At 71.4% G+C, this 57,509-nt stretch carries 49 protein-coding genes and 1 tRNA gene (1 of these 50 running past the window's edge); 24 read left to right on the plus strand and 26 right to left on the minus strand.

What is annotated here, in order from left to right; genetic code table 11:
* Positions 1–625: helix-turn-helix transcriptional regulator (locus M8H82_RS26175; RefSeq protein WP_374211697.1), on the minus strand; the 625-nt coding region annotated here is incomplete at its 3' end.
* Between the two features lie 221 nt (positions 626–846).
* On the opposite strand from M8H82_RS26175, the gene M8H82_RS26180 reads away from it, so the two are divergent.
* Positions 847–1,533, plus strand: coding sequence for a hypothetical protein (locus M8H82_RS26180; RefSeq protein ID WP_250077496.1), 687 nt, complete (start codon positions 847–849; stop codon positions 1,531–1,533).
* A gap of 176 nt (positions 1,534–1,709) precedes the next feature.
* A complete protein-coding gene (locus M8H82_RS26185; RefSeq protein WP_250077497.1) occupies positions 1,710–2,486 on the plus strand; it encodes a hypothetical protein in 777 nt (258 codons plus the stop codon).
* A gap of 83 nt (positions 2,487–2,569) precedes the next feature.
* Here the strand turns inward: M8H82_RS26185 and M8H82_RS26190 are convergent, their stop codons facing one another.
* Positions 2,570–3,340, minus strand: a complete 771-nt coding sequence (locus tag M8H82_RS26190; protein WP_250077595.1) for an HNH endonuclease family protein — start codon at positions 3,338–3,340, stop codon at positions 2,570–2,572.
* A gap of 141 nt (positions 3,341–3,481) precedes the next feature.
* On the opposite strand from M8H82_RS26190, the gene M8H82_RS26195 reads away from it, so the two are divergent.
* Positions 3,482–3,667, plus strand: a complete 186-nt coding sequence (locus M8H82_RS26195; RefSeq protein WP_250077498.1) for an Rv0909 family putative TA system antitoxin — start codon at positions 3,482–3,484, stop codon at positions 3,665–3,667.
* Between the two features lie 245 nt (positions 3,668–3,912).
* On the opposite strand, the gene M8H82_RS26200 is transcribed toward M8H82_RS26195, so the two are convergent.
* On the minus strand, positions 3,913–4,803 hold the full coding sequence (locus M8H82_RS26200) for a hypothetical protein (RefSeq protein ID WP_250077499.1): 891 nt from the start codon (positions 4,801–4,803) through the stop codon (positions 3,913–3,915).
* 110 nt (positions 4,804–4,913) lie between these two features.
* On the opposite strand from M8H82_RS26200, the gene M8H82_RS26205 reads away from it, so the two are divergent.
* Entirely contained in the window at positions 4,914–5,504 is a 591-nt protein-coding gene (locus M8H82_RS26205) for a TetR/AcrR family transcriptional regulator (RefSeq protein ID WP_250077500.1), read from the plus strand.
* Positions 5,505–5,845: 341 nt separating this feature from the next.
* Here M8H82_RS26205 and mfd read toward each other — a convergent pair whose 3' ends face one another.
* From mfd to M8H82_RS26220, 3 genes are all read right to left on the minus strand, one after another.
* Positions 5,846–9,379 carry a transcription-repair coupling factor gene (gene mfd / locus M8H82_RS26210; RefSeq protein WP_250077501.1) on the minus strand — a complete coding sequence of 1,178 codons (3,534 nt, stop codon included), beginning with the start codon at positions 9,377–9,379 and terminating at the stop codon, positions 5,846–5,848.
* Positions 9,380–9,678: 299 nt separating this feature from the next.
* A complete protein-coding gene (locus tag M8H82_RS26215) occupies positions 9,679–12,258 on the minus strand; it encodes an ABC transporter permease (RefSeq protein WP_250077502.1) in 2,580 nt (859 codons plus the stop codon).
* Entirely contained in the window at positions 12,255–13,043 is a 789-nt protein-coding gene (locus M8H82_RS26220) for an ABC transporter ATP-binding protein (RefSeq protein ID WP_250077503.1), read from the minus strand. Before M8H82_RS26220 ends, M8H82_RS26215 begins: the two co-directional genes overlap by 4 nt.
* Positions 13,044–13,412: 369 nt before the next feature.
* Here M8H82_RS26220 and M8H82_RS26225 point away from each other — a divergent pair, with 369 nt between their 5' ends.
* From M8H82_RS26225 to M8H82_RS26235, 3 genes are all read left to right on the plus strand, one after another.
* On the plus strand, positions 13,413–14,927 hold the full coding sequence (locus M8H82_RS26225; protein ID WP_250077504.1) for an MFS transporter: 1,515 nt from the start codon (positions 13,413–13,415) through the stop codon (positions 14,925–14,927).
* Positions 14,928–15,181: 254 nt separating this feature from the next.
* Positions 15,182–15,613, plus strand: coding sequence for a DUF485 domain-containing protein (locus M8H82_RS26230; protein WP_250077505.1), 432 nt, complete (start codon positions 15,182–15,184; stop codon positions 15,611–15,613).
* Positions 15,610–17,223 carry a cation acetate symporter gene (locus M8H82_RS26235; protein WP_250077506.1) on the plus strand — a complete coding sequence of 538 codons (1,614 nt, stop codon included), beginning with the start codon at positions 15,610–15,612 and terminating at the stop codon, positions 17,221–17,223. Before M8H82_RS26230 ends, M8H82_RS26235 begins: the two co-directional genes overlap by 4 nt.
* A gap of 48 nt (positions 17,224–17,271) precedes the next feature.
* On the opposite strand, the gene M8H82_RS26240 is transcribed toward M8H82_RS26235, so the two are convergent.
* From M8H82_RS26240 to M8H82_RS26250, 3 genes are all read right to left on the minus strand, one after another.
* Positions 17,272–18,159, minus strand: coding sequence for a cellulose-binding protein (locus tag M8H82_RS26240; protein WP_250077507.1), 888 nt, complete (start codon positions 18,157–18,159; stop codon positions 17,272–17,274).
* A 225-nt stretch (positions 18,160–18,384) separates the two neighbouring features.
* The gene (locus tag M8H82_RS26245; protein WP_250077508.1) at positions 18,385–21,126 is read right to left on the minus strand and encodes an SUKH-4 family immunity protein; all 2,742 of its coding nucleotides are present in this window, start codon (positions 21,124–21,126) and stop codon (positions 18,385–18,387) included.
* Between the two features lie 8 nt (positions 21,127–21,134).
* Positions 21,135–22,160, minus strand: a complete 1,026-nt coding sequence (locus M8H82_RS26250) for an SMI1/KNR4 family protein (RefSeq protein WP_250077509.1) — start codon at positions 22,158–22,160, stop codon at positions 21,135–21,137.
* Positions 22,161–22,458: 298 nt separating this feature from the next.
* Between M8H82_RS26250 and M8H82_RS26255 the strand changes: the two genes are divergently transcribed.
* On the plus strand, positions 22,459–22,986 hold the full coding sequence (locus tag M8H82_RS26255) for a YwqJ-related putative deaminase (RefSeq protein WP_250077510.1): 528 nt from the start codon (positions 22,459–22,461) through the stop codon (positions 22,984–22,986).
* Positions 22,987–23,027: 41 nt separating this feature from the next.
* Positions 23,028–23,522 (plus strand): SUKH-3 domain-containing protein, encoded by a 495-nt coding sequence (locus M8H82_RS26260; RefSeq protein WP_250077511.1) that lies wholly within the window; start codon positions 23,028–23,030, stop codon positions 23,520–23,522.
* A gap of 7 nt (positions 23,523–23,529) precedes the next feature.
* On the opposite strand, the gene M8H82_RS26265 is transcribed toward M8H82_RS26260, so the two are convergent.
* Entirely contained in the window at positions 23,530–24,846 is a 1,317-nt protein-coding gene (locus M8H82_RS26265) for a sensor histidine kinase (RefSeq protein ID WP_250077512.1), read from the minus strand.
* Between the two features lie 167 nt (positions 24,847–25,013).
* Here M8H82_RS26265 and M8H82_RS26270 point away from each other — a divergent pair, with 167 nt between their 5' ends.
* From M8H82_RS26270 to M8H82_RS26305, 8 genes are all read left to right on the plus strand, one after another.
* Positions 25,014–25,886, plus strand: coding sequence for a hypothetical protein (locus M8H82_RS26270; protein ID WP_250077513.1), 873 nt, complete (start codon positions 25,014–25,016; stop codon positions 25,884–25,886).
* Between the two features lie 11 nt (positions 25,887–25,897).
* Positions 25,898–25,968, plus strand: a tRNA-Gln gene (locus M8H82_RS26275).
* Between the two features lie 137 nt (positions 25,969–26,105).
* Positions 26,106–27,554, plus strand: a complete 1,449-nt coding sequence (gene glmU, locus M8H82_RS26280; RefSeq protein WP_250077514.1) for a bifunctional UDP-N-acetylglucosamine diphosphorylase/glucosamine-1-phosphate N-acetyltransferase GlmU — start codon at positions 26,106–26,108, stop codon at positions 27,552–27,554.
* A gap of 144 nt (positions 27,555–27,698) precedes the next feature.
* On the plus strand, positions 27,699–28,679 hold the full coding sequence (locus tag M8H82_RS26285) for a ribose-phosphate diphosphokinase (RefSeq protein WP_250077515.1): 981 nt from the start codon (positions 27,699–27,701) through the stop codon (positions 28,677–28,679).
* Between the two features lie 188 nt (positions 28,680–28,867).
* On the plus strand, positions 28,868–29,461 hold the full coding sequence (locus M8H82_RS26290) for a 50S ribosomal protein L25/general stress protein Ctc (protein WP_250077516.1): 594 nt from the start codon (positions 28,868–28,870) through the stop codon (positions 29,459–29,461).
* 79 nt (positions 29,462–29,540) lie between these two features.
* Positions 29,541–30,143 (plus strand): aminoacyl-tRNA hydrolase, encoded by a 603-nt coding sequence (pth, locus tag M8H82_RS26295; protein ID WP_250077517.1) that lies wholly within the window; start codon positions 29,541–29,543, stop codon positions 30,141–30,143.
* Between the two features lie 109 nt (positions 30,144–30,252).
* Positions 30,253–30,741 (plus strand): hypothetical protein, encoded by a 489-nt coding sequence (locus tag M8H82_RS26300; RefSeq protein ID WP_250077518.1) that lies wholly within the window; start codon positions 30,253–30,255, stop codon positions 30,739–30,741.
* Positions 30,742–30,907: 166 nt separating this feature from the next.
* The gene (locus M8H82_RS26305; RefSeq protein ID WP_250077519.1) at positions 30,908–31,582 is read left to right on the plus strand and encodes an LPXTG cell wall anchor domain-containing protein; all 675 of its coding nucleotides are present in this window, start codon (positions 30,908–30,910) and stop codon (positions 31,580–31,582) included.
* 72 nt (positions 31,583–31,654) lie between these two features.
* Here M8H82_RS26305 and ppc read toward each other — a convergent pair whose 3' ends face one another.
* Positions 31,655–34,396: a phosphoenolpyruvate carboxylase gene (gene ppc, locus M8H82_RS26310; RefSeq protein ID WP_250077520.1), complete on the minus strand. Its 2,742-nt coding sequence runs from the start codon at positions 34,394–34,396 to the stop codon at positions 31,655–31,657.
* A 310-nt stretch (positions 34,397–34,706) separates the two neighbouring features.
* Between ppc and M8H82_RS26315 the strand changes: the two genes are divergently transcribed.
* Complete coding sequence (locus M8H82_RS26315) at positions 34,707–35,717, plus strand: fatty acid desaturase (protein WP_250077521.1); 1,011 nt, start codon at positions 34,707–34,709, stop codon at positions 35,715–35,717.
* Entirely contained in the window at positions 35,714–36,391 is a 678-nt protein-coding gene (locus tag M8H82_RS26320; RefSeq protein ID WP_250077522.1) for a TetR/AcrR family transcriptional regulator, read from the plus strand. The genes M8H82_RS26315 and M8H82_RS26320 overlap by 4 nt, the downstream gene beginning before the upstream one ends.
* Here the strand turns inward: M8H82_RS26320 and M8H82_RS26325 are convergent.
* Both M8H82_RS26325 and M8H82_RS26330 read right to left on the minus strand, forming a co-directional pair.
* Positions 36,388–36,759: a VOC family protein gene (locus M8H82_RS26325; RefSeq protein WP_250077523.1), complete on the minus strand. Its 372-nt coding sequence runs from the start codon at positions 36,757–36,759 to the stop codon at positions 36,388–36,390. The genes M8H82_RS26320 and M8H82_RS26325 overlap by 4 nt on opposite strands.
* Positions 36,756–37,550 carry a trans-aconitate 2-methyltransferase gene (locus tag M8H82_RS26330; protein WP_250077524.1) on the minus strand — a complete coding sequence of 265 codons (795 nt, stop codon included), beginning with the start codon at positions 37,548–37,550 and terminating at the stop codon, positions 36,756–36,758. Before M8H82_RS26330 ends, M8H82_RS26325 begins: the two co-directional genes overlap by 4 nt.
* Before the next feature lie 93 nt (positions 37,551–37,643).
* Between M8H82_RS26330 and tamR the strand changes: the two genes are divergently transcribed.
* On the plus strand, positions 37,644–38,141 hold the full coding sequence (gene tamR / locus M8H82_RS26335) for a MarR family transcriptional regulator TamR (protein ID WP_030941878.1): 498 nt from the start codon (positions 37,644–37,646) through the stop codon (positions 38,139–38,141).
* A 26-nt stretch (positions 38,142–38,167) separates the two neighbouring features.
* Here the strand turns inward: tamR and M8H82_RS26340 are convergent, their stop codons facing one another.
* Positions 38,168–38,935 (minus strand): response regulator transcription factor, encoded by a 768-nt coding sequence (locus M8H82_RS26340; protein ID WP_250077525.1) that lies wholly within the window; start codon positions 38,933–38,935, stop codon positions 38,168–38,170.
* A gap of 230 nt (positions 38,936–39,165) precedes the next feature.
* Between M8H82_RS26340 and M8H82_RS26345 the strand changes: the two genes are divergently transcribed.
* Positions 39,166–39,621 carry an N-acetyltransferase gene (locus tag M8H82_RS26345; protein WP_250077526.1) on the plus strand — a complete coding sequence of 152 codons (456 nt, stop codon included), beginning with the start codon at positions 39,166–39,168 and terminating at the stop codon, positions 39,619–39,621.
* Here the strand turns inward: M8H82_RS26345 and galK are convergent.
* The 3 genes from galK to galT are packed head-to-tail and all read right to left on the minus strand — an operon-like array spanning position 39,605 to position 42,785.
* Positions 39,605–40,765: a galactokinase gene (gene galK / locus M8H82_RS26350; protein ID WP_250077527.1), complete on the minus strand. Its 1,161-nt coding sequence runs from the start codon at positions 40,763–40,765 to the stop codon at positions 39,605–39,607. The two genes, M8H82_RS26345 and galK, sit on opposite strands and share 17 nt — an antisense overlap.
* Positions 40,765–41,727: a UDP-glucose 4-epimerase GalE gene (gene galE / locus M8H82_RS26355; protein WP_250077528.1), complete on the minus strand. Its 963-nt coding sequence runs from the start codon at positions 41,725–41,727 to the stop codon at positions 40,765–40,767. The genes galK and galE overlap by 1 nt, the downstream gene beginning before the upstream one ends.
* On the minus strand, positions 41,724–42,785 hold the full coding sequence (gene galT, locus M8H82_RS26360; protein ID WP_250077529.1) for a galactose-1-phosphate uridylyltransferase: 1,062 nt from the start codon (positions 42,783–42,785) through the stop codon (positions 41,724–41,726). Before galT ends, galE begins: the two co-directional genes overlap by 4 nt.
* 177 nt (positions 42,786–42,962) lie before the next feature.
* Between galT and M8H82_RS26365 the strand changes: the two genes are divergently transcribed.
* Both M8H82_RS26365 and M8H82_RS26370 read left to right on the plus strand, forming a co-directional pair.
* The gene (locus M8H82_RS26365; RefSeq protein WP_250077530.1) at positions 42,963–44,642 is read left to right on the plus strand and encodes a sodium:solute symporter family protein; all 1,680 of its coding nucleotides are present in this window, start codon (positions 42,963–42,965) and stop codon (positions 44,640–44,642) included.
* A gap of 20 nt (positions 44,643–44,662) precedes the next feature.
* Entirely contained in the window at positions 44,663–44,974 is a 312-nt protein-coding gene (locus tag M8H82_RS26370) for a hypothetical protein (protein WP_250077531.1), read from the plus strand.
* Positions 44,975–45,044: 70 nt separating this feature from the next.
* Here the strand turns inward: M8H82_RS26370 and M8H82_RS26375 are convergent, their stop codons facing one another.
* The 9 genes from M8H82_RS26375 to rsmI all read right to left on the minus strand — a co-directional run bounded on the left by M8H82_RS26375 (position 45,045) and on the right by rsmI (position 56,744).
* The gene (locus M8H82_RS26375; RefSeq protein WP_250077532.1) at positions 45,045–45,740 is read right to left on the minus strand and encodes a LuxR C-terminal-related transcriptional regulator; all 696 of its coding nucleotides are present in this window, start codon (positions 45,738–45,740) and stop codon (positions 45,045–45,047) included.
* 222 nt (positions 45,741–45,962) lie between these two features.
* Positions 45,963–47,798, minus strand: a complete 1,836-nt coding sequence (locus tag M8H82_RS26380; RefSeq protein WP_250077533.1) for a PQQ-binding-like beta-propeller repeat protein — start codon at positions 47,796–47,798, stop codon at positions 45,963–45,965.
* Between the two features lie 51 nt (positions 47,799–47,849).
* Positions 47,850–49,646, minus strand: a complete 1,797-nt coding sequence (locus M8H82_RS26385; RefSeq protein ID WP_250077534.1) for a PQQ-binding-like beta-propeller repeat protein — start codon at positions 49,644–49,646, stop codon at positions 47,850–47,852.
* 204 nt (positions 49,647–49,850) lie between these two features.
* Positions 49,851–51,653 carry an ABC-F family ATP-binding cassette domain-containing protein gene (locus tag M8H82_RS26390; protein WP_250077535.1) on the minus strand — a complete coding sequence of 601 codons (1,803 nt, stop codon included), beginning with the start codon at positions 51,651–51,653 and terminating at the stop codon, positions 49,851–49,853.
* Positions 51,654–51,735: 82 nt separating this feature from the next.
* Positions 51,736–52,638, minus strand: coding sequence for a 4-(cytidine 5'-diphospho)-2-C-methyl-D-erythritol kinase (locus M8H82_RS26395; protein ID WP_250077536.1), 903 nt, complete (start codon positions 52,636–52,638; stop codon positions 51,736–51,738).
* A complete protein-coding gene (rsmA, locus tag M8H82_RS26400; protein WP_250077537.1) occupies positions 52,635–53,510 on the minus strand; it encodes a 16S rRNA (adenine(1518)-N(6)/adenine(1519)-N(6))-dimethyltransferase RsmA in 876 nt (291 codons plus the stop codon). Before rsmA ends, M8H82_RS26395 begins: the two co-directional genes overlap by 4 nt.
* Positions 53,511–53,543: 33 nt before the next feature.
* Positions 53,544–54,857, minus strand: a complete 1,314-nt coding sequence (locus M8H82_RS26405; RefSeq protein ID WP_250077538.1) for a resuscitation-promoting factor — start codon at positions 54,855–54,857, stop codon at positions 53,544–53,546.
* A 116-nt stretch (positions 54,858–54,973) separates the two neighbouring features.
* Positions 54,974–55,852: a TatD family hydrolase gene (locus tag M8H82_RS26410; RefSeq protein WP_250077539.1), complete on the minus strand. Its 879-nt coding sequence runs from the start codon at positions 55,850–55,852 to the stop codon at positions 54,974–54,976.
* A gap of 49 nt (positions 55,853–55,901) precedes the next feature.
* A complete protein-coding gene (rsmI, locus tag M8H82_RS26415; protein WP_250077540.1) occupies positions 55,902–56,744 on the minus strand; it encodes a 16S rRNA (cytidine(1402)-2'-O)-methyltransferase in 843 nt (280 codons plus the stop codon).
* A gap of 62 nt (positions 56,745–56,806) precedes the next feature.
* Between rsmI and M8H82_RS26420 the strand changes: the two genes are divergently transcribed.
* Positions 56,807–57,509, plus strand: the beginning of a protein-coding gene (locus M8H82_RS26420; protein ID WP_250077541.1) for a phospholipid carrier-dependent glycosyltransferase. The gene runs 1,049 nt beyond the window's last position; only the first 703 of its 1,752 coding nucleotides appear in the window; the start codon lies at positions 56,807–56,809; the stop codon falls past the right edge of the window.

The raw sequence follows: 57,509 nt of genomic DNA on the forward strand, positions 1-57,509 counted from the left end.
CCGGTGCCGAGGGGGCCGCCGGTGCCGAGGGCGTGTTCACGATGACCGACGGGTTCACAGGGCTCTGTTCGCCAGCAGCAGCGTCCGGCCCCGTCCAGCCGACGGAGTTCACAGTGCCAGGCGCGTTCACCGCACCAGGCCGGTCCACAGCCGAACGCGAGTTCACACCACCCAGCGAGTTCACACCACCCGGCGAGTTCACATTCGCCGCCCCCCTGCGCGCCGACGTCACCCCGAACCGCGGCGCGAGTACCTGCTCCAACGCCCCCGGCAGCATCGCCGCGAGCCGTTCGTCGGATCCGGCGCTCACCTCCAGCCAGAGCGTGGGCCGGTCGTGAATGAGCAGGAGCACGCACCCCGCGTGCGTCAGGGCGGTCACGGGACCCTCGGGGTGCCCGGCGAGGTGCTGCCAGACCCGCTCGCGCAGCGGCACTTCGGCGAGTTTCCCCTGACGGCGGAGCCAGGCCTCCACCTCGGCGAGCGCGAAGGACGGGCTGGTCTCGGTGCCCCCCACCGGCTTGGGGAAGTCGGCGTGCCGACGCCGCCAGTTGCTGACGGCGGCCCGGCCGACGCCCGCCAGCCGGGCGATTCCGGCCGCGGTCACCTCTGTCGCATTGTCCTGCACCGCCTGGCTCCCCTCGCCCGCCCGATGTCGCCCGCGCCCACTCCGCGACGCACTCTGTGACACCGAGCATACCGACGCATGCAAGAGCGGGTTATTCACGGGCGTGTACACATGACCATCCGTGAACCGTGTTGACTCGGTTCACAGCCTCTGCTCTTATTGACCCATCGAACGAGCAACCGCCGGTGGAGGCGGTCGCCGCTCAGGGGAGGGGAACAGCCATGGGCATGAAGGGCAAGATCACGCTGGGCGCCGTCGTGGGGATCGTCGTGATCGGCGCCGTGTCGGCGAACGCCGGCAGTGACGGCGACGGCGGCGGTTCCGGCGACAACGGCTCTTCGGCGTCCGCGGACCGCAGCACCGGCGGCGACAAGAAGAAGACGGACACGGAGGAAGCCGCCGAGAAGAAGGTTGCGTTCGGGGGAGACGGCGACTTCGAGGTCGGTACCGACATCAAGCCCGGCACCTACCGCACCACCGGCAACACCGATGGCATGTGCTACTGGGAGCGGGCCAAGGACTCGTCCGGCGAGATGGACTCGCTGCTGGCCAACGACAATGTGACCGGCACCGGTTACGTCACCGTCAAGGCCACCGACAAGCTCTTCTCGTCCAGCGACTGCGGTGACTGGGAGGCCGTCGACGAGAAGGCGAAGGGCTCCCCGGCGTCGAAGATGACCGGCGACGCGGGCATGCTCAGAGTCGGCGTCGACATCGCCCCCGGGACCTACAAGTCCACCGGCAACACCGACGACTCCTGCTACTGGGAGCGCGCCAAGGACGCCGGCCACTCCCTCGACTCGATCATCGCCAACAACAACGTGACCGGCACGGCCGTCGTCACCATCAGCGCCTCGGACGGCTACTTCAAGACGTCCGGCTGCCAGGACTGGAAGAAGTCCGCCTGAAGTCCGCCTGACCTCGCCACGCGGGGCGCGGCCCTCCCCCGGCACCTCAGCGGCACCTCAGCCGCTCGCCCACGGCACCGCCACGCCCCGCGCGCGTCGCCGCCCCTCCCCGAGGGCGGCCCATTCACCAACTCATTCAGCGCCTCCGCGCGCTATGTCTTCACCGAGGAATCACCATGCGTCGCACCGCACGTGCCGCTCTCTGCCTCACCGCCGTCGCCACCCTGGCCGTCACCGGCTGCCAGGGCGAGGACAAGTCGGAGGGCAAGGCCAAGGACAAGGCCGCCGGCTCCAGCGAGCCGAAGGAAGCGTTCGCCGGTCTGACCGGCGGGGAGATAGTCGAGCGGGCGGCGAAGGCCACCCGCGGCGCCGACTCGTTGCGGATCAAGGGCGACATCCCCGACGAGGAGAGCGGCGGCACCATCAGCATGGACATGGCCCTCAACCAGAAGGGCGACTGCGCCGGTCACATGAGCATGGACGGCGAGGGCAGAGCCGATCTGATCAAGAACGGCAGCACCGTCTACATGAAGTACGACGAGGCCTTCCTTCGCGGCCAGAGCGAGGGCGAACCCGAAGCGGAGACCGACGCGGCGGTCGGGATGCTGGCCGGCAAGTGGACCAAGATGTCCGCCACGGGCGAGGGGTCGGAGGACCTCGCCGCCTTCTGCGACCTGGACGCCCTGCTCGGTGACGCCACCGACGGGAAGTCGGACGCGACCCGCGGCAAGACCACCACGGTCGACGGCACGCCCGCGATCACCCTCCACGAGAAGGACGGCAAGGACAGCTTCACGCTCTACGTCGCCACCGAGGGCGAGCCGTATGTGCTCAAGCTCGTCAGCACCAGCCCCTCGGAGCCCGGCTCGCTCTCCTTCAGCGACTACGGCAAGCCGGTCCCGACGGACAAGCCCACCGGCGACATCATCGACCTGGACGCACTCGGCGCCTGAGCCGCGGGGGCGGCGCCGCGGACGGCGCCCCTCTCAGCCCCCGGACAGCCGTCAGCCCTCGGACAGTCGGCACCGCACAGCCGTCAGCCCCCGCACTGCCGCAGCATCATCTGTTTGTCGGGCGGGGTCACGGGCAGCTCGTACTTCAGCGAGACCTGGGCGAAGCGCACCGCGTAGGAGCAGCGGATCTGCTTGTTCGGGGGGAGCCAGGCGGCGGGACCCGAGTCGCCCTTGGAGCTGTTGGTGCGGCCGTCGACGGGCATCAGGTTCAGCGGGTCGTTGGCGATGGCCTGGCGTTTGCCCTCGGTCCAGCGGGCGGCGCCCATCTGCCAGTCGTAGGAGAGCGGCATGACGTGGTCGACCTGGACCTCCATGGCACGGGACTTGGTCCATTCGATCGTCCGGCCCGTGTACGGGTCGTCCAGCCGCATCGACATCACCACGCAGTCCGAGCCGGACCGGAAGCGCAGGTCCTCGCCGTCGCGCTGGAGGAGGTCGTTGCGGGTGTCGCAGCCGTTGCGGGCGAAGGGGATGTCGCCCGGTGCCGAGTCCATCCAGGCGTAACCGAACTCGTCCCGGTCGTACCCGGTCCTGGGGCCCCGGCCCTTGGTCGCCACCTTCTCGATCAGGGCCCGTGCCTCGGCCCGGTCGGCGTCGGAGGTGAGGGCGGCCAGGCCCGGTTCCGTGCCGTCGGGGTTGTCGAGGGGGCTGACCGAACGGCCCGAGCCGGCGCCCTGGGCCGAGCCGGAGGCGGCGTCGTCCAGGGGCAGTTCCTCCAGGTCGTCGCAGCCCGTGAGTACGAGCACCATGCCGAGCACCGCGGCCGACAGCGCCGCCCCGCCCCTCCGACGCATCACGGTGCGCCCCTCCCCTGCGTGCCGGTTTCCTGCCTCCACCGTAGCCGCCGAGAGGTCCAGACCATACCGGCCGAAAATGCGCATTCGTCACATCATCGGCGTATCGTCGGTTCTGAGTCTCTCCGGAAGGAGCTCTGGATGGGCATCCTCGACAGATTCAAGGGCAACCGCGGCGCGCAGGACAAGGCAAAGGGCATGTCCGACACCGCGGAGAAGAAGGTCAACGACAAGACGGGCAACAAGTACGAGAGCCACGTCGACGACGCGCAGAGCAGAGGCGAAGGCGCGCTCGGCATGGACCGCGACAGGCCCGACCAGCCGTAAGACCGGAGACCCACGGAGGTCGTGAAGCCGTCGTAAGGCTCGCCCTGCCGGGGCGTGTTCAGGCGGCTCCCTGCACCATCCTGAAAAGAGAAGCCGTCCGCGGAGACCCACCACCCGCGGGCGGCTTCGCCTTTCCGGCGCCGCTCCCGGGACCGGGCCTCACCGGACCCCATTCCCCGGGCCCCGCCTCCCCGGGACCCCCATTCCGGCTCCCGCTCCCTCGACGCCCACTCCTCCCGGAACCCTCAGACCTTGCCTATCCCCAGCGTCGTCTCCGAGGGCAGCAGGCCCGAGGAGAGGGCCGCGACCCAGAACTCGCCCAGCAGGCCGGTGAGTCGGTCGATGTCCTGGGGCGCCAGCGCACGCCACGGGTCGGTGGCGAGGCGGTCGGTGTCCTCCTCCACGCCGCGGCGCAGGTGGTGCCCCGCCTCGGTGGCGGTGCCGTCGGCGTGCAACAGGCCCCGTGCGACCAGGCGTTCGCGGGCTGCCGCCCACTCCTGCGCGCTCCAGCCCCGGCTCTCGAAGCGCTCGACGGACGCGGCGCCTATCGCGGCGAAGGACACGAGCGACTCGACCGGGTCCAGGCCGGCCACGAGGAGAGCGGCGAGGTGGCCGTCGCCGCGGTGCTCCCGCAGGATCGTCGCCGCCTGCCACATCTGCAGGTGGGGCTGCTCGGGCCAGTCCAGTGCGGCATTGGCCGCGGCGAGCGGGCGGCCCGCCGTGTTCACGGCCTCGGCAGCACGCCGGGCGAGGGCGGCTGCCTCCGCCAGCTCCGGGCTGTCGGTGCGGTCGCCGAATATCGCCCGGTAGGCCCGGTCCATGCCCCGCAGTCGCGCCGCCAGCACGTCCTCGGGGCTCGCGATCCGCCAAGCCGGGCCGATGTGCTCGGCGACCATACGGGGGTTGAAGCTGTAGAAGGCGGAGGCCACCCGTTCGTCGCCGACCGTGCCCAAGGGCGCCGCCCGGATGGGGAAGTAGCTCGCCCAGCGCTCCCCGGTGCCGTACCCGAGCGCGGCGGCCTCCTCCAAGACCTCCGGCGCGTAATACAGCACGGCGTGCAGCGGCTCCAGCAGATGCCAGAGCTGACGTACCCGCGCCGGCTCGACACCACCGGCCGTTTCCTCGTGTGCCGCCATGACGACTCCCCCTCACGCCCCGCAACCGCCGACCCCACAACTTGACACCGACAAGATTGCCCGACCCTCCCGAACTTGTCAATGCCTAGATTCCGCGTACGCTGCTGAGCATGACCCCCGCACCGCCCAGGAAGCCCGCCGAACGCCCGTACCACCACGGCGACCTGCGCCGGGCGATCCTCACCGCCGCGCTCGACGTCATCGCCGCCGACGGCCCCTCAGCGCTGAGCCTGCGCGATCTCGCCCGCCGCGCCGGTGTCTCGCACGCCGCTCCGGCGCACCACTTCAAGGACCGCACCGGGCTGCTCACCGCCGTGGCGGCCGAAGGTTTCGGCCTGCTCGCGGCCACCCTCTCCGAGGCCACGGATCTGAAGGACTCGGGCGTGCGCTACGTACGCTTCGCGCGCGACCACCCGGCGCATTTCCAGGTGATGTTCACCCCCGGGCTGCTGCGCGCCGACGACCTGGAACTCACCGCCGCCCGCGCGCTGGCCGGCGACGCCCTGCGCGGGGCCGTCGCCGCCGTGCGGTCCGAGGAACTCGGCCTGGACCCCCGCCTCGCCGGCGTCGCCGCCTGGTCCCTGGCCCACGGCTTCGCCACGCTGCTCCTCGGCCACAACCTGGACGGCCCCGTGGGCGACCAGGACCCGGAGGAGGTGTTCCGGGCCCTGGCGGCGATGCTGTTCCGCCGCGACTCCTGAACCGCTCCCCCGTCAGCCCGCCATGCGGCCGGAAGCGGCCCCGCGGAGCCACGACCGCCCGACAAACACGCTGCCGGCGCGCCCCGCGCACCGCTACGGCCGCACCTCCCCCACCACTCCGGCCGCACCACCCCCACAACTACGGCCGCACCCCACGCACCGCTACGGCCGCACCACCCCCACGGATACAGCCGCACCCCGCGCACCACTACGCCCGCGCCAACGCCTCACTACGCCCGCACCGAGCACACCGAGCACACCAACCGCCCGACCACACCGATCGCCCGACCACACCAGCGGCCGGCAGCACCGCCCCACCACACCACGGCACCACCGCACCACTACGACCCCATGATCGACGCCAGGAACTCCCCGACCCACCCCAGCAGTTCCCGCCCGACCAGCGGCTTCCCGCCCACCTTCGCCGTCTTCGGGCGCGGCACCAGCACCTGGTGCACCGACGGCTTGATCACACTGCCCGGGTACAACCGCTTCAGCCGCAGCTCCTGCGACTCCCGCAACTCCACCGGCGCGAAGCGGATGTTGGTGCCCTGGAGGACGATCTCGCCGACGCCGCACGCGCGGGCGAGCATGCGCAGACCCGCCACCAGCAGCAGGTTCTCCACCGGCTCGGGCAACTTGCCGTAACGGTCGACGAGTTCCTCGCGTACGGCCTTGATGTCCTCCTCCGTGTTGGCGGAGGCGATCGCGCGGTAGGCCTGCAAGCGGAGGCGCTCGCCGGGGGCGTAGTCGTGCGGGACGTGCGCGTCGACCGGAAGTTCGATCTTGACTTCCAGCGGCGCTTCCTCCTCCACACCGCCCTCCAGGGAGGCCCGGTAGTCCGCCACCGCCTCGCCGACCATCCGGACGTACAGGTCGAAGCCGACGCCCGCGATGTGCCCGGACTGCTCGCCGCCGAGGAGGTTGCCCGCGCCGCGGATCTCCAGGTCCTTCATCGCCACGTACATGCCCGCGCCCATCTCCGTGTGCTGGGCGATCGTCGCCAGCCGCTCGTGGGCCGTCTCCGTCAGCGGCTTCTCCGGCGGGTACAGGAAGTAGGCGTAACCGCGCTCGCGGCCGCGGCCGACCCGGCCGCGCAGCTGGTGCAGCTGGGAGAGGCCGAAGTTGTCGCCGCGCTCCACGATCAGCGTGTTGGCGTTGGAGATGTCGATGCCCGACTCGACGATCGTCGTCGACACGAGCACGTCGAACTTCTTCTCCCAGAAGTCCACCACCACCTGCTCCAGCGCAGTCTCCGACATCTGGCCGTGGGCGATCGCGATGCGCGCCTCGGGGACGATGTCCCGGAGGCGGGCCGCCGCCCGGTCGATGGACTCCACCCGGTTGTGGATGTAGAAGACCTGGCCCTCGCGCAGGAGTTCGCGGCGGATCGCGGCGCCGATCTGCCTCTCCTCGTAGGGCCCGACGAAGGTCAGCACCGGGTGCCGCTCCTCCGGCGGGGTGGTGATCGTGGACATCTCGCGGATGCCCGTGACGGCCATTTCCAGGGTTCTGGGGATCGGCGTGGCGGACATGGTCAGGACGTCCACGTTCGCGCGCAGCTTCTTCAGCTGCTCCTTGTGCTCGACGCCGAAGCGCTGCTCCTCGTCGACGATGACCAGGCCGAGGTCCTTGAACTTCGTCTCCGACGAGAACAGCCGGTGGGTGCCGATGACGACGTCCACGGAACCGTCCGTCAGCCCTTCCAGGACCGCCTTCGCCTCGGTGTCCGTCTGGAAGCGGCTGAGCGCCCGCACATTGACCGGGAACTGGGAGTACCGCTCGGAGAACGTCCCGAAGTGCTGCTGCACCAGCAGCGTCGTCGGCACCAGCACCGCCACCTGCTTGCCGTCCTGGACGGCCTTGAAGGCGGCCCGGACCGCGATCTCGGTCTTGCCGTAGCCGACGTCGCCGCAGACCAGGCGGTCCATGGGGATCGACTTCTCCATGTCCTCCTTGACCTCGGCGATGGTGGTGAGCTGGTCGGGGGTCTCGGCGTAGGGGAAGGCGTCCTCCAACTCGCGCTGCCAGGGCGTGTCGGAGGCGAAGGCGTGGCCGGGGGCCGCCATGCGGGCGCTGTACAGCTTGATCAGGTCGGCCGCGATCTCCTTGACGGCCTTCTTCGCGCGCGCCTTGGTCTTCGTCCAGTCCGCGCCGCCCAGGCGGTGCAGGGTAGGCGCCTCGCCGCCGACGTACTTGGTGATCTGCTCCAGCTGGTCGGTGGGGATGTAGAGCCGGTCACCGGGCTGGCCGCGCTTGGCGGGGGCGTACTCCACGACGAGGTACTCGCGCGTGGCGCCCTGCACGGTCCGCTGGACCATCTCGATGTAGCGGCCGACGCCGTGCTGCTCGTGGACGATGTAGTCGCCGGCCTCCAGGGTCAGCGGGTCGATGGTCTTGCGGCGGCGCGCGGGCATGCGCGCGCCGTCCTTGCCGGCCGCCTTCTGGCCGGACAGGTCGGTCTCGGTCAGGACGGCGAGCTTCAGCGCCGGGTCGACGAAGCCGTAGTCGATCGAGCCGCACGCCACGTGCACGACGGAGGGGCTCAGAGCGGTCAGGTCGGAGTCCAGGCGGGCGGCGATGCCCTCGCCGCCGAGCACCTCGACCGTGCGGGCCGCGGGGCCGTGGGCCTCGGTGACGTAGACGGCGCGCCAGCCGTCGGCGAGCCAGCCCTTGGTGTCGGCGAGCGCCTTGGCGGTGTCCCCGCGGTATGTCTCGGGGGCGTGCATGCCGAGCTTGAGGGTGTCGGCCTCTTCGAGGGCGTCGTCCGCGGCGAACGGCGACACCGACCACCACATCATGTCCAGCTCGCGCGCGTGGTCGCGGACGTCCGCGATGGACCACAGGGAGGCCGCGCCGACGTCGATGGGCGCCTCGCCGCCGCCCGCCGTGGCCGCCCAGGACGCCTGGAGGAACTCCTGGGAGGTCGCCACGAGATCGGCGGCACGCGTGCGTACCCGTTCCGGATCGCACACCAGGGCCATCGAGCCCTTGGGCAGCACGTCCAGCAGCAGCTCCATGTCGTCCACCAGGACCGGAGCCAGGGACTCCATGCCCTCCACGGCGATCCCCTCGGCGATCTTGCCGAGCAGTTCGCCGAGCTCCGGGTGCTGTTCGGCGAGGGCACGCGCGCGTGTGCGGACGTCCTCGGTGAGCAGCAGCTCGCGGCAGGGCGGCGCCCACAGGCCGTGCGCGGCGACCTCCAGGGACCGCTGGTCGGCGACCTTGAAGTAGCGGATCTCCTCGACGTCGTCGCCCCAGAACTCGATGCGCAGGGGGTGTTCCTCGGTGGGCGGGAACACATCGAGGATGCCGCCCCGCACGGCGAACTCGCCGCGCTTCTCGACCAGCTCGACGCGGGCGTACGCGGCGCCGGCGAGGGCCTCGACGATGGTGTTCAGGTCCGCGGTCTGGCCGGTGCGCAGGGCCACCGGTTCCAGGTCGCCGAGGCCCTTGACCTGCGGCTGGAGCACCGAGCGGACCGGGGCCACGACGACGGAGACCGGGCCGGTCTCGGGGTCGTCGGGGCGGGGGTGGGCCAGGCGCCGCAGGACGGCGAGGCGGCGGCCGACGGTGTCGCTGCGGGGGCTGAGCCGCTCGTGCGGCAGCGTCTCCCAGGAGGGGTACTCCACGACGCCCTCCGGGGGGAGGAGGGAGCGCAGGGCGGCCGCCAGGTCCTCGGCCTCCCGGCCCGTCGCCGTCACCGCGAGCACGGGGCGGCCGGCCTCGCGGGCCAGCGCGGCGATCGCGAAGGGGCGGGCCGCCGGGGGGCCGACGAGGTCGACGTGCATGCGGGTGCCGTCGGTGGCCGCGGTGATCGCTTCCGCGAGGGCGGTGTCCTTGACGACGGCGTCGAGCAGACCGTGCAGGCTCATGGGGAGGGAGCTTCCGTCCGAGGGGTGGGGCAACGCGAAAGGGCCCGACTCGTCGTACGGGCCGGGGGTCTCCAGCGTACGTCGCTGCGCTGACAGCTGCCGGGGCTGTGGACAACCGGAGGGACCCCCGGGACAACCGGAGGGACCCCCGGGACAACCGGAGGGACCCCTGGGGCGGGCCGGGGGCACACAGGCCGGTGCCGGGAAGCCCCCCAAGGCTTCCCGGCACCGGTTCCCCCGCAACCCCCGTGTGCGGTGGCTCTTCGACCCGACCTCTACTCGGTCGCGACCGCCGTCCCCTACTCGGTCGCGATCGCGTTCAGCACGTTCATCCGGCCCGCCCGGAACGCCGGGATCAGGGCCGCGAACAGGCCCACGAAGGCCGAGCCGATGAAGACGCCGCCGATGGTGCCCCAGGGGATCTCCAGGACCTTCAGGCCCTCCAGGGCGAGCAGCTGCTGGGCCGTCGCGCCCCAGCCCATGCCGAGGCCGAGGCCGAGCAGGGCGCCGAAGAGGGCGATGACCACCGACTCCATGCGGATCATGCGGCGCAGCTGGCGGCGGGAGAGGCCGATGGCGCGCATCAGGCCGATCTCGCGGGTCCGCTCCACCACCGACAGGGCCAGGGTGTTCACGACACCGAGGATCGCAACGATGATCGCGAGGGCCAGCAGGCCGTAGATCATGTTGAGCAGCTGGCCGATCTGGTCCTTCAGGGCTTCCTTGTAGTCGGTCTGGTCGCGCACGGTGTACTGCGGGTAGTCGTGCAGCGCCGACTTCAGGGACTTGTACGCGGCGTCCTGCTGCCCGTCCTTCGCCGAGGCGAAGACCAGCTGGTCGAGCGGCATCTTGTCGGCCGGTACATACTTCGCGAGCGTGGTGATGGCGATGTACTTGGAGCCGGCGTCGATGACGACGTCGCTGCTGGTGATCGCCCGGACCGTCAGGTCGGCCGTGGCGCCGTCCTTGAAGGCCACCTCGATCTTCGAGCCGAGCTCGACGTCGTGGTCCTTGGCGAACTTCTCGTCGACGGACATCGAGTCGGGCTTGTAGGCGTCGGCGAGGCTGCCGGCGACCGTCTCGGTGCGCAGGTCCTCGGCGTACGTCGGGTCGGCCGCGGTGATGTCGGTGTTCTTGAGCGTCTTGCCGTCGGGGGTGGTGTAGTCCACCTCGGCGATCTTGTACTGGGTGACGTGCTCGAGGCCCGGGGTCGCCTTGGCCGCCTTCACGGCCTCGGGGGTGACCAGCTGGCCGCTGTCGGACTGGATGATGAAGTCCGTGCCGACGGTCTTGTCGAGCTGGTCGGTCGCCGAGGCGACCATCGAGGAGCCGACCACCGACAGGCAGGCGACCAGCGCGAGGCCGATCATCAGGGCGGCGCCGGTGGCTCCCGTACGGCGCGGGTTGCGCAGCGCGTTGCGCTCGGCCATGCGGCCGACGGGGCCGAACATCCGCAGGACCAGGGCGCCCAGGACCCGCACCACCCCGCCCGCCAGGAGCGGGCCGATCACGACGAAGCCGATCAGCGTCAGGACGATGCCGAGGCCGAGCCAGAGCGAGCCCTCCTTGGCCTTGTCGGCGGAGGCGGCGAGGTAGAGGCCGTAGCCGCCGCCCGCGGTGAGCAGCGTGCCCAGGACGGCCCGCACCCGGCCCGCCTTGGCGTCCGCCGGGGCCCCCGCGTCCCGCAGGGCGGCCATCGGGGAGACCTTGCCCGCGCGGCGGGCCGGCAGATAGGCGGCGAGGACGGTGACGACCACGCCGAGGACCAGGCCGATGGCCGGGGTGGTCCAGACGATCGTCAGGTCCGAGGTGGACAGCTCCATGCCCATGGAGCCCATCAGTTTCATCAGGCCGATCGCGAGCCCGACGCCCGCGCCGACGCCCAGCAGCGAGCCGACCGTGCCCAGCAGCAGCGCCTCCACCAGCACCGACCGGTTGACCTGCTTGCGGCTGGAGCCGATGGCCCGCATCAGGCCGATCTCGCGGGTGCGCTGGGCGACCAGCATCGAGAAGGTGTTGATGATCAGGAAGATGCCGACGAGGAAGGCGATCCCGGCGAAGCCGAGCATCGCGTACTTCATGACGTTCATGAAGCCCGCGACGTCCTGCTGGTTGGCGTCGGCGGTCTCCTTGGCCGTCTGCACCTTGTAGTCGCCGCCGGTCGCGGCGAGCACGTTCTTCTTCAGCTGCGCGTCGCTGACGCCGCTGGCCGCCGTGACGTTGACGTTCGTGTAGACGTCCGGCTCACCGGCGAGCGTCCGCTGGGCGGTCGCGGTGTCCAGGTAGAAGATCGCCGCGCCGGGGTTGGTGACCTCGAAGTCGGCGATGCCGGAGATCTTCGCGGTGTGGGTGCCGACGGCGCTGATCACGCCGATCTCGTCACCGAGCCGCAGGTCGTGCTTGTCCATGGTGTCGGCGTCCACCATGACCTGGTCGGGGCCCTTCGGCGCCGCACCGGAGGTGATCTCCATGGTGCGGGCGTCGTTGCTGTTCCAGCTGCCGACGATGGTCGGGGCGCCGCTGGAGGGCGAGAGGCTGTCCTTGTCGCCGTCGACGACGGTCACGGAGGTGGAGAAGACGGTGCCCTCCGCCGACTTCACGCCCTCGGCGCCGCGCACCTTCTCCACCACGGTGGCCGGCATGACCGGCGGCTTGCCGTTGTCGGCGGTGGTCTCACCGGTGTCGGAGGCTTCCTTGGAGCTGACCGTCACATCGGAGGAGGTGGCGGCGAACAACTTGTCGAAGGTGGTGTTCATGGTGTCGGTGAACACCAGGGTTCCGCAGACGAAGGCCACCGACAGCATGACCGCCACGGCCGACAGGGCCATCCGGCCCTTGTGCGCGAAGAAGTTACGCATCGAGGTTCTGAGCACGGTCATGACGTACGCCCCCGGGCGTCGAAGTCCTTCATGCGGTCCAGGACGGCCTCGGCGGTCGGCTTGAACATCTCGTCGACGATGCGGCCGTCGGCGAGGTAGAGCACCCGGTCCGCGTAGGAGGCGGCCACCGGGTCGTGCGTGACCATCACGATGGTCTGCCCGAGCTCGTCCACGGAACGGCGCAGGAAGCCGAGGACCTCGGCGCCCGCGCGTGAGTCGAGGTTTCCGGTCGGCTCGTCACCGAAGATGATCTCGGGGCGGGCGGCCAGCGCCCGGGCCACGGCGACACGCTGCTGCTGTCCGCCGGAGAGCTGAGTGGGCCGGTGCTTGAGCCGGTCGGAAAGACCCACGGTGTCCACCACGCGGGAGAGCCACTGCTTGTCGGGCTTGCGCCCGGCGATGTCCATCGGCAGCGTGATGTTCTCGAGCGCGTTCAGCGTGGGCAGCAGGTTGTACGCCTGGAAGATGAAGCCGATCCGGTCCCGGCGCAGCTGGGTGAGCTTCTTGTCCTTCAGCCCGGTGATCTCGGTCTCGTCCAGGTAGATCTGACCACTGGTCACGGTGTCGAGACCGGCAAGGCAGTGCATGAGGGTGGACTTGCCGGAGCCCGAGGGGCCCATGATCGCGGTGAACTGTCCCCGCGCGATGTCCACGTCCACATGGTCCAGGGCGACGACCCGGGTCTCCCCGGACCCGTAGGCCTTCACGACCTGGCGCGCCCGGGCGGCAACGGCCGTACGCCCTCCAGTGCCCCCGTGCCTGGGAATGGTTACGGCCGATGTCATGGTGAATCTCCTATGCAGGTCAACAAGTGCGGCGTGCGAAGCGGTACGACCATGAGTCTGGTCGCGGAAGGGGTCGTGGCGCGCTGGTGCCCAGCGCAGTCTTTTGCGGGGGAAAACCCCACCCCCGCGAGGCCGGTCAGCCGCCCCCCGACGGCGTAAAGCCAGGTTAAGGACCGGACCGGGGCCCCTTCGTCCTCCGCCGGGACGAACCCTCCCCGACCCCTGGTACGGAGGTACCCCTAGGGGCAGTGCACCTTTGGGCGGAGTCGTTCTCGGGGTCGCCTCCTCCCTCAGGCTCATCCCTGCCGCGACGTGAGGTTCAAGTGGGATGCTGTCGGGCGGCAGATAGGTGCAAGGGGAAGGCATCCTGTGAGCGGCGAGACGAGACCTGCGACCCGCGACGGCGCTCAGCGCACCGGGACCGAACGCCGCGGTGCGGTCGTGGCCGCCCTGATGCTGGCCATGGCGCTGGCCGCGCTGGACTCCACCATCGTCTCCACCGCCGTCCCGCAGATCGTCGGCGATCTCGGCGGCTTCTCCTACTTCTCCTGGCTCTTCTCCGGCTACCTGCTGGCCGTGACGGTCAGCCTGCCCGTCTACGGCAAGCTCTCCGACACCTTCGGCCGTAAGCCGGTGCTGGTGGCGGGCGCCGCCGTGTTCCTGCTCGGCTCACTGCTGTGCGCGCTCGCCTGGAACATGGGGGCGCTGATCGCGTTCCGGATCGTGCAGGGCCTCGGCGGGGGCGCACTGCAGGGGACGGTCCAGACGCTCGCCGCCGATCTGTACCCGCTCAAGGAGCGCCCCAGGATCCAGGCCAGGCTGTCCACGGTGTGGGCGGTGTCCGCGGTGGCCGGCCCCGGTGTGGGCGGCCTGCTGGCGGCGTACGCGGACTGGCGGTGGATCTTCCTCGTCAACCTGCCCGTCGGGGCGGTGGCGTTGTGGCTGATCGTGCGTCACCTGCACGAGCCGGACCGGAAGGCGTCCGGCGCGCAGGAACGCAAGACACGCGCGCGGGTCGACTGGGCGGGCGCGGTCGCGGTGTTCGCGTGCGGCGGCGTCCTGCTGACCGCGCTGGTCCAGGGCGGGGTGGCCTGGCCCTGGCTGTCGGCGCCCTCGATCGCCCTGCTGGCCACGGGAGGGGCGCTCGTGGCGGTCGTCGTCCTGGTCGAGCGCCGGGCCGCGGAGCCGATCATCCCGGGCTGGGTCTGGCGCCGCCGTACGATTGCCGCGGTCAACCTCGCCCTCGGCGCGCTCGGCCTGCTGATGGTCGCCCCGACCGTCTTCCTGCCCACCTACGCCCAGTCGGTGCTCGGCCTCGGCCCCGTGGCCGCCGGATTCGTGCTGTCGGTGTGGACGCTGAGCTGGCCGGTGTCGGCCGCCCTCAGCCAGCACGTCTACCGCAGGATCGGCTTCCGGGACACCGCGCTGCTCGGGATGGCGGCCGCGGCGCTGATCCTGTTCGCCTTCCCGTTCCTGCCGTACCCGGGCCAGGCCTGGCAACCGACGCTGCTGATGCTGCTGCTCGGGGGCGCGCTCGGGCTCTTCCAGCTGCCGCTGATCGTGGGCGTCCAGTCGACGGTGGGCTGGTCGGAGCGGGGCACCACCACGGCCTCCGTGCTGTTCTGCCGGCAGACCGGCCAGACGCTGGGCGCGGCGGCCTTCGGCGCCGTCGCCAACGGTGTCCTCGCAACCCGCCTCGGCGGCGCGAGCGACCTGGACTCGGTCACCGGCGCCCTCGGCCCGGGGGCGGCGACGGAGGCGACGCGGCACGCCATCGCGGACGCGGTGCACGCGGTGTACCTGGGGGCGGCCTGCGCGGCGGCGCTGGCGTTCCTGGTGCTGCTGTTCCTGGCGCCGCGGAAGTTCCCGGTGCTCGGGGACTGAGCGGGCCCGGCCCCGGTCGCGGGGTGAGGCCGGAGCGCGCGCCACAGCAGTCGGCGCTCTCGAAAAGTCGGAGTTAATCGGGGTAACACCCGAGGTCAGAGGCGTCGAAGCGGAAGTAAGCGCATACCGACCACTCAGTTTGCCGAAAGCCTCGCGGATCTTGCTACCACCGAGTAGCGTGCGTCACCCGCTCGACCGCCCCCCACCTCCCTGCGGTCCGCACCGGACCCGAGCCGCCACGCAAGGAGTACGGGATGTCCCCCGACTCGTATCCGCCGTACCCGCACCAGCCCCAGCAGCCGTATGCCGGCTACCCCTGGCAGCCGTCGGCCCCCGCCGGCCCCCCGCAGCACCGCGCCCAGCGCCACCCCGCGCTCGGCCACCACAGCGATCTGCGCATCCTGCGCAGCGCCTACCGCTGGCAGCGGCGCACCGCCACCCTCACCGCGCTCGGCTACTTCGTGCTGTTCCTGATCCTGTCGGCGACCGCGCCGTCCTTCATGACGAGCACCGTCACCGAGGGCCTGCCCACCGGACTGCTGCTCGCCCTGATCCAGCTCCCCGTCACCTGGCTGGCGATCGCGCTGTACGAGCACACCGCGCGCCGTTACGTCGACCCGCTCGCGGACCGCATCCGCAAGCAGGCCGCGGTGGACGCCCGGCGCGAGGAGGCGTCGCACCGATGACCACGCAGTTCAGCGGCGACGCACAGGCGATGTCCCTGGTGGCGTTCTCCGCCGTCGCCACCATCACCCTGCTGCTGTGCGTGATGACCGGCCCCGACCGGGACGACCTCGACGAGTTCTACACCGGCTACGGCTCCCTGTCCGCCATGCGCAACGGCCTGGCCATAGGCGGCGACTACATATCCGCCGCGACCGTGCTCGGCACCACCGGCGTCATCGCCCTCTACGGCTACGACGGCATCGTCCTCGCCCTCAGCACGGCGCTGTCGCTGATGCTGCTGATGTTCCTGCTGGCCGAACCACTGCGCAACGCGGGCCGGTTCACCATGGGCGACGCCCTCGCCCGCCGGATGCCCGGGCGCAGCGTGCGGATCGCCGCGTGCGTGGTGACGATCGCCGCGCTGGTGCCGCTGATGGTGGTCCAGCTGGCCGGCACCGGGCAGCTGATGGCGTTCATCCTCGGCTTCTCCAACGACTCGCTGAAGACGGGCTGCATCATCGGCCTCGGCGCCCTGATGATCAGCTACGCGGCGATCGGCGGCATGAAGGGCACCGCCCTCATCCAGATCCTGAAGATGGTGATGCTGCTCGGCTCCGGCGCCGTGGTCGCCGTCCTGGTGCTGAGCAAGTTCGACTGGAACCCGGCCACCCTGTTCGACGCCGCCGCCAAGGGAAGCGGGGTGGGTTCCGCCTTCCTCAACTCCGGGCTGCAGTTCTCCGGCGGGCCGCATCCGGGCCTCGACATGGTCAGTTCCCAGCTGGCCGTCGTCCTCGGCGGCGCCTGTCTGCCGCACGTCACCATGCGCATGTACACCGCCAACAGCGCCCGCCAGGTCCGCCGTTCGATGTCCTGGGCGGTGTCCACGGTCGTGCTGTTCGTGCTGGTCATCACCGTCGTCGGCTTCGGCGCGACCGCGCTGATCGGGCGGGCGGTGATCGCCGGGGCCGACCCGCAGGGCAACACCGCCTATCTGCTCGGCTCGCAGGCCGCGTTCGGGGCCGAGGTCTCCGCCGCGGAGACGTTCCTGTTCACCACGGTCACCACGGCGATCTTCCTGACGGTGCTCGCCTCGGTCGCCGGAATGATCCTCGCCTGCGCCAACACCCTCGCCCACGACGTCTTCGCCACCCGTCTGCGGGAGCTGTCGGGGCGCCGCGAGATGATGCTCGCGCGGCTGTCCGCGCTGGCGGTCGGAGCGCCGGCGATCCTCTTCGCCACGATGGTGCAGCACCGCAGTCTGCAGCCGCTGGTGACGCTGTCGTTCTGCCTCGGCGCCTCGGCCATCGCTCCCGCGCTGGTCTACAGCCTCTTCTGGCGCCGGTACACCCGCACCGGCCTGCTGGCCACGCTGATCGGCGGTTCGCTGGTGGTGCTGCTGATGATGCCGGGCACCAACCTGGTCTCCGGATCGCCCTTCTCCGCCTTCCCCGAGGCCGACTTCAACTGGTTCCCGTTCACCACGACCGGCCTGGTCTCCATCCCCGCGGGATTCCTGTTCGGCTGGCTGGGCACGGTGGCCTCGGGACGCCGCAAGGCCGAGGAGCAACGGCATCAGTACGAGGCCGTGGAGGGCTGGATCCTGGCGGGCGCGGTACGCCGCCAGGGGTGACGGAACCGGCCCGGGGGCGCCCGCGACCTGCGGCGGGCGCTCCCCCGGTCACTCCGCCGCGGCCCGGCCCGTCAGCGTGATCAGGCTGGCTCGTACGTGATCCATGTGGGCGCGTACGTCGTCCCAGCGCTCCCCGTGCTCGCGCAGCACGCGCTCGGTCTCGCTCGCGATCCGCTCCTCGCGCACCCGCGCCCCCGCGATCATCTCGGCGGCCCGGGCCCGCGCCTCCTCCTGACTGCGCCGCCCCGCCGCCTCCGCATCGGCGAGCGCCTGCTTCGCGTCGGAGAGCGCGGCCTCCGCGCGGGCCACCCGCTCGGCGTTGCGGGCGTCGGCCGCGGCGGCCCGCTCCTCGGCCTCGCGCTCGAACGCGGCCAGCCGTTCGGCATACTCCCTGGCCTGCTCGGTGAGCAGGGCGGTAGTGCGCTGCCGCACCTCGCGCAGGGCGCCCAGCGCCTCGCCGCGGCACTCCTTGACCTCGCGCCGGGCGGTGATCCGGATCTCGTCCGCCTCGGCGCGCGCCGCGAGCAGCCGCTGACGCGCACGCTCCTCCGCCTCGGCGCGCACGGAGTCGGCGTGCTCCTGCGCCGCGCCCTGCACGCTGTCCGCGTGCGCCCGCGCATCCTCCGTGAGGCGCCGCGCCTCCTGGCGAGCGCCCTCCCGCACCGCGGCGGCCTCCTCGGCACCGAGTTCGAACAGGCGCCGCGCGCGCTCCCCGAGGGCCTCGTACGTCTGGGGCGCGAGGCGGGCCACCGTCTCCCGCATCCGTACCGCCTCGGCCTCCATGTCCCTGGCGAGCACGGTCAGCCGGGCGGCGCGCTCCCACGCGTCGTCCCGGTCCTGGGAGAGGGCGGCGGCATACGCGTCGACCTGTTCGGGACGGTAACCACGCCCCCGTACGGCCACGAAGCCGTGGGGCGGGACCGGTGTGCCGCTCATGCGGGAACCCCTCTCCATCAGACGGACGCAACATCATGATTTCGCGGCCATCTTCATGTATCAGAAAGAAAGGTACATAACGCGACACTCCGGTCATGGGTCACGCGCCGTCCGGGTCATGCACGTCCGGGGTACGAAGAAGCCGGTCCCGGTACGAAGAAGCCGGGCCCGGTCGTCCTGACCGGGCCCGGCGTGCACGCGTGCGTGCCGCTCAGCGGCGGTGCGTCACAGCAGGCCGTCCCACATCTGCTCCAGCAGGACCGACCACCAGCTCTCCGGCGAACCGAGCGCCGCCGGGTCCAGCGCGGCCAGCTGCGCCTGGAAGTCGACGGTCCAGCGGCCCGCCTGCTCCTGGTTCAGCCCGAACCGCAGCCGCCACATCCGGCCGAGCAGCCCAAGGCAGCGCTGGAACTCGGGCAGCCCGGTGTTCACGAACTGCGGCGGCACGGGCGCCCCGCCCGGACCGGCCTCCACCGGCACGGCGACGATGTTCGCCGTCCCGTACTGGACGCAGATCGCCCGGCCGAAGTCGCTGCCCATCACCAGGTAGGAGCCCGCGTCCGCGGCCGGCTGCACCCCGCGCTCGATCGCCAGCTCCGCCAGTGTCGGCACCGGCCGCCCCGGCTGGGCCTGGGCCCAGAAGAAGGGGCCCATGTCCATCGGCAGCCCCGCCGCGACCAGGCTGTGCGCCACGATCGGCGGCACGCCCTGCCGGGACACGGCGGCCTGCTCGAACCGGAACACCCCCGGCCCGAACGCCGCCGCCAGCTCCTGCCCGATCGCCTCCGGCGGCACCGGCGGCGCGGGCTGCACCTGCGGCAGCGGCGCCCGCACCGGCGCGGGCCGCGCGGGGCCGTCCGCAACCTGGTGCAACTCGCCCTGGTGCGCCAGCAGTTGCCGCATCCCCTGCTGCCGGCTCGCGTGATCCGTGCCGTACGGCGCGATGCTCGCGATCCGCGCCTGCGGCCACTGCTCCCGGATCATCCGCGCGCAGTACGCGCCCGGCAGTTCGCACGACTCCAGCTCGGTGTGCAGCTCCAGCACCTGGTCCGGCGGCACGTTCAGGGCGCGCAGCTCGTGGAAGATCTGCCACTCCGGGTGCGGCGTGCCCGGCGCCGACCGCCGGATCAGCTGCTGCTCGGAACCGTCCTGCGCGCGGTACCGCAGCACGGCCTGATACCCCGGGCCCACGGTCGGCTGACCGGTGGGCTGCTGCGGATAGCCGTACGCCGGGGGCTGCTGCCCCGGCATGGGCATCGGCATGGGCATGGGCTGACCGGGCGGGGGCATGGCTCCGGGCGGCATCGCGCCGGGCGGCATCGGCGGCCGGACAGCACCCGACGCCATGCCGGGGGCACCCGGAGCACCAGGGGCGCCGGGGGCGTGCGGCGGCGGGGGCGCGCCAGGGCCGCCCACCGGGGGCGCCGACAGCACGGTCTCCGCGTGGTGCACGGCACCGCGCCCAGCGCCGGGGGCGCCGGGCATGCCGGGGGCGCCCGGAGGCTGCGGGGCGCCCGGGACTCCGGGGGCACCGGGCGGGTTCGGCATCCCCGGGGCGCTCGGCGCACCGGGCGGACCCGGAGGCTGCGGCACACCGGCGCCCCCGCCCATCTGACTCGGGTCGGCCAGCATCGTGGCCGCGTGGTGCACACCGCCCGGAGGCGTCCCGCCGGGCGCACCCGGAGCACCGGGAGGCTGCGGCGCGCCCGGACCAGCCGGACCGGCCGGGCCGCCGGGGCCCTCGGGACCCAGCGCGGACACCATCTGCGTCGGCACGTACCCGCCCGCGGGCGTACCCGGCGCACCGGGGCCGGACGGCGCGGGCGGCGGCGTGGCGCCGGGGCGCGCACCCGGCGCTCCCGGAGCGCTCGGCGGAGGCGGCGGAGTCGCCCCGGGCCGTCCCGCACGACGCGGCGGAGGCGCCGCCTTGCTCGTCGCGGCGTCGGCGATGTCCCCGGCGTTCGGCGCGAGCGGCCGGCCCGGCCCGGTGTCGGGCGCGGCGGACGGGCCGCCCTGCTGATAACCGGAGGAAGGCGCGGCGGAGGGGGGCGGAGGCGTGGCACCCGGAGCGGGCGTACCGCCGGGCGCGGCCGAGTCGTCGAGCGCCAGCGCCACCGCGGTCCGCGGCAACTGGCTGCCCCCCGACATCAACGCCGTCTTCGCGTCCGGCACCGCCGGCGGCGGCGTGCTGTCGTCCACCTCGTTCAGCTGCGGCGCGAACACGGTCGCGGGCAGCGGTACGGAACGGTCCTCACCGGCGTCCGCGTTGGTGTCCGTACCGGCCCAGGGAGTAGCCCCGGCAGGCGCACCGCCCGCCCCGGCATCCGGCCAGGCCGTACCCCCACCGGGCGCCCCGGCCTGCGTCTCCGGCAAGGACCCTGCACCGGACCCCGCCGGCGCATCGGCCGCCCCGGCATCCGGCCAAGCCGCACCCGGCCCCCCGGCCTGCGTCTCCGGCAGAGAACCGGCACCAGACCCAGCACCGGACCCGGCACTCACACCGGACCCGGCACTGGATTCGGCCGACGCCCCCGACCCGGCCGACGCCGCGGACCCCGCACCGGCACCCGAGGTGTCCCCACTCCGGCGGCCGGGAATCCCCAGCTGATCCGCCGCCTCCTGCAACCACTCCGGAGGAGTCAGCAGGAAGGACGTCTGGTTCAGATCCACCCGCGCCGAAGCCGGCGCCGGTTCCGGGGCCTCGTCCGGACGGCCGTACTCCTCCTCGTAGCGGCGGATCACCTCGCCCACCGGCAGCGCGGGCCACAGGCTCGCCTCACCGCTGTCCCGGGCGATCACCAGCCGCTGCGCCCCGCCGTCCGAACGCGGCCCGTCCGAGCGGTCCTCGGCCCAGACGACGAAGCCCAGCTCGAACTCCCGCACCCGCACCTCCCGGTGCTGGTACGCGGGCACATCACCGTTGACCCACTCCTCCGCGCGCTCCTGCGCCTGAGCGAACGTCACCATCGCGAAACTCACTCCCCAGACACGGAAGAAGACACCGGCACGGAACGGGCGAAACCACCGTCGACCATCAGATTCGCCACCGTCTCCAACTCGGGCGGAGAACCCGCCAGCCGGGAGAGGAAGGCATCGAAGTCGTCACCGCAGGGCAGCAACAGCCGCTCCACCCGTTCCGCCGGCGACCAGGACGGATCGACGTCCCGCGCATCGTCGTACGCGCAGAACCAGACCGAACCGATCCGCTCGCCCTTCACCTTCACCGCCAGCAGACCGCCCTGGACGAAACCGACACCCAGGTAGTCCTTGGTCAGATGGTCCCGCAGGCACTTGTTGACGTAGACGAGGTCATTGACCGCCGCCTCCTCGCGCACTGTGAAGAAGGGCTGGTCGATCAGCAGACCCAACTCCGCGTCCAGCGCGGTCCCCACCGGCGCGCAGCCGCCCGCCGCCTTCAGGAAGGACCGGTACGCGCCCGGCAGCCGGTACCCGAGGTCCTCCTCGACGCCCAGCACCTGCGCCTCGCTCACCGCCACCCCCGACTTGGGCAGACCGATGTGCGCCGGACGCGTCTCCTGCAGCGGCCGCGTGCCCCGCTTGTTCTGGTCCACCGCCGCGGTGGCGATCCCGCCGTGATGCCGCAGCAGCGCCTTGACCTCCACCGGAACCAGCTCGAGCCGCCGCGAGGCCGCCGCGTGGTGCCACGTCCAGCCGTGCGGCGTCGCCACCGACGGCACCGTGTCCCACAGCTCATGACCGGTGGCCGCCAGCGCCGCGTTCGCCGACACGTAATCCGTCAGGCGCAGTTCGTCGACGCCGAAACCCTCCGGGGGATCCGCGATCTCCGCCGCCGCCCGCGCGTACGGCGAGAAGTCGGGATAGCCGTGCTCGTCGATCCGCACCCCACGCGGATGACGGGCAGCCCGGACCGGATCCGGGAAGTGCACGACCTGCCCGGCGTAGGCCGCGTTCGGCGGCGCGGCGTGTCCCCCGGCCTGGCGGCCGGGAGGTGCCCCCAGCCCGAGCCGACCTGTCGTCATGGCGGTTGCCCCCTGCGGCGTTCTGGTACGGCACGCAATGACCCTCCTCGGCCACTACGCCCCGTAACGACTGTCTCCACGCGTCAACCGCATGGATCGCGGTGCCGACAGCCTATGCGGTACGACGACACGGGTCACCGGGCACCGGTCAGGGCCCCTCCGCTTCCGTGACCAGCCGTCACCTCGCCGTGACAGCCTGCCCAAACCCGGGCGTGTCGCAGCGCCCCAGCTTCCGCAGCAGCCACGCCATTTGGCACTCTGTGTCGTCCGGGGGGATGCACGGGAGGGGACAACGACCATGAACGCGACGCAGACAGGACCACACGGAGGCCCGAGAACGAGCCCGTCCGGCGACCCCCGGGTCGGCTGGAGCGCCACCGACGCCCGGCACGCCCCCACCCTGCTCCACCGCCGTGACGGCATACTCCCCACCGTCGCCGCCGCCCTCTCCGTCCGCGGCGCCACCCTCACCGGCACCGCCGCCCGCGGCGACCAGCCGCCCGCGCTGCACCCACTCGTCCAGGACTTCCTGGACACCCTGACCAGCGCCCAGCGCGACCGCTTCACCGGCCGCTGCGCCGAGACGATCCTGATCTCGCGGCACATCGCCGCCGCCGACGCCGCCCGCAGCAAACGTGCCGCCCGCAAACCCATGACCAACGGCGAGGCCCGCAAGGCCCTCAAGCAGGCCAAGCTCACCGCCCGCCGCATCCGCGAGGACGGCGACCCCCTGCACGGCAGCTTCGCCGCCCCCTGCCGCGCCTGCACCGCCCTCAGCGCGCACTTCGGCGTCCGGATCGTCGACCCCGCCGCCACCGACGACTGACGACCGACGCCCGTCCTTCACACCCGCACGATTGAGGGCAGATGCACCCGGACCGCACCTCCACCACCCGCTTCCCCGTGCCCGTCGACGCCGCCCTGCGCGCCGCCGGCTGGCAGCCCGGACGCTGGGACATCAAGCAGGCCGAGATCTGGGCCGACGCCCTGCGCGACCACACCTCGCCCGCCGGCCACCGGCACACCGTCTTCCCCGCCGCCGTGGAGGCCTGGGCGGAATTCGGCGGACTGCACATCACCCCGCCCGGACCGGGCCGCCAGGTCGCCCCCGCCAGCGTCCACCTCGACCCGCTGCACGGCCTGCACATGGCCCGCACCCTCGGCGACCTCGGCCGCGCCCTCGACACCGAGGTCTGCCCCCTCGGCGCGGAGACCGACACCGACGCCCTGCTCGCCATCGACGCCGAGGGCCGCGTCTACACCCTCGACCACACCGGCGACTGGTACCTCGGCCCCGACATCGACCTGGCGCTCAGCACCCTCGTCGCGGGCACCGAACCGGTACGGCTCACCGCGCCCTGAACCGGCCTCACGCCGCCGGAATCACCGCCGACACCCGGAACCCCCCGGCATCCGTGGGCCCCGACACGAACACCCCGCCCAGCGCGGCCACCCGCTCCTTCATCCCCACCAGGCCGTTGCCGCCCGACGGCAACCGCGCCGAGGACGCGGACGCCGCCTCCGGCGGGGGCTCGTTCTCCACCTGCATCGCGATCTCGGCGACCCGATGAGCCAGCCGTACGTGCGTCTTCGCGCCCGCCGCGTGCTTGTGCACGTTGGTCAGCGCCTCCTGCACCACGCGGTACGCCGTCTGCTCCACCTCCGGCGGATAGCCCCGCACGTCGCCCTCGACCGAGAGGTCGACCACCATGCCCGCCGCCGCGGACTGCCCGATCAGCTCGTCCAGCTCCTCCAGGCACGGCCCCTCGGCCGGGGCCCGCTCGTCCTCCACGGCCCGGGAAGCCGCCGCCGCGGCAGCCGCCCCGACCGCCGCCAGCGGCACCACCGGACGCCGCGCGGCGAGACCGTCGGTGGCGCGCAGCACGCCGAGCATCTCGCGCAGCTCGGTCAGCGCCTGCCGGCCCATGTCACCGACCAGGGCCGCGTTCTTGACGGCCTTCTCCGGATCCTTGCGAGCGACCGCCTGCAGCGCCGCCGCGTGCACCACCATCAGACTCACCCGGTGCGCCACCACGTCGTGCATCTCCCGGGCGATCCGGGTGCGCTCCTCACCGCGCGCCCACTCGGCCCGCTCCTCCGCGCGCTCCGCGAGCAGTTGCAGCTCCCGCTCCAGACTGTCCGCACGCTCCCGCAGCGACTCCATCAGCCGCCGGCGCGCACCCACGTACAGCCCGAGCAGCAGCGGGGGCGCGGTCATGCCCAGCGAGGTGGTGATCGCACCGAACGGCACGAACCAGTCCCCGAACTGCAGATCGCCCTGATCCACCCCCTGGCGCAGCCACACGAACGTCACGATCAACATGCCGACCTGGGACATCGCGGCCAGCGCGCCGATGATCCGGCGGGGCAGTTCGGAGGCGGCCAGGGTGTAGAGGCCGACGACGATCATCAAGAAGCCCATCTGGGCGGGCATGACGGCGATCGAGACCAGCACGACCGCGATCGGCCAGCGCCGCCGCACCACCAGCACCGAACCGGCGAGCACCCCGAACAGCACACCCACGAACGCCGGGATCCCCGCGTCCGCCGCGAAGCCGAACCCTTTCGCCCCGCACTCCAGCGCGGACACCGCGGCCAGACCTATGTCCAGCACGGCACTGCGCCACCTCGCCCACCACCAGGGCCCTCCCAGGGCCCCGGCGTGCTCTTCCCCCGTCGTGGTCATGACTCCAGCCTACGGGCGGGGGCCGACGCTTTTCCGGTGAGTTTCCGGGACTGGCCTACACCACGCGGCAGGGCCGACGGACGGCGAAACAACCCGAAATACCTCGAACTGCTGAATCGCTCACCGTTCGACACCGGAACCGATCATTCCGTCCGGACGGTATGCCTATGGCACATCCACCGACCAAATACACCGACTTCGAAGCACTACGGGAACGGGCGACGGCCTTGCGCCGAGCGGGACTCAGCCGACGCCGGATCCGCGACGAACTCCACGTCGACAACAACGACCTCCTCAACCGCCTCCTGGAGGGCGAGCCACCTCCGGAATGGACGAAGCGCCCGAACGCGAAGGACGACCTGAGGGACAAAGCGCGAGAGCTACGACTCCAGGGCTGGACGTACGACCAGATCCAGGTGGAGCTGGGCTGCTCGAAAAGCTCGATCTCCCTGTGGGTACGCGACCTGCCGAAGCCGGAGCGCCGCGATCCGGCGGAGCAGGCGAAACTCGCGGCGCGAAAGCGCTGGGAACACGAACTCGCCGTCCGCGACGAGCAACGCCAGCACGTCAAAGCTGCGGCCGCAGCGGAGATCGGCGCGTTGTCCACGCGGGAACTGTTCCTGTTGGGCGTGGCCCTGTACTGGGCCGAGGGCACCAAGGACAAGCCGTACTCACGCCGCGAGAACGTCGCCTTCGTCAACAGCGACCCAGGCATGATCGAGGTCTTCCTGGCCTGGCTCGACCTCCTCGGAGTTGAGCGCGAGCGCCTTCGCTTCACCGTGATGATTCACGAGAACGCAGACGTAGCGGCGGCAGAGCACTTCTGGGCCGATCTCGTCGGTGCCGACCAATCCATCTTCAACAAGACGACACTCAAGAAACACAACCCGAAGACCGTCCGCAAGAACGTCGGCGACTCCTACCGCGGCTGCCTGGTGATCAAAGTCCTGCAGGGGGCCGACTTGTACCGTCGCATTGAAGGCGCCTGGTACGGCATAGTGTTGTCCGTGCGCGAAGCCGATCAATCAAATCGGACATAGCGCGCTAACCATCCCGGATCGTCTAAAGGTAGGACAAACGGTTTTGGTCCGTTGAATGAGGGTTCGAGTCCTTCTCCGGGAGCACGGAACACGCAAGCTCACTTCGGGTCCTGACTGCCATACGGCGCCAGTCAGGACCCGCTCTCATAACCCCCACGAAACGCCCCGGTATCCTGCGGATGTCACCCCTCCCCATCCCAAAAGCCGAAGGGCAACCCCGTGAGCGCCATTCGCCCGGCAGCCGTCGTCGTTCTCGCAGCGGGTGAGGGCACCCGTATGAAGTCGGCCACACCCAAGGTCCTGCACGAGATCTGCGGCCGCAGCCTCGTGGGTCATGTGCTCGCCGCCGCGCGTGAGTTGCAGCCCGAGAACCTCGTCGTGGTCGTCGGCCACGCCCGCGAGAAGGTCACCGCGCACCTCGCCGAGGTGGACGCCGAGGTGCGTACGGCCGTGCAGGCGCAGCAGAACGGCACGGGGCACGCCGTACGGATGGCCCTGGAGGAGCTCGGCGGCACCGTCGACGGGACCGTGGTCGTCGTCTGCGGCGACACGCCGCTGCTCACCGGCGCCACTCTCCAGGCCCTGGCCGCCACCCACTCCGCCGACGGCAATGCCGTGACCGTGCTGACGGCCGAGGTGCCGGACGCGACCGGGTACGGGCGGATCGTGCGGGACGGGGCCTCGGGCGCTGTGACCGCGATCGTGGAGCACAAGGACGCCGACGCCTCCCAGCGGGCGATCCGGGAGATCAATTCCGGGGTGTTCGCCTTCGACGGGCAGTTGCTCGCGGACGCGCTGGGGAAGGTCCGTACGGACAACAGCCAGGGCGAGGAGTACCTGACCGACGTGCTGGGGATCCTGCGGGAGGCGGGGCACCGGGTGGGGGCCTCCGTCGCGGGTGATCACCGGGAGATCGCCGGTATCAACAACCGGGTGCAGCTGGCCGAGGCGCGGCGGATCCTCAACGACCGTCTGCTCACGGATGCGATGCTGGCCGGGGTGACGGTCGTGGACCCGGCGACCACCTGGGTCGATGTGACGGTGAGCTTCGAGCAGGACGCCGTGGTGCACCCGGGCACTCAGCTGCTGGGTGCCACGCATCTCGGGGAGGGCGCGGAGGTGGGCCCGAACTGCCGGCTGTCCGACACCCGGGTGGGTGCGGGGGCGCGGGTGGAGGTCACGGTGGCGGACCGGGCCGAGGTGGGTGCGGGGGCGACGGTGGGTCCGTACGCCTATCTGCGGCCGGGGACCCGGCTGGGTGCCAAGGGCAAGATCGGCACGTATGTCGAGACGAAGAACGCGTCGATCGGGGAGGGGACGAAGGTTCCGCACCTGTCGTACGTCGGTGACGCGACGATCGGCGATCACACGAACATCGGTGCCGCGAGTGTCTTCGTGAACTATGACGGGCAGGACAAGCACCACACGACGATCGGGTCGCACTGCCGTACCGGTTCGGACAACATGTTTGTGGCTCCTGTCACGGTCGGGGACGGGGCGTACACCGCTGCCGGGTCGGTGATCACCAAGGACGTACCGCCCGGTTCGCTGGCCGTGGCCCGTGGCCAGCAGCGGAATATCGAGGGCTGGGTGGCCCGTAAGCGTCCGGGGAGCGCGGCGGCGAAGGCGGCCGAGGCGGCGTCCGGGCGGGCGGAAGACGGAAGCTGACCGGAAACAGGTGCGTCGGGGACGGCGTACCGTGATAAGTGCACATCCGCACCTAACCAGCTGAGACGGCCGCTCGCACCCAGTCGGGACGGGCTGGTGCGGCCTCTCGACATCCAGCTGAGACACCTCTGAGGAGACAGTGCTGTGACCGGGATCAAGACGACCGGCGAGAAGAAGATGATGTTCTTCTCCGGCCGCGCCCACCCCGAGCTTGCCGAGGAGGTCGCCCACCAGCTGGGTGTCGGGGTCGTCCCGACGAAGGCCTTCGACTTCGCCAATGGCGAGATCTATGTGCGCTATCAGGAGTCGGCGCGCGGTGCGGACTGCTTTGTGATCCAGAGCCACACGGCTCCGATCAATCAGTGGATCATGGAGCAGTTGATCATGATCGACGCGCTGAAGCGTGCGTCGGCCCGCTCGATCACGGTCATCGTGCCGTTCTACGGTTACGCGCGCCAGGACAAGAAGCACCGTGGCCGTGAACCCATTTCGGCGCGTCTGATCGCGGATCTGATGAAGACGGCGGGTGCGCACCGCATTCTGACGGTCGATCTGCACACGGATCAGATCCAGGGCTTCTTCGACGGTCCGGTGGATCATCTGTTCGCGCTGCCCCTGCTGGCGGACTATGTGGGCCGCAAGGTCGACCGCGCCAAGCTGACGGTGGTTTCCCCGGACGCCGGCCGGGTGCGGGTCGCCGACCGCTGGTGCGACCGGCTGGGCGCGCCGCTGGCGATCGTGCACAAGCGGCGTGACAAGGATGTGGCGAATCAGGTGACCGTCCACGAGGTCGTGGGCGAGGTCAAGGGACGGGTGTGCGTCCTGGTCGACGACATGATCGACACGGGTGGCACGATCTGTGCCGCGGCCGACGCGCTGTTCGCGCACGGTGCGGAGGATGTCATCGTGACGGCCACGCACGGTGTGCTGTCCGGTCCCGCGGCGGACCGTCTGAAGAACTCCCGGGTGAGCGAGTTCGTGTTCACGAACACGCTGCCGACGCCGGGTGAGCTCGCCGGCGACCTGGACAAGATCACGGTGCTGTCGATCGCGCCGACGATCGCGAGTGCGGTGCGCGAGGTGTTCGAGGACGGTTCGGTGACGAGCCTGTTCGACGAGCAGTGAGCCGGTAGATCGATTTCGTGCGGCCTCCCCTGCCGAGTAGACTGCTCAGGTTGCTCGGCGAGGGAGGCCGTACTCATTGAGGTGCACTCGGTGGGGTACGGCGATCCGTTATCGACGCGCTCTTCGTAGCAGGCCGTTCGTGGCCGGGTGACCTTGTCCGTTTCTCACCCATACGAGGAGTGATCGTTATGTCCGAGGTGAAGATCTCCGCCGAGACGCGCAGCGAGTTCGGCAAGGGTGCCGCGCGCCGCATCCGCCGTGACAGCAAGGTTCCCGGTGTGCTGTACGGCCACGGTTCGGACCCGCTGCACCTGACCCTGCCGGGTCACGAGCTGCTGCTGGCGCTCCGTACGCCGAACGTCCTGATCGCTCTGGACATCGACGGCAAGACCAACGAGCTGGCGATCCCGAAGTCCGTGCAGCGTGACCCGATCAAGGGTTTCCTGGAGCACGTCGACCTGCAGCTCGTGCAGCGTGGCGAGAAGGTCAACGTCGAGATCTTCGTGCACACCGAGGGTGAGCTGGCTGCCGGTGGCAACCTGCTGGAGCACGTGCTCAACGCGCTGCCGGTGGAGGCCGAGGCGACGCACATCCCCGAGTCGGTCACGGTGTCCATCGAGGGCCTGTCGGCCGGTGACTCCATCCTGGCCAAGGACATCTCCCTGCCCAGCGGTGTGAAGCTCGGCGTCGACGAGGACGCGGTCGTCATCCAGGTCCTGGCCGCGCAGGCGGAGGAGGCCTCGGAGGGCGAGGCCGAGGGCGACGAGGCCGCCCAGGCCTGAGCCTGATCTGTTCACTGCCCACAGCAGGCCGACAGCCGCCGTTTCCCCGGAAGCGGCGGCTGTGGCGTATCAAGGAGACATGGACGTGACTTCCGACCCGAGTGCCCCCTGGATCGTCGCCGGTCTCGGCAATCCCGGGCCCGAGTACGCGATGAACCGGCACAACGTGGGGTTCATGGTGGCGGATCTGCTGGCCGAGCGGATCGGGGGGAGGTTCAAGCGGGCCGGGAAGGCGCAGGCTCAGGTCGTGGAGGGGCGGATCGGGCCGCCGGGGCCGCTGAACCGCCGGGTGATCCTGGTGAAGCCGATGTCGTTCATGAACCTCTCCGGTGGTCCGGTGAACGCGCTGAAGGATTTCTACAAGGTGCCGGTGGCCAGCATCGTGGCTGTCCATGACGAGCTGGACATCGACTACGGCACGCTGCGGCTGAAGCTCGGTGGCGGTGACAACGGGCACAACGGTCTGAAGTCGATGACGAAGGTGATGGGTGCCGACTATCACCGGGTGCGGTTCGGGATCGGGCGGCCGCCGGGGCGGATGCCGGTCGCCGACTTCGTGCTGCGGGACTTCGGCGCCACCGAGCGCAAGGAGCTGGACTACCTCGTGGACCGGGCGGCGGACGCGGTGGAGTGCCTGGTCATCGAAGGGCTGGAGCGGGCGCAGGGGACGTACAACTCGTAGTGCCGCGGTGTGTTCCCCGCCGGTGAACTCTGCGATGCCGCGGGGGCGCCGGCGTTCCGGCCACGGGCGACATTGACTTTCAGCAAGGCAATGGCCAAAGATCGCGGCCATGCCTACCGCCGTCATCTCCAGCCCGGGCGCCGTCACCGCACTGCGGTTCGGACGCGCCGCGGCCATGGGTACGGTCGCGGTGCTGATCCTGATCGCGGGCGTGTGGGCGTCATGGGGGACCGCCCAGCACGTGATGCTCACCAAGGGGCGCGAGAGCGGCACCGTCGAGGTGACCCGCTGCGCCGAGGACATCTGCACCGGCCCCTACACCCCCCTCTCCCGGGGCTCGCAGCCCCGCGACCGCGTCGTCATCGAGCACACGGCCGCGGTCCGCAAGGGCCAGACCTACTCGGTCATCATCAAGCCGGGCTCCGACGACGTCGTCCGCTCCGGCCCGTCCGGCATCCTCTACGCCTGGGTCCCGCTGGGCGGCGCGCTGCTGCTGGCCTCGGTCGTGGTGGCGGGCGGGCTGCGCCGGACCGGGGCCGCCTGGGCGCTGGCGGGCACCGGAGCCGCGTTGCTCACGGCGGCCTTTCTCACGGTATGAGCGTGCCCCCTTCCTCAGGGGCTGAGCGGTCTGAGCAGTGCCGGGGCCGTAACCCTGTGAAGAAACCGAGTGTTGTCCCTTCGTGATTGACCTGGAGTCAGGGCCGGCTGGAAGCTGAGCCGCCCCCTCCACTTCCGCCCTTCCCCGTCACGAAGTTGGACTGCCCATGCGTACCCTCGCCCGCGCCGGCGCCCTGTCCGCCGTCGCCTCGGTGGCGCTGTTCCTCGCGCCCGCCGCCCATGCCACCCCGCCCGGGGACAACGGCACCGTGAAGATCCACGACGCCACCACCGACGAGGAGCTGCGCCACAACGAGCCCCACGTCTGCTCCTTCTACCTCGACGCCTTCGGCTTCGACGGGGGACAGCAGGTCGACTGGCGCATCGAGTCCTGGGCCCCGACGGCCGGTGTGAAGGGTGAGACCGTGAAGTCCGGCGAGCTCGCCCTGGACACCGAGGGGCACGGCCGCAGCGACGACATGACGCTGCCCGACGGCCACTACAAGCTGTTCTGGACCTTCGAGGGGGAGAAGGGGTCCGCCAAGCACAAGGTCTTCTGGACGGACTGCGAGGAGTCCGGGGAGCCCGGGGAACCAGGCAAGCCCGGCCAGTCCGCCGGCCCGTCCCCGGACACGAGCACCATCCCCTCCCCCTCCTCCACCGCCACTGCCCCTGCCGGCGCCGAGCCGTCCGCGGCCCCCTCCCCCCAGGGCGGCGGCAGCGGCCCCGGGGGCGATCTCGCCGAGACCGGCAACGGCGCCCCCGTGGCCCTGCTGAGCGGCATCGCGGCCACCCTGGTCGCAGCGGGCGGCTACCTGCTCCACCGCCGCCGCTCGGCCTGACCCCCCAGCACACAGCGGTGCCCCCGGGCCGGTACGAGGCTCGGGGGCACCGCCGTTGCGCGAGGGGAGGCGTCAGCCGGTGTTGCGCAGCCCCGCCGCCACGCCGTTCACCGTCAGCAGCAGCGCCCGGGACAGCAGCGGATCCGCCTGCTCCCCCGCGGCCGCCGCGTCGCGCTGGCGCTTGAGCAGGGCGACCTGGAGGTAGGAGATCGGGTCCAGGTAGGCGTCCCGGATCGAGAAGGTCTGCTTGAGCACCGGGGTGGCGTCCAGCAGTTCCGCCTCGCCCGTCACCTTCAGCACCTCGCGCACGGTCAGCTCGTGCTCGGCCTTGATGGTCTCGAACACGTGCTTGAGCTCGTCGGGGACGAGGGTGTCGACGTAGTGCTGGGCGATGCGCAGGTCCGTCTTGGCGAGCGTCATCTCCACGTTGGAGATGAAGTTGCGGAAGAAGTGCCACTGCTCGTGCATCTCGTCGAGCACGGTGTCCAGGCCCGCCTCGCGCAGCGCCTTGAGCCCCGAGCCGACGCCGAACCAGCCGGGCACGATCTGCCGCGACTGGGTCCAGCCGAACACCCAGGGGATGGCGCGCAGTCCGTCGAGGGAGACGCCCGAGCCGGGGCGGCGGGAGGGCCGCGAGCCGAGGTGCAGGTCGGCGAGCTGGTCCACCGGCGTCGACGCGAGGAAGTACGTCGGCAGGTCCGGGTCCTCCACCAGGCGGCGGTAGGCGGCGTGGGCGGCGTCGCTCACCACGTCCATCGCCGCGTCCCAGCGGGCCAGCGCCTCGTCGGACTGGCGCGGGGCGGTGTGCAGGGCGGACGCCTGGAGCGTGGCCGCGACGGTCAGCTCCAGGTTCTCCCGGGCCAGCGACGGCACCAGGTACTTGTCGGAGATGACCTCGCCCTGCTCGGTCACCTTGATCTCGCCCTCCAGGGTGCCCCAGGGCTGGGCGAGGATCGCGTCGTGCGAAGGGCCGCCACCGCGGCCGACGGTGCCGCCGCGGCCGTGGAAGAGCCGCAGCCGTACGCCGTAGCGGTGCGCCACGTCGCGCAGCCGCCGCTGCGCCCGGTGGATCTCCCACTGCGAGGTGGTGATGCCGCCGAACTTGGAGGAGTCGGAGTAGCCGAGCATGACCTCCTGGACATCGCCCCTGAGCGCCACCAGACGCCGGTAGGACGGGTCGGAGAGCATGTCCTCCAGGATGGTGTCGGCGGCCTTGAGCTCATCCGTCGTCTCCAGCAGCGGCACGATGCCGATCTTCGCCCAGCCGGCGTGCAGATCGATCAGCCCGGCCTCGCGGGCCAGCACGGCGGCGGCGAAGACGTCGTCGGCGCCCTGGCACATCGAGATGATGTACGACTCGATGACCTCGGGCCCGAAGACCTCCAGCGCCCGTCTGACGGTCTGGAAGACCCCGAGCGTCTTCTCCCCGGCCGCGTCCACCGGCGCCGGCGAGGGGGCCAGCGGCCGCCGGGACCTGAGTTCCTTGGCGAGCAGCTTGCCCCGGTAGTCGCGCGGCATGTCGGCGTACCGCCAGGACTCCTCGCCGAGCCGGTCGAAGAGCTGGCCGAGGGCGTGGTGGTGGGCGTCGGCGTGCTCGCGGACGTCCATCGTGGCGAGCTGCAGGCCGAACGCGGACAGCGTGCGGATCGTGCGGTTCATCCGGCCGTCGGCGAACAGTTCCCCGCGGTGCTCGCGCAGCGAGGTCTGGATCAGCACGAGGTCGCTCAGCAGCTCGCCGGTGCCGAGGTAGTCGCGGCCCGGCTCGTGCGGGATGCCCTTGGCCAGGCGCTGCTTGGTGTTCTCCAGCTTCTGGCGGATGCAGGTGGCCTTGAGCCGGTAGGGCTCCTCGGCGTTCAGCCGCTTGTAGCGGGGGCTGATCTCCGGCAGGCGCTCCAGGTCCTCGTTCAGCGACTGAAGCAGCTCCTGGGTGGCGCCCGTGTAGCGGATGGAGTTCGACAGGAAGCCGCGCAGCTCGTCGATCATCTCCAGGGCGTCGTTGATGCCGTGCTCGTGCTGCAGGATCAGCACGTCCCAGGTGACCTGCGGGGTGACGTTGGGGTTGCCGTCGCGGTCGCCGCCGATCCAGGTGCCGAAGGTGAGCGGCCGGGTCTCGTCGGGCAGCTTGACCCCGACCCGCTCCAGCTCGGCGGTGAGGTCCTCCAGTACGTCCCCGACGGCGCCGGCGTGCAGCTCGTCGAGGTAGTAGATGGCGTTGCGGGCCTCGTCGGCGGGCTCCGGGCGGACGACGCGCAGTTCGTCGGTCTGCCAGACGAGGTCGATGTTCTCCGCCAGACGGGTGTCGTAGCGGCGGCGGTCGGCCTCGATGACCGGGGTCTCCAGCAGGGCGGCGATGCGCCGGAGCTTGTTCAGCACCGACCGGCGCGCGGCCTCGGTGGGGTGGGCGGTGAAGACCGGGCGGACGTTGAGGTTCTTCACCGTCGCGCGCAGGTGCTCGGGGTCGGCGTCCTTCAGCCGGTCGGCCGTGCGGGCCAGCAGGCCGCCCTCGGCGGCGCGCCTGGCGCGCAGCTCGCGTCCGCGGTGCACCTGCTCGGTGACGTTGGCGAGGTGGAAGTAGGTGGAGAAGGCGCGGACCAGCTTGGCCGCGGTGTCCAGCTCGGTGCCGCGCAGCAGCTCCGCCGCGGCCTCGCCGTCCTCGCGGGTGAGTCGGCGGACCCTCTCGACCAGCTCGAGAAGTTCCGGACCCTCCTGCCGGACGAGGGTCTCGCCCAGGAGATCGCCCAGGCGCCTGATGTCGGCGCGCAGCTCGCTGCTGGTCGACGTGGTGCTCGTGGTCAGGTCGTCGGCACTGCTCACAGATGCGGCTCCTTGCAGTGTTGAAGCTCGTCCGGGAGGGAACCCGTCAGCTCGTCCCGCGCGGCGGCTGCCGCATACGGGACGGACATCCGGGAAGAATTCAGAGCGGACCGCGCTGTCCGACCGACTCCAAGGATAGGTGTCCGTGCGGACGCGCAGACTCTCAGGGCTCTTGCCGCCGGGCGACGCGCTGCCATACTTACGACGCCGTAGGTTACGGAACCGTAGGAACCGTGGTAACGGAACCAGGGAACGGTTGCCGGAACAGTCGGCCTCAGCCTCACCACCCACGACCCCACAGGGGACGCCCATGACCACGAGCTCCGATGTGATCGAAGACGCCCCACAGGCGAACGACGACACTCCCGCTACCCCAGCGACCCTCGGCGGCGAGAAGAAGGGATCGCTCGAACAGTTCGCGCTGCTCCTCTTCATCGTCGTCCCGTTCCTGGCACTGGCCGCCGCGGTGCCCCTGGCCTGGGGCTGGGGCGTGAGCTGGCTCGACCTCGGTCTGCTGGTCTTCTTCTACTACTTCGCCTGCCACGGCGTGACGATCGGCTACCACCGCTACTTCACCCACGGCTCCTTCAAGGCCAAGCGCCCGCTGCGCATCGCGCTCGCCATCGCCGGCTCGATGGCCGTCGAGGGGCCGCTGGTCCGCTGGGTCGCCGACCACCGCAAGCACCACAAGTTCTCCGACGCCGAGGGCGACCCGCACTCGCCGTGGCGCTATGGCGAGACCCTGCCGGCGCTGATGAAGGGCCTGTGGTGGGCGCACATCGGCTGGATGTTCGACGAGGAGCGCACCCCGCAGGACAAGTACGCCCCGGACCTGATCAAGGACCGGGCGATCCGCACGATCTCGCGGAACTTCATCTACTGGACGGTCCTGTCGCTGGCGCTGCCCGCGCTGATCGGCGGCCTGGTGACGATGTCCTGGTGGGGCGCGTTCACGGGCTTCTTCTGGGGCTCCCTGGTCCGGGTGGCGCTGCTGCACCACGTGACCTGGTCGATCAACTCCATCTGCCACGCGGTCGGCAAGCGGCCGTTCAAGTCGCGGGACCGCTCGGGCAACGTGTGGTGGCTGGCGATCCTGTCCTGCGGCGAGTCCTGGCACAACCTGCACCACGCCGACCCGACCTCGGCGCGGCACGGGGTGATGCGCGGGCAGGTGGATTCCTCCGCGCGGCTCATCCGCTGGTTCGAGCAGGCGGGCTGGGCGTACGACGTGCGGTGGCCGTCACGCTCGCGTATCGATTCCCGTCGCAGCGCCGCGGATGACGGCTCCCGGCGGGGGGCGGATGCCGCCAAGGCGGCATGATTGACGACGTGGCGACCGACTCCAGCAATACCCCGAGCAACGAGAAGCCGCGGCGCGCGCGCCGTACCCGGATGACCGGTGCGGAGCGTCGCCAGCAACTGCTGGAGATCGGTCGCACCCTCTTTGCCGCGAAGGGTTTCGAGGCCACGTCGGTGGAGGAGATCGCGGCGAAGGCCGGGGTCTCCAAGCCGGTGGTGTACGAGCACTTCGGCGGCAAGGAGGGCCTGTACGCGGTGGTGGTGGACCGCGAGATGCGCCGTCTGCTGGACATGGTCACCAGCTCCCTGACGGCCGGTCACCCCCGTGAACTGTGCGAACAGGCGGCCTTCGCGCTCCTGGACTACATCGAGGAGTACACGGACGGCTTCCGCATCCTGGTCCGCGACTCCCCCATCCCCCAGTCCACGGGCTCCTTCGCCTCCCTGATCTCGGACATCGCCACCCAGGTGGAGGACATCCTCGGCCGGGAGTTCAAGAGCCGGGGCTTCGACCCCAAACTGGCCCCCCTCTACGCCCAGGCCCTGGTCGGCATGGTCGCCCTGACCGGCCAGTGGTGGCTGGACGTCCGCCGCCCGAAGAAGGCGGAGGTGGCGGCCCACCTGGTGAACCTGGCCTGGCACGGCCTGGACGGCCTGGAGGCCAAACCCCACCTGATAGGCCGCCGCAAGGCCTAGGCCGGCTCGTCGAGCGGCTCCAGGAACTCCAGGCGGTTGCCGACGGGGTCGCGGGAGTGGAAGCGGCGGTGGCCGGGCAGGTGCTCGTCCCACCGCACCTCGGCGCCATGCGCCCGGAGCCGGGCGCCGTAGGCCTCGATCCCGGTGACACGCAGCCCGGGGTGCGCCTTCCTCGCCGGCTGGAAGTCCGCCTCGATGCCGAGATGGAGCTGGACGGCACCGGCCTGGAACCAGCAGCCCCCTCGGGCGGCGAGCGCCGCGGGCTTGGGGATCTCGGTCATGCCGAGGACGCCGGCGTAGTACGCCCGCAGCCGTTCCTCGGAGCCGGGCGGCGCGGCGAGCTGGACGTGGTCGACGGCGGTGATCACCGCGCCTCCTTGTGGGCCACGGCGAAGATGCGGCGGAACGGGAACGGTGTGCCGTGGGGGCCCGCCGGGTAGGCCGTGCGCAGGGCCGCCCGGTACTCGGCGAGGAACGCCTCCGTGGCCGCCGGGTCGTCGGCGAGAGCCGTCAGCACGGGCCTGAGGGCAGTGCCCTTCACCCAGTCCAGGATCGGGTCCTCGCCGGACAGGAGGGGGATGTACGTCGTCTCCCAGGCGTCGACCGTGCAGCCGAGGTCGGTCAGCCGCTCCAGATAGGCCGCGGGCGTGAGCACCGCGTCACCGTGGCGCAGGGTGCCGTCCAGGCCGTGCCGGTCGGCGAGCTCGCGCAGCAGGCGGTGGCTCGGGGAGCCGAAGTTCCCGGGGACCTGGAAGGCGAAGGTGCCGCCGGGTGCGAGTCCGTCGATCCAGTCCGCGAAGCGGTCCGCGTGGCCGGGGACCCACTGCAGAGCGGCGTTGCTGACGATGAGGTCGTACGGCTCGGCGGGCGTCCAGGTGCGGACGTCGGCGTGGGCGAAGTCGAGGTGGGGGCCGGCGTGGGCCCGGGCGTCGGCGAGCATCTCCGGGGAGTTGTCGTAGCCGGTGATGCGGGCGGTGGGCCAGCGCTCCGCGAGGACGGCGGTGACGTTGCCCGGGCCGCAGCCGAGGTCGGCGATCCGGGGTGCGTCGCCCGGCAGGTCGGGGACCCGGGCGAGCAGGTCGGCGAAGGGCCGGGCGCGGTGGCCGGCGTGACGCAGGTACTGCGCGGGGTCCCAGGTGGGAGCGGCGGCAGCGGACATGGCGGGGCCTCCTGTCTGTCGTTCTCCAGCCTTCATCCAAGGTCTCTTGACGTCAAGAGACTTCACATCGACACAACCACTACACTGATCGTCATGGAGGACGAGGTCGATCGGCTGGTAGCGGCGTGGCGTCGGGAGCGCCCGGACCTCGACGTGGAACCGCTGGAAGTGCTCAGCCGTGTCAGCAGGCTGGCCCGGCACCTGGATCGCGCGCGCCGGCTGGCCTTCGCCGAGCACAGCCTGGAGCCGTGGGAGTTCGATGTGCTCACCGCGCTGCGGCGTGCGGGCACGCCGTATCAGCTCTCCCCCGGGCAGTTGCTGACGCAGACCCTGGTGACCTCCGGCACGATGACCAACCGCATCGACCGGCTCGCGAAGAAGGGCCTGGTGGAGCGGCTCCCCGACCCCAGCGACCGCCGGGGCGTGCTGGTCCGGCTCACCGACGAGGGCCGCGACCGAGCGGACCAGGCCCTGGCCGGACTGCTGGACCAGGAGCGCGCCATCCTCGCGGAGCTCTCCCGCGCGCAACGGGGTGAACTCGCCGGGCTTCTGCGCCAGTTGACGGCCCCCTTCGACAACATCCCGGGCTAGCCGCACAGCCCCGCGCCCCCGGTCCGCTACGCCAGCTGGCCGCCGCGGGTCACCACATCGCCCGCCAGGTCCGCCGGGCCCACTCCCGCCCGGCGGGCGAGTGCCACCGCGGCGAGGGTGCTGTGGACGCCCAGCTTGCCGAGGACGTTCTGCATGTGGGTGCGGACGGTGTGCGGGGACAGATACAGGCGCTCGGCGACCGCCTTGCGCCCCAGGCCCGCCACCATGCACCGCAGGACCTCCCGCTCGCGCGGGGTCAGCGACTCCACCAGCCGCTCGCTCTCGGTGCGGTGCTTGCGTGCGGCCGTCAACTCGCGCAGCACCCCGGTCAGCAGGGCCGGCGGAAGATGCGTCTCCTCGCGCAGGACCCCGCGGATGACGGTCAGCAGCCGAGACAGCGAGCAGTCCTTGGCCACCCACCCCGACGCCCCGGCCTGCAGCGCCAGCGCCGCCCGCCGCGGGTCGTCCTTCTCGGCGAGCACGACGATCCGCACCCCGGGCTGCGCGGTACGCACCCCGGCGACGAGGGAGATGCCGTCGACCAGACCGTCCTCCCCCACCTCCTGGACCGGCACGGCGGGCCGTACGCCCGGCGCCACACCTCCCAGGTCGGCGTCGACGAGCAGGACGTCGTACCGGCGCCCCTCGGCGGCGGCGCGCTCCAGGCTGCGCAGCGCGGCCGGACCGCTGCCCGCGGCGGAGACGTCGACGTCGGGCTCGGCGGCCAGGGCGGCGGCGAGCGACTCGGCGAAGATACGGTGGTCGTCGACGACCAGGACTCGGATGCGAACCACTGATACCCCCACTGGTCCGGAGTACGAAGACCGGCGCGGGTACGACACCCGGAGGTGGTCGCAGAGCCGCACGGCCGCCGCCGTGCAGAAACTGTTACCCCCACCGCGGGCGTCGTACCCGACTGTCTCGCCCCCTGATCAGCACCGGCCCCCACCGGCGCTGTTCATCAGAGTACGGGCGGGGGCCGGGAGCGGAAGGCAATTTGCAGAACTGGCCCGTTGACACGCTTATGGTGAGCCGCATGTTCCGAATGGTGACAGAAGTCGACAAAGAGCGACGCGATCTTCTTCGCGCCCGGCTGCGGGAGACCAACACCGCGGCCTCCCCGGTCATCAGCGCGCTGCGCGGAACCCCGGGGGAGCGTGAACTGCCGCTCCACATCTGGATGCTGGACGGCGGGGGCGGCCTGGCCGGCGGCCTCGTCGGGCACACCTGGGCGACCTGGCTCCATGTGACCTACCTCTGGGTCGACGCACGGCACCGCGGTGTGGGGCTCGGTTCGCGGCTGCTCGCCGAGGCGGAGCGGCTGGCGCGCGAGGAGCGGGGCTGTGCCGCCGTACGCCTGGAGACCTGGGACTTCCAGGCGCCGGAGTTCTACCGGCGGCTGGGGTACGACGTGGTGTGCGTGATCCCCGACTATCCGCCGGGGATCACGGAGTTCACACTGGTCAAGCGGCTGGGCTGAGGCGGCGGGCGCCCGCCGCGGGGACCGCCTCGAAGACGCGCGGGGCCGTGAACCCGGCTGCCGCGAACGCCTCCTGGACCGCCTTGGTGATGGTGTCCGTGTCGGCCGCCTCGGCCAGCACGATCGCCGAGCCGCCGAAACCACCACCGGTCATCCTCGCGCCCAGCGCGCCGGCCGCGAGAGCGGTGTCGACGACCAGGTCCAGCTCAGGGCAGGAGATCCGGAAGTCGTCGCGCAGCGAGGCGTGGCCCGCCACCAGCACGGGACCGATCGCGCGGGTGTCGCCGGACTCCAGCAGCGAGACGACCCGCTCCACCCGCTGGTTCTCCGTCACGATGTGCCGGACCAGCCGGACGATCTCCTCCTCGTCGCCGAGGCGTTCCAGCGCCGCGTCGAGTCCGTCGTACGGCACGTCCCTGAGCGCGTCGACGCCGAGCAGGGCCGCACCCTTCTCGCAGCCCGCGCGGCGCTTGCCGTACTCGCCCTCGTTGTGGGCGTGCTTGACGCGGGTGTCGACCACGAGCAGGCGCATGCCCTCGGCCGCGAGGTCGAAGGGGATCTGCTTCTGGGAGAGGTCCCGGGTGTCGAGGAAGAGCGCGTGCCCCTCCTCGCAGCAGGCGGAGGCCGTCTGGTCCATGATCCCGGTGGGGGCGCCGACGTAGACGTTCTCGGCGCGCTGGCACAGCCGGGCCAGCTGCCACCGCGGCAGGCCGAGGTCGTACAGGTCGTTGAGCGCCAGGGCGATCACGACCTCCAGGGCCGCCGAGGAGGACAGGCCCGCGCCCGCCGGGACCGTCGAGGCGAGGTGGACGTCCGCGCCGGTGACCGGGTGCCCGGCCTCGCGCAGGGCCCAGACGACCCCGGCCGGGTACGCGGTCCAGTTCCGGTCGCTCTGCGGCGCGAGGTCCGCCAGGCGCAGCTCCGCCACCGGGCCCTCGATGTCCGCCGAGTGCAGGCGCAGGACGCCGTCCGTGCGCCGGGAGACGGCCGCGACGGCCGTGTGCGGCAGCGCGAAGGGCATGACGAAACCGTCGTTGTAGTCGGTGTGCTCACCGATGAGGTTGACGCGGCCGGGCGCCGACCAGACTCCTTCCGGGCCGGTTCCGTAGAGCTCGACGAAACGGTCCCGCACCTGCTGCCCCACTACTGCTCCCTTGTGATCTTCTGCGCGAACTCCCAGGCGTCCGCGACGATCCCCGCGAGGTCGGCGCGCGAGGGGTTCCAGCCCAGCTTCTCCCGGGCGGTGGCGGCGGACGCCACCAGGACCGCCGGGTCGCCGCCCCGGCGCGGGGCCACGATCTCGGGGATCGGGTGCCCCGTCACCTTGCGGACCGTCTCGATGACCTCGCGCACCGAGAAGCCGTTGCCGTTGCCGAGGTTGCAGATCAGGTGCTCGCCGGGCCGTGCGGTCCGGACGGCGCGCAGGTGGGCGTCGGCCAGGTCCGCGACGTGGATGTAGTCGCGCACGCAGGTGCCGTCCGGCGTCGGGTAGTCGTCGCCGAAGACGGAGATGGCGTCCCGGCGACCCTGCGCCACCTGGAGGACCAGCGGGATGAGATGCGACTCGGGGTCGTGGCGCTCGCCGAACTCGCCGTAGGCGCCGGCCACGTTGAAGTAGCGCAGCGACACCGCGGCCAGGCCGTGGGCGACCGCCTCGCTCGTGATCATGTGGTCGACGGCGAGCTTCGAGGCGCCGTAGGGGTTGGTCGGCTCGGTCGCCGCGGTCTCGGTGATCGGGACCTGCGTCGGCTCGCCGTAGGTGGCCGCCGTGGAGGAGAAGACCAGCTTGCGCACGCCCGCCTCGCGCATGGCGCCGAGCAGCGCCATGCTGCCGCCGACGTTGTTCTCCCAGTACTTCTCGGGCCGTACGACCGACTCGCCGACTTGGGAGGAGGCGGCGAAGTGCAGCACGGCCTCGTAGGAGGGGTCCAGCCACTTGCCGGCGTCGCGGATGTCGCCCTCGACGAAGACGGCGCCCGCGGGCACGCCCTCGCGGAAGCCGGTGGAGAGGTCGTCGAGCACGGTGACCTCGTGCCCCGCCTCCAGCAGATGCTGGGCGACCACGCTGCCGACGTAACCCGCGCCACCCGTGACCAGGTACTTCATGAACTCGCTACCTCTCGCAGTCGCTCGGCCGCGCGCTCCGGCGGCACGTCGTTGATGAACACGCTCATGCCGGACTCGGAACCCGCGAGGAACTTCAGCTTGCCGGAGGTGCGGCGGATGGTGAAAAGCTCGAGGTGCAGCGCGAAGTCGTCGCGGACGACACCGTCGAACTCCTCCAGCGCGCCGAACGGCGCCTGGTGCCAGGCGGCGATGTAGGGCGTCGGAGACTCCGCCTCGCCGAAGATCCGGTCGAAGCGCTTCAAGAGTTCCAGATAAACCTGAGGGAATTCCGAGCGCGCGTCCTCGTCGAGCCCCAGCAGGTCCGGCACCCGGCGGCGCGGGTACAGGTGGACCTCGTACGGCCAGTGCGCGGCGTAGGGCACGAAGGCGACCCAGTGTTCACTCGCGAGGACTACGCGCTCGTCGGCGAGTTCACGCTCCAGGACGGCGTCGAAGAGGTTCTGGCCGCCCGTGGCCTCCTTGTGCTGGGCGAGCTGACGCAGCATCAGCGCGGTGCGCGGGGTGGTGAAGGGGTAGGCGTAGATCTGCCCGTGCGGGTGCCCGAGGGTCACGCCGATCTCGGCGCCGCGGTTCTCGAAGCAGAACACCTGCTCGACGGAGGGCAGATGGGACAGCTCCGAGGTGCGGTCGGTCCAGGCGTCCAGCACGAGACGCGCCTGCTCCTCACCGAGGTCGGCGAAGGAGGCGTTGTGGTCGGAGGTGAAGCAGACCACCTCGCAGCGGCCGGAGTCACCGGCCAGCGAGGGGAAGCGGTTCTCGAACACCACGACGTCGTAGGAGGAGTCCGGGATCTCGCTGAGCCGCTCGCCCTGAGAGGGGCACAGGGGGCACTCGTCGGCCGGCGGGTGGTAGGTGCGCCCCTGCCGGTGCGAGGCGATGGCGACCGCGTCGCCGAGCAGCGGGTCGCGCCGGACCTCGGACGTGGTGACGGTGCGCTCCAACGGCCGCCGGTCCACCGCGTCCCGCACGCCGTCGTCGCGCAGGTCGTAGTAGATCAGCTCGCGACCGTCGGCCAGTCGGGTCGAGGTCTTCTTCACGCCGGACTCCCTATTCGAGCCACACAATCATCAAACAGAACTCAACACATCGAAACATGACTCCCCTCAACCGTCAACATCACAATCCAACAAAGACCACCATCCGACGTGTTCAATTGCTGAACGCGGAGGCGTAGGTTCCGCTACGGATCAGTTCGCGCAACGAAGCGAGTACGTATGGAAACCCCCACATATCTGGCCGCCGAGCTGCGGCTCCCCACCAACTGGCTCGACTACACGATCCTCGGCATCTACTTCGTCGTCGTCCTGGGCATCGGCTTCGCGGCCCGCCGCTCGGTCAAGACGAGCCTCGACTTCTTCCTCTCGGGGCGTTCCCTGCCCGCCTGGATCACCGGCCTGGCCTTCATCTCCGCCAACCTCGCCGCCACCGAGATCCTCGGCATGGCCGCCAACAGCGCGCAGTACGGCGTCTACACCGTGCACTGGTACTGGATCGGTGCCATCCCCGCGATGGTGTTCCTGGGCCTGGTGATGATGCCCTTCTACTACTCCAGCAGAGTGCGTTCGGTCCCCGAAATGCTGCTCCTGCGCTTCGACAAGTGGGCGCATCTGCTGAGTTCGGCTCTGTTCGCTTTCGCCGCCATCCTGATCTCGGGCGTGAACCTGTACGCCCTCGCCATCGTGGTCGAGGCGCTGCTGGGCTGGCCGCAGTGGGTGGCGATCGTGGTCGCCGGTGCCTTCGTGCTGGCGTACATCACGCTCGGCGGCCTGTCGTCGGCGATCTACAACGAGGTGCTGCAGTTCTTCGTGATCCTCGCGGCGCTCATCCCGCTCGTCGTGCTGAGCCTGAAGAAGGTGGGCGGCTGGGGCGGGCTGACCGACACGCTCACCAAGGCCCAGGGGGGCGACTTCACCACCGCCTGGGGCGGCACGGGCATCGGCAGCGACAACCCGCTGGGCGCCAACTGGCTGACGATCGTGCTGGGGCTCGGCTTCGTGCTGTCCTTCGGCTACTGGACGACGAACTTCGCGGAGGTCCAGCGCGCGCTGTCGGCGAAGAACCTCAGCGCGGCCCAGCGCACCCCACTGATCGCCGCGTACCCGAAGATCTTCATCGTCTTCCTGGTGATGATCCCCGGGCTCGCGGCGGCGGCCCTGATCCCGGGCTTCGGCACGGAGGAGTCGGGCTACCAGTACAACGACGCCATCCCGTACCTGATGGAACAGCTGCTGCCCAACGGCGTGCTGGGCATCGCGGTGACCGGCCTGCTGGCGGCGTTCATGGCGGGCATGGCGGCCAACGTCTCGTCCTTCAACACGGTGTTCACCAACGACATCTGGGCGCGGTACGTGGTCAAGGGCCGGGAGGACGGCTACTACGTCGGGTTCGGCCGCCTGATCACGGTGATCGGCGTCTGCGCGTCGGTGGGCACGGCGTTCCTCGCCTCGTCCTTCTCCAACATCATGAGCTACCTCCAGACGCTGTTCTCCTTCTTCAACGTGCCGATGTTCGTCGTCTTCATCGTCGGCATGTTCTGGAAGCGGGCGTCCGCGAAGTCCGGCTTCTGGGGCCTGCTCGCGGGCACGGTCGCCGCGATGGTGAACTACTTCTGGATCTACAAGCAGGGCATCGTCGACATCCCCACCGACCAGGGCGCCAACTTCGTCTCCGCGATCGTCGGCTTCGTGGCCGGCGGCGTCGTCATGGTCGCCGTCTCGATGTTCACCGCCCCCAAGCCCGCGGAGGAACTCCAGGGCCTGGTCTACGGCACCCGCTCGCCCGGCATGTCCGAGGCACCGGCCGAGGGCGACGACGCCTGGTACCGCCGGCCCGCCCTGCTGGGCTGGGGCGCGATCATCCTCGCGGCCGCCTGCTACATCCCGTTCTCGTTCTGACGCGGGAGGATTGAGAGACCATGTCTGACCACCACGGATACTCCGAGAAGGACGTCCAGCGGGAGGTCTCCGAGCTGGAGGCCCAGTCCGCCACCGCGGCCCGCATCTTCGACCTGCGCCGCATCATCGGCGGCCTCTTCGTCGTCTACGGCATCATCGTCACGATCGCCGGCATCAACCCCTCGGACGCCGACCTGGACAAGGCCGAGGGCGTCAACATCAACCTCTGGACCGGCCTGGGCATGCTGCTGCTCGGCATCTTCTTCCTGGCCTGGCTGAAACTGCGCCCAGTGGTACCGCCGCCGGTTCAGGCGCCGAAGGACGAAGAATAAGAAGGACGAGGAGTAACCGGCAGGGGTGCCTGCGGCGCTGCGGGCACCCCTGTCTCAGGCCTCCGGTGTCTCAGGCCTCCGGTGACGGGGACGAAGGCGGCAGCGGGCCCGCCCGGTCCAGCAGGCCCGTGCGGGCCGCCAGGGCCGCTGCCTCGAGCCGCGATCCCACGCCCAGCTTCATCAGGACCCGCTGAACGTGCGTGCGTGCCGTCGACGGAGCGATGCCCATGCCCGCCGCGATCAGGCGGGTGTCCTCGCCGTCGGCGACCCGGACCAGGACCTCCACCTCCCTCGGTGTGAGCATCTGCAGCAGGCGCTGGCCCTCGTCGTCCGGCTGGGCCGCCGGATTGAGCAACTCGCTGAAGGCGCCTTGGAGGAGTTGCGGGGCCACCGCGGCCTCACCCGCCCTCGCCTTCATGATCGCCCGTTCCACTCCCTCGATGCGCTCGTCGTGCCGCACATAGCCCGACGCCCCCGCCGCGAACGCCGCCGCGATCCCCCGCGGACTGGGCACCGGGCCCAGGACCAACACCGCCACCTGCGGGCGTTCCCGCTTGATCTTCACCACCGGGTCGAACATCCCCGGCTCGGCCGGTGTCGCCGTCCCCAGCAGGCACACCTCCGGCGCCCTGGTGATCACCAGCTCCGCCGCCCCCGCGGCCGGTGCCGCCGCGGCCAGCACCCGGTGCCCCCGCAGCTTCAAGGCCGAGGCCAGCGCCTCGGCGAGCAATCGGTGGTCGTCGACCACCATGAGCCGAACTCCCATCGAGCAACCCCCCAGATCCCCACACGTCCCCACCCACACGCCCCCGGGGCGCACCCACGGGGATGCCCCCGGAAGCTACACGCTTGTTCGACGTTGCGCTCCCCCTACTGGAGAGATGTGCCCCGGATCGCCGAAATTCCTCTCATTCGCGGGTGATGAGCGGTAAGTGCACGGCCCCGCCCCTGAACAGGGACGGGGCCGTGGCCACAGGCGTTCGATCGGCTACTTCGCGCCGAACCCGATCACCAGGTACTCCTCCTCGCCGCTGCTGCCGAGCTCGCTGGCGAAGACGTCCGACATGAACAGCCGGCCCTGGCCGTACAGGATCTCGGCGTAGTCGGGCAGCATGCTGCGCTCCACGTCCATCACCGCCTCCGTGGCCGGGTTCTCCATCAGCTTCGTCTCCTTGAAGGAGCCGCCGTCGAGAGAGACCACCTGGCCGCCCTTGTCGTACGGGCCGCGCTTGTACGCGATGAGGTTCGGGCCGTCCATGCGCAGGGGCACGAGCTCGTAGCCGTCACCGGCGTCGGCCCGCTGGCCGGTCTGCTTGCCGGTGGCCAGGTCGAAGGAGACGATCTCGTTGGTGTCGCTGTACTCGGCGGCGCCGTCGTGCTTCTCGGTCGGCACGTAGAGCCGGTCGTTGCCCACGGCGAGCAGACGGCACTCCTCGATCTTGGTGATGCCGTCGCAGCTGGCGTTGTACTGCTCGCCCGGCGCCGAGATCCGCGCGCGGAGCTTGCCGGTCTTGTTGTCGATGGAGAAGAAGTCCGAGATCCCGCTGCCGTCCCCGGCGGCGTCACCCACGTCGGCGGCCACCACCAGCGGCTCGGTGGAGACCACGCTGGCGTACTCGATGCCCGTGTCCATCTTGTACTCCGAGATCACCTTCCCGGACTTCGGGTCGATGTTCTGGATGCTCAGCTTGCGGTCGCCGTACTGACCGCACTTGCGCACCGCCACCAGCTTGGGGCCGCCCGCGTAACCGGCGTCGTAGCAGGTGTCGGTCGCCTTGGGTGCCCAGAGCTGGTCGCCGGTGGCGATGTCGAAGGCGGCGCCGCCGCTGGTGCTGCCGACGGCGACGGTGCTCGCGCTGACCGTGACGTTGTCGAAGCTGATCGGCTGGGTGCCGCTCTCGACCGTCTTGGTCCACAGCTTCTTGCCCGCGTCGAGGTCGATCGCCGCGACCTGGCTGCAGCCGTAGGACGGGTTGGCCTTGGTGGGCATCTTCGGCTGGTAGGTGATCGCCGTCTTGTTGTCCTCGGTGGCGTGGTTGCTGCCCTGGCAGACCGGGCCGGGCAGCTCGATCGTCCAGAGCTTCGTGCCCTTGTCGGGGTCGTAGCCGACGACCTCGGCGACGCCGCTCTTGGCGTACACCGTGCCGGTGAGCCAGGAACCGACCGTGGGGATGGTCCGGTCGTCCTTCACCTCGGGGGCCGGGACCTGGAAGAGCACCTTGGAGTTGGGGTCGGCGGGCGCCTTCTCCGTCGCCTTGCCGGACGCGGTGCCGCCCGTGCCGCCGGAGTCGCCGCCCTTGTCACCGCCCTCGCCGCCCTTGTCGCCGCCACCGCCGGTGCCGCCGCTGGAGCTCGCGGTGTCGTCCTTGCCGCCGTCCTCACCGGAGGACGAGGCGTACAGGGCGCCGCCGCCGATGATCAGGGCGATCGCCACGACCGCGGCCACGATGATGGCCGCCTGCGCGTTGAACTTCCGCCCGCCGCCCGGCTGTCCCGGCTGCGGCGGCATCGGCATGGTCGGCTGACCGGGGTAGCCGTAGCCGGGCTGCTGCCCGTACGGCGGGGTCGGCGGCTGGCCGTACGCCGGGGTGGCGGGCTGGCCCGGGTAGCCGTAACCCGCCGGCTGCTGGGGATAGCCGTACCCCTGCGGGGGCGTCGGCGGCTGCTGCGGTGCCTGGGGGGCGCCGAAGCCGGGCTGCTGGGCGGGCTGCTGGGGCTGCTGCGGCGCGCCGAAGCCGGGCTGCTGCGGCGGCTGGTCCTGGGGCGGGCCGAAACCGCCGCCCGAGGGGGGCTGGTTGGGCGGCGGAGGCGGGGGCTGGGTCATGGTGTGGCTACCTCAAGAAGGGGACGACTGGGAACGGGACGTGGGAGCGGCTCACTTGCCGAAGGCGAGCATCAGCTTCTCCTCCGTCTCGTCACTGCCGGACAGGCGCGTGGTCGACAGGTAGAAGCGGCCGTCGATCCAGTCGTAGGTCCCGGAGTAGAAGCTGTCCTCGATGTCGGCCGTGCCCGACGGGTTCTGCAGCAGCTTCACCGGCTTGTGGCTGCTGCCCGTGGTCGGGATCGACACGACCTGGCCGCCCGACTCCCAGGACGGCTTGACGTAGGCGATGAGCTTGCCGTCCTCGATCTTCAGCGGCAGCATCGTCTCGTCCGCCGGGGACTTCACGCGCCACTTCTCCTTGCCGTTGGCGAGGCTGACCGCGACGATCTCGTTGGCGCCGGTGGTGGCCTCGGTGGGCAGGTACAGGGTGGTGGCGTCGGCGGCCACGCCCTGGCAGCCGCGCAGGTCACGCTGGAGGACGGCCCAGCCGCACTCGGGGGAGAAGCTGTCGTCGACGTCGACCTGCGACTTGATGGAGCCGCCGGAGCCCAGCGTGGAGATGTTCCAGGCGTTCTTCTTCTCGTTGGTGCTGTAGACGACGACCGGGTTCAGGGAGTAGATCCGCCCGACCGTCCAGCCCTTGTCGGGCTTCCAGGTCCACTTGGCCTTGCCGGTCTTCGGGTCGAGCTCCTGCACCTCGTCGTGCTCGTTGGTGCCGCCCGCGCCGCAGGACGAGACGGCGATCAGCTTCTCGCCGCCCGCGAAGGCGGCCGGGAAGCAGGCGTCGCCGTACTTCTTCTTGTCCCAGAGCTTCTTGCCGGTGGTGACGTCGTACGCCGTGCCGGACTGCGAGCGGCCCACCATCAGCGTCTTGCCGGTGATGGACATCTCGATCTGCAGGGTGCTGTCGAAGAGTTCGCCGTCGGCGACCTCGCCCTGCCAGCCCTTCTCGCCGGTGTTCAGGTCGAGTTCCTGCAGCTGGTTGCACTCGGCGCGGTCGCTGGCGCCGCTCATGTACGCGATGACGACCTTGTCCTCGGCCGACTTCTCCGGGGTGACCGCGCAGATCTTCTGCGGGAAGGTGATCGGGTCCCAGGCCGGGACGCCGTCACCGACCTTGTAGGCGAAGACCTGCTTGTACGCGGCCTTCACGGCCGTCTCGCCGGTGATCCACAGGCCGGGGGCGTCGGCACCGGAACCGGGCGCGTCGGGCGCCTCCTTGTACCAGAGCACCTTCGCCTCACCGGCCTTGCGGCCCTCGTTGAGGTTCTCCGGGTCCTCGCCGCCGTCGCCGCTGCCGTCCCCGGGGTTGACCGGGTCGTCGGAGGCCTTGGGGCCGTCGCTCTGCTGCGCGACCGGCTTCTTCTTCTTGCCGCCGTCGTCGTCACCGCCGGCCACCGCGAACACGGTGCCGCCGACCACGAGCAGGGCGACCACCGCGGCACCGATGACGAGCGCGGGCTTGCCCTTGAAGGGGTTGCGGGAGCCGCCGCCGGGCGGGACGGGCGCACCGGGGTACTGGGGCTGCTGCGGATAGCCGTAGCCGGGCTGCTGGCCGTAGGGGCCGGGCTGCTGGGGCTGGCCGTAGGGGCCCGGCTGCCCGTAGGGTCCCGGCTGCTGGGCGTACGGGCCGGGCTGGCCGTACGGGCCGGGCTGCTGCTGAGGTGCCTGCGGGTAGCCGTAACCGGGCTGGGGCCCGGCGGGCGGCGCGCCCTGCGGCGGCGGGGGCGTCTGAGGCGGGCCCTGGGGTGGCGGCGGCGTCTGCGGCGCACCGAAGCCGCCCTGCGGCGGCGGGTCCTGCGGCGCGCCGAAACCGCCGTGCGGCGGCTGGTTGGGCGGCTGGCTCATCAGCGGTTTCCCCCTTGTGACCGATGTGGCGCCGCGCTCTGTGGCGCTGCGTTTCCGCCACACCCGTGATTCTCAGACGGTTCTCAGACCGCCTCTTTCTATCACTCGGCACCGACAACCCACCGGGCCGGTGAACGCCTGTTCCCAAGGGACGACCGGCTCGTGATACCGCCGTTACGCGCCTTCACGCGCCCTTCACGCCGCTTACGCGTCCTCCGCCAGCTCCAGCCAGCGCAGCTCCAGCTCCTCGCGCTGGTTCGCCAAGTCCCGCAACTCGGAGTCCAGTTCCGCCACTTTCGCGAAGTCCGTGGAGTTCTCGGCCATTTGGGCGTGCAGCTTGGTCTCCTTCTCGGCGACCTTGTCGAGCTGGCGCTCGATCTTCTGCAGCTCCTTCTTGGCGGCGCGCTGGTCGGCGGCGCTCCGGTCGGGGGCGGCCTTCTCGACGACGGGCGCCGCCGCGGCGGCCGCCTCCTCCATCCGCCGGCGCCGCTCGATGTACTCGTCGATGCCGCGCGGCAGCATCCGCAGGGTGGCGTCGCCGAGCAGGGCGAAGACCCGGTCGGTGGTGCGCTCGACGAAGAACCGGTCGTGGGAGATGACGATCATCGAGCCGGGCCAGCCGTCGAGGACGTCCTCCAGCTGGGTCAGGGTCTCGATGTCGAGGTCGTTGGTGGGCTCGTCGAGGAAGAGCACGTTCGGCTCGTCCATCAGCAGCCGCAGCAGCTGCAGCCGGCGCCGCTCACCGCCGGAGAGGTCGCCGACCGGCGTCCACTGCTTCTCCTTGTTGAAGCCGAACGTCTCGCACAGCTGCCCGGCGGTCATCTCGCGCCCCTTGCCGAGGTCGACCCGCTCCCGCACCTGCTGCACGGCCTCCAGCACCCGCAGGCTCGGGGCGAGTTCGGCGACCTCCTGGGAGAGGTAGGCGAGCTTGACGGTCCTGCCCACGGAGATCCGGCCGCCCGCGGGCTGCTCCTCCCCCTCGGTACGGGCCGCCTGCGCCATCGCGCGCAGCAGCGAGGTCTTCCCGGCGCCGTTGACGCCGACGAGGCCGATCCGGTCGCCCGGGCCGAGCTGCCAGGTGAGGTGCTTGAGCAGCACCTTGGGGCCGGCCTGGACGGTCACGTCCTCCAGGTCGAAGACGGTCTTGCCGAGCCGCGAGGAGGCGAACTTCATCAGCTCGCTGGAGTCCCGGGGCGGCGGCACGTCCTTGATGAGCTCGTTGGCGGCCTCCACCCGGAAGCGCGGCTTGGACGTCCGCGCGGGGGCGCCGCGGCGCAGCCAGGCCAGCTCCTTGCGGACCAGGTTCTGCCGCTTGGTCTCCTCGGTGGCGGCGATGCGCTCCCGCTCGGCCCGCGCGAAGACGTAGTCGGAGTAGCCGCCCTCGTACTCGAAGACGTCGCCCTTCTGCACGTCCCACATGCGCGTGCACACCTGGTCCAGGAACCAGCGGTCGTGGGTGACGCACACCAGCGCGGACCGGCGCTCGCGCAGGTGCTGGGCGAGCCAGGAGATGCCCTCGACGTCGAGGTGGTTGGTCGGCTCGTCGAGGACGATCAGGTCCTGTTCGTCGATGAGCAGCTTGGCGAGCGCGATACGGCGGCGCTCACCACCGGAGAGCGGTCCGATGACGGTGTCCAGGCCCTGCGGGAACCCGGGCAGGTCGAGCCCGCCGAAGAGCCCGGTGAGCACGTCCCTGATCTTGGCGTTGCCCGCCCACTCGTGGTCCGCCAGGTCCCGGATGACCTCGTGCCGCACGGTGGCGGCCGGGTCGAGGGAGTCGTGCTGGGTGAGCACGCCGAGGCGCAGCCCGCCGGAGTGCGTGACCCGGCCGGTGTCGGCCTCCTCCAGCTTGGCCAGCATCCGGATCAGGGTCGTCTTGCCGTCGCCGTTGCGCCCGACCACCCCGATCCGGTCCCCTTCGGAGACGCCGAGGGAGACTCCGTCGAGCAGCGCACGGGTGCCGTACACCTTGCTGACGTTCTCGACATTGACCAGATTGACGGCCATTACTCTCCTGCCCAGGGGGATCGATCGACCCTCCAGGGTAGTCCGCGCGCCGGGCCCGCGGACCCGGTGTCCGGCGACGCCGCTACCCGGAGACCACGGTGGCGCCCGGCGCGGGGCCGGTGGCCACCCGTACCGCCCGGCAGGTGCCGGACGAGCGCAGCGACTCGGCCACCTTCAGCGCCGACTCCGGGTCCCGCGCGAGGAACGCCGTCGTGGGGCCCGAGCCGGAGACCAGCGCGGCCAGCGCCCCGGCCGTGCGGCCCGCGGCGAGCGTGCCGGCGAGCTCGGGGAACAGGGAGAGCGCGGCGGGCTGGAGGTCGTTGGAGACGGCCGCGGCGAGCGCGTCGGGATCGCCCTCGGCGAGCGCGCCGAGGAGGTCCTCGCAGGCGACGGGCGCGGGGATGTCCCGTCCCTGCGCGAGCCGGTCGAACTCCCGGAAGACGGCCGGCGTCGACAGCCCGCGCGCGGCCACCGCGAACACCCAGTGGAAGGTGCCGCCGGTCTCCAGCGCGCGCAGCTTCTCGCCCCGCCCGGTGCCGAGCGCGGCCCCGCCGACCAGGCTGAACGGCACATCGCTGCCCAGTTCGGCGCAGATGTCGAGGAGTTCGTCCCGGGAGGCGCGCGTGCCCCACAGCGCGTCGCAGGCGAGCAGGGCGCCCGCGCCGTCCGCGCTGCCGCCCGCCATGCCGCCCGCGACGGGGATGTCCTTGGCGATGTGCAGGTGCACGTCGGGGCGGATGCCGTAGCGCGCGGCGAGCGCCTCGGCGGCCCGCACGGCGAGGTTCGTACCGTTCAGGGGGACCTGGTCCGCGTCGGGTCCCGTGCAGGTGACGCGCGGGCCGCCCGCCGACTCGGTGACGGTGACCTCGTCGTACAGGCCGACCGCGAGGAAGACGTTGGCGAGGTCGTGGAAGCCGTCGGGGCGGGCGGCGCCCACCGCGAGCTGGACGTTGACCTTGGCGGGGACGCGGACGGTGACGCTCACTGGGGACCGGACTCCTTGTGCTCGGCGATCCGCGCGAACTCCTCGACCGTCAGGGCCTCGCCGCGTGCCTGCGGGGAGACGCCCGCCGCGAGGAGCGCCGCCTCGGCGGCCGGCGCGGACCCGGCCCAGCCGGCGAGCGCGGCCCGGAGCGTCTTGCGCCGCTGCGCGAAGGCGGCGTCGACGACGGCGAACACCTCCTTCTTGGAGGCGGTGGTCCGCACCGGCTCGCTCCGGCGGACCAGCGACACCAGGCCGCTGTCGACGTTGGGCGCCGGCCAGAAGACCGTGCGGCCGATGGACCCGGCCCGCTTGACGTCGGCGTACCAGTTCGCCTTCACGGACGGCACGCCGTACACCTTGGAGCCGGGCGGCGCGGCGAGCCGGTCGGCGACCTCCGCCTGCACCATGACGAGGGTGCGCTCGATGCTCGGGAAGGTGTCGAGCATGTGCAGCAGCACGGGTACGGCGACGTTGTACGGCAGGTTCGCCACCAGCGCGGTCGGGGCGGGGCCGGGCAGCGCGGTGACGTGCATCGCGTCGGAGTGGACCAGCGAGAACCGGTCGGCGCGGCCGGGCAGCCGGGCGGCGACGGTGGCGGGCAGCGCGCCCGCGAGGACGTCGTCGATCTCCACGGCGGTGACCCGGTCGGCCGCCTCCAGCAGCCCGAGCGTGAGCGAACCGAGCCCGGGCCCGACCTCCACGACCACGTCGTCGGGACGCACGTCCGCGGTGCGGACGATACGGCGCACGGTGTTCGCGTCGATCACGAAGTTCTGACCACGCTGCTTGGTGGGCCGCACACCGAGCACGTCCGCGAGTTCACGGATGTCGGCGGGGCCCAGAAGGGCGTCGGGGGTGGGGCTGGTGCTCACGGGACAAGGGTACGGGCCGGGAAGCGGGCGCCCTCACCCCCGCAGCCGCGCCCCGCAGTGCGGCCAGGGACTCGCCCCGCGCTGCACGTACAGCTTCTTCGCGCGCAGGGTCTGTTCCGAGGCCGGGGCGTCCTGGGGCCGTCCGCTGCCGCCGAGGCTCCGCCAGGTCTGCGTGTCGAACTGGTACAGGCCCCCGTACGTGCCCGAGGGGTCCACCGCCTGGGGGCGCCCGCCCGACTCGCAGGCCGCGAGCCCCTGCCAGTCCAGATGGTCCGCCCCCTGCACCGACGTCGGCATGGGCCTCGTCCCCACCTTCACCACCTGGGTCCGGGGCTCGCGCACCAGCTCGCTGCCGAGGCGCCGCGGCTTCTGCCGTACGCCGTTGACGGTGACCATGGAGTACGTGACCCGGCGCAGCCCGGGCTGTCCGGCGCGCTCGACGACCTCGGTGCCCCGGAACAGCGAGGGGTCCTCGCTGCGCTGCACGTCGAAGGGGATCTCCTCCTCGTGGACCTCCTTCGTGCCGGTGATCCGCAGCACGGTCACCGTCTGCCCGTCGCGCGGGAAGCTGCCGGGCGGCACGGAGGTGGCGTCCTGTCCGCGCAGGGTGATCCCGGCCTCCTCGACGACCTCCCGGACGGTCGCGGCGTTGGTGCGCACGGTGCGGGCCCGGCCGTCCGCCATGATCGTCACGGAGCGCTCGGTGCGCACGTCGAGCGCGAGCCCCGCGCGCCCGATCCGGGTGGAGCGCGCGGCGGACAGGTAGGCCCCCTCCGCCCGCACCCCCCACTGCCCGAGCGCCTCCTCGACCGTGCGCGCCGTCGTCCACACCTCGCGCCGCTGACCGTCGACCGTGAGCCGCACGGGCCGCCCGTAGCGCACCGCGACCTCGTCACCGCTGCTGAGTTCCGTACCGGGGGCGGGGGCGATCACGTCGTGCGCCCCGACCTCCACCCCCTCCTGGGCGAGCAGTTCGGTGACGTCGTCGGCGAAGGTGTGCAGCGTGCGCGGCCTGCCGTCGACATTCAGCTCGATCGCCTTGTCCTTGGCGACGAAGGCGGTGGTGCCGCCCGCCAGGAACGCGACCACCAGCGCCTGCGGCAGCAGCCGGCGCACGGAGCCGTCCGCGCTCCCCGGGTACCGGCTCTTGCGGCGCCGTGCGCCCCGTCGCCCCGGAGCGGCCCGCACCACGGGCGCGAGCGCCTCCTTCTCCGGTGCGGGCCACGGCTCGTACGGGCCGGCCACTCCGTACCCCAGCGTCTCCGCGCTGTGCAGATCAGCGGGGGGCGCGTCGAATCCGCCGTACGCCTGCGGCGGGTACGTCTCGTACTGCGACCTGCTGCTCACGTCGCCACGCTCCAGTGGGCCAGAGGGGTCCCGAATCGGGCCCCCAGAACCTAGCGGAGCGAGTGTCACTCTCCAAAGCGACGCGACTACGCAGCGTCGCGAGCGGGCGGTGATTGTCAGTAGGCGAAGGCGCGGGCCGTGTTCGCGCCGAGGGCCGTCGCCAGCGCGTCCTCGTCGATCCCGCGCACCGCGGCCATCGCGCGCACCGTGACCGGAATGAGATAGGGGGCGTTGGGCCGTCCGCGGTAGGGCGCCGGCGTCAGGAAGGGCGCGTCGGTCTCCACCAGCAGCAGCTCCAGCGGGGCCACGGCCACCGCCTCCCGCAGATCGCGGGCGTTCTTGAAGGTGACGTTGCCGGCGAAGGACATGAAGTATCCGGCCGCGGCGCAGATCTCCGCCATCTCGGCGTCACCGGAGTAGCAGTGGAAGACGGTCCGCTCCGGAGCGCCCTCCTCCTTCAGCACCCGCAGGACGTCCGCGTGCGCGTCGCGGTCGTGGATGACCAGCGCCTTGCCGTGCCGCTTGGCGATCTCGATGTGGGCGCGGAAGGAGCGCTCCTGCGCCTCCTTGCCCTCGTCGCCGGTGCGGAAGTAGTCCAGGCCCGTCTCGCCGACGGCCTTCACGTGCTCCAGCGCGGCCAGCCGGTCGATCTCGGCGAGCGCCGCGTCCAGCCCCGCGTCGCCGCCCGGCTCGCGTGCCCCCTGCCGGGACCAGCCGTCCGGGTCGCCGTGGACGATGCGCGGGGCCTCGTTGGGGTGCAGGGCGACCGCCGCGTGCACGTCCGCGAACGCGGCGGCCGTGTCCGCCGCCCACTGCGAGCCGCGTACGTCGCAGCCGACCTGCACGACCGTCGTCACCCCGACCGACGCGGCCTTGGCGAGCCCTTCCTCCACCGTGCCGGACTGCATGTCGAGGTGGGTGTGGGAGTCGGCGACCGGCACCCGGAGAGGTTCCGGGAGCGGCGGCGCCGCGTTCTTGTCGCTGGAGGAAGGCATGCCCCGATCCTACGAAAGAGGGCGCCGGCGACTGTCGGCCACCACCGCGTCAGCGGCTCTTGGCGGCCACCACCGCGTCGAAGACGACCCGCTTGGGCAGGCCCGCCTCCGCCGCGACCGCCGCGATGGCCTCCTTGCGCCGCTCGCCCGCCTCCTCGCGCACCCGCACCCGGCGCACCAGTTCCTCGGGCCCGATCTCCTCGGGCCCCTTGTCCGGCGCGCCCTCCACGACCACGGTGATCTCGCCGCGCACGCCCTCGGCCGCCCACGCGGCCAGCTCGCCCAGCGGGCCGCGCTTGACCTCCTCGTAGGTCTTGGTCAGTTCCCGGCACACCGCGGCCCGCCGCTCCTCGCCGAAGACGGAGGCCATCGCGGCGAGGGTGTCGTCGAGGCGGTGCGGGGCCTCGAAGTAGACCAGCGTGCGCCGCTCCTCGCCGACCTCGCGCAGCCGCGAGAGCCGCTCGCCCGCCTTGCGCGGCAGGAACCCCTCGAAGCAGAACCGGTCCACGGGCAGCCCGGACAGCGCGAGCGCGGTGAGCACGGCGGACGGCCCGGGGACGGCGGTGACCTTGATGTCCCGCTCGACGGCCGCGGCGACCAGCCGGTAGCCGGGGTCCGACACCGAGGGCATCCCCGCGTCGGTGACGAGCAGCACCCGCGCGCCGCCGAGGAGCTCGTCGACGAGTTCGGGGGTCCGGGCGGTCTCGTTGCCCTCGAAGTAGGACAGGACCCGCCCCTTGGGCGTGACGCCCAGCGCCTGGGTCAGCCGGCGCAGCCGCCGGGTGTCCTCGGCCGCGACGACGTCGGCGCCGGCCAGCTCCGCGGCGAGCCGGGGCGGGGCGTCCGTGATGTCGCCGATCGGGGTGCCTGCCAAAACAAGGGTTCCTGTCACGTTTCCATCCTCGCAGGCGCCATGGGCGGGACTCCCACAGACGGGTTCCCTACGATGGCGCGGTGACCAGTACAGCGTCGTCCATGGACTCCACGGACACCCGGCAGGGCCAGGCGCCGCACGACCAGCGGCCCTCGTGGCAGCAGCGGCTGCGCCGATTCGGATACACGGCGGGGCCCAGAGCCGACGTCCGCGACCGCCTGGTGCCGCCGTACGTGCAGCCGGCCCCGCGGCTGTGGGCGGTGCTCGGGCTGCCGCCGACGCTCGCCGACCGGCTGGTGCGCTGGTCGGGCTGGGGCGGTCCGCTGCTGATCACGCTGTTCGCGGGCGTGCTGCGGTTCTGGAACCTGGGCAGCCCCAAGGCGGTGATATTCGACGAGACGTACTACGCCAAGGACGCCTGGGCGCTCGTCCACCGCGGCTTCGAGGTCAACTGGGACAAGAACGCCAACGACCTGGTCCTGTCCATGGGGGACAAGGTCCAGCTGCCGTCGGACGCGGCGTACGTCGTGCACCCGCCGGTCGGCAAGTACGTCATCGGGCTGGGCGAGCTGATGTTCGGGTTCGACCCGTTCGGCTGGCGGTTCATGACCGCGCTGCTCGGGACGCTGTCCGTGCTGATGCTGTGCCGCATCGGCCGCCGGATCTTCCGCTCCACCTTCCTGGGCTGCCTGGCGGGCGCCCTGATGGCGGTGGACGGACTGCACTTCGTGATGAGCCGCACCGCGCTGCTCGACGGCGTGCTGATGTTCTTCGTGCTGGCCG

Source organism: Streptomyces sp. YS415 (genome assembly GCF_023544665.1).
Lineage (GTDB): Bacteria > Actinomycetota > Actinomycetes > Streptomycetales > Streptomycetaceae > Streptomyces.

Coding starts and splice junctions, on each gene's coding strand:
- M8H82_RS26235 (WP_250077506.1), top strand. CDS start 15,610: ATGACCACGCAGTTCAGCGGCGACGCACAGGCGATGTCCCTGGTGGCG.
- M8H82_RS26260 (WP_250077511.1), top strand. CDS start 23,028: ATGCACCCGGACCGCACCTCCACCACCCGCTTCCCCGTGCCCGTCGAC.
- M8H82_RS26290 (WP_250077516.1), top strand. CDS start 28,868: ATGTCCGAGGTGAAGATCTCCGCCGAGACGCGCAGCGAGTTCGGCAAG.
- M8H82_RS26255 (WP_250077510.1), top strand. CDS start 22,459: ATGAACGCGACGCAGACAGGACCACACGGAGGCCCGAGAACGAGCCCG.
- M8H82_RS26245 (WP_250077508.1), bottom strand. CDS start 21,126: ATGGTGACGTTCGCTCAGGCGCAGGAGCGCGCGGAGGAGTGGGTCAAC.
- tamR (WP_030941878.1), top strand. CDS start 37,644: ATGGAGGACGAGGTCGATCGGCTGGTAGCGGCGTGGCGTCGGGAGCGC.
- M8H82_RS26240 (WP_250077507.1), bottom strand. CDS start 18,159: ATGAGCGGCACACCGGTCCCGCCCCACGGCTTCGTGGCCGTACGGGGG.
- M8H82_RS26205 (WP_250077500.1), top strand. CDS start 4,914: ATGACCCCCGCACCGCCCAGGAAGCCCGCCGAACGCCCGTACCACCAC.
- M8H82_RS26300 (WP_250077518.1), top strand. CDS start 30,253: ATGCCTACCGCCGTCATCTCCAGCCCGGGCGCCGTCACCGCACTGCGG.
- M8H82_RS26345 (WP_250077526.1), top strand. CDS start 39,166: ATGGTGAGCCGCATGTTCCGAATGGTGACAGAAGTCGACAAAGAGCGA.
- M8H82_RS26380 (WP_250077533.1), bottom strand. CDS start 47,798: ATGACCCAGCCCCCGCCTCCGCCGCCCAACCAGCCCCCCTCGGGCGGC.
- M8H82_RS26220 (WP_250077503.1), bottom strand. CDS start 13,043: ATGACATCGGCCGTAACCATTCCCAGGCACGGGGGCACTGGAGGGCGT.
- M8H82_RS26315 (WP_250077521.1), top strand. CDS start 34,707: ATGACCACGAGCTCCGATGTGATCGAAGACGCCCCACAGGCGAACGAC.
- M8H82_RS26180 (WP_250077496.1), top strand. CDS start 847: ATGGGCATGAAGGGCAAGATCACGCTGGGCGCCGTCGTGGGGATCGTC.
- M8H82_RS26265 (WP_250077512.1), bottom strand. CDS start 24,846: ATGACCACGACGGGGGAAGAGCACGCCGGGGCCCTGGGAGGGCCCTGG.
- M8H82_RS26390 (WP_250077535.1), bottom strand. CDS start 51,653: ATGGCCGTCAATCTGGTCAATGTCGAGAACGTCAGCAAGGTGTACGGC.
- M8H82_RS26365 (WP_250077530.1), top strand. CDS start 42,963: ATGGAAACCCCCACATATCTGGCCGCCGAGCTGCGGCTCCCCACCAAC.
- M8H82_RS26200 (WP_250077499.1), bottom strand. CDS start 4,803: ATGGCGGCACACGAGGAAACGGCCGGTGGTGTCGAGCCGGCGCGGGTA.
- M8H82_RS26410 (WP_250077539.1), bottom strand. CDS start 55,852: ATGCCTTCCTCCAGCGACAAGAACGCGGCGCCGCCGCTCCCGGAACCT.
- M8H82_RS26370 (WP_250077531.1), top strand. CDS start 44,663: ATGTCTGACCACCACGGATACTCCGAGAAGGACGTCCAGCGGGAGGTC.
- M8H82_RS26195 (WP_250077498.1), top strand. CDS start 3,482: ATGGGCATCCTCGACAGATTCAAGGGCAACCGCGGCGCGCAGGACAAG.
- M8H82_RS26375 (WP_250077532.1), bottom strand. CDS start 45,740: ATGGGAGTTCGGCTCATGGTGGTCGACGACCACCGATTGCTCGCCGAG.
- M8H82_RS26250 (WP_250077509.1), bottom strand. CDS start 22,160: ATGACGACAGGTCGGCTCGGGCTGGGGGCACCTCCCGGCCGCCAGGCC.
- M8H82_RS26305 (WP_250077519.1), top strand. CDS start 30,908: ATGCGTACCCTCGCCCGCGCCGGCGCCCTGTCCGCCGTCGCCTCGGTG.
- M8H82_RS26185 (WP_250077497.1), top strand. CDS start 1,710: ATGCGTCGCACCGCACGTGCCGCTCTCTGCCTCACCGCCGTCGCCACC.
- mfd (WP_250077501.1), bottom strand. CDS start 9,379: ATGAGCCTGCACGGTCTGCTCGACGCCGTCGTCAAGGACACCGCCCTC.
- M8H82_RS26270 (WP_250077513.1), top strand. CDS start 25,014: ATGGCACATCCACCGACCAAATACACCGACTTCGAAGCACTACGGGAA.
- M8H82_RS26320 (WP_250077522.1), top strand. CDS start 35,714: ATGATTGACGACGTGGCGACCGACTCCAGCAATACCCCGAGCAACGAG.
- M8H82_RS26230 (WP_250077505.1), top strand. CDS start 15,182: ATGTCCCCCGACTCGTATCCGCCGTACCCGCACCAGCCCCAGCAGCCG.
- M8H82_RS26330 (WP_250077524.1), bottom strand. CDS start 37,550: ATGTCCGCTGCCGCCGCTCCCACCTGGGACCCCGCGCAGTACCTGCGT.
- galE (WP_250077528.1), bottom strand. CDS start 41,727: ATGAAGTACCTGGTCACGGGTGGCGCGGGTTACGTCGGCAGCGTGGTC.
- M8H82_RS26385 (WP_250077534.1), bottom strand. CDS start 49,646: ATGAGCCAGCCGCCCAACCAGCCGCCGCACGGCGGTTTCGGCGCGCCG.
- M8H82_RS26215 (WP_250077502.1), bottom strand. CDS start 12,258: ATGACCGTGCTCAGAACCTCGATGCGTAACTTCTTCGCGCACAAGGGC.
- M8H82_RS26190 (WP_250077595.1), bottom strand. CDS start 3,340: ATGCGTCGGAGGGGCGGGGCGGCGCTGTCGGCCGCGGTGCTCGGCATG.
- pth (WP_250077517.1), top strand. CDS start 29,541: ATGGACGTGACTTCCGACCCGAGTGCCCCCTGGATCGTCGCCGGTCTC.